At 60.3% G+C, this 43,944-nt stretch carries 41 protein-coding genes, 1 tRNA gene and 1 pseudogene; 27 read left to right on the top strand and 16 right to left on the bottom strand.

Annotated features, from left to right (window positions below; genetic code table 11):
* Nucleotides 1–26 precede the first annotated feature (26 nt).
* Together ACPYOI_RS15470 and ACPYOI_RS15465 are read left to right on the top strand one after the other, a co-directional pair.
* Nucleotides 27–713 (top strand): DNA-3-methyladenine glycosylase family protein, encoded by a 687-nt coding sequence (locus ACPYOI_RS15470; protein ID WP_481416438.1) that lies wholly within the window; start codon nucleotides 27–29, stop codon nucleotides 711–713.
* Between the two features lie 111 nt (nucleotides 714–824).
* The gene (locus ACPYOI_RS15465; protein ID WP_168832603.1) at nucleotides 825–1,382 is read left to right on the top strand and encodes an HNH endonuclease; all 558 of its coding nucleotides are present in this window, start codon (nucleotides 825–827) and stop codon (nucleotides 1,380–1,382) included.
* Between the two features lie 15 nt (nucleotides 1,383–1,397).
* Here the strand turns inward: ACPYOI_RS15465 and ACPYOI_RS15460 are convergent, their stop codons facing one another.
* Nucleotides 1,398–1,913, bottom strand: a complete 516-nt coding sequence (locus tag ACPYOI_RS15460; protein WP_481416439.1) for a disulfide bond formation protein B — start codon at nucleotides 1,911–1,913, stop codon at nucleotides 1,398–1,400.
* Nucleotides 1,914–1,935: 22 nt separating this feature from the next.
* Nucleotides 1,936–2,526, bottom strand: a complete 591-nt coding sequence (locus tag ACPYOI_RS15455; protein WP_481416440.1) for a YqaA family protein — start codon at nucleotides 2,524–2,526, stop codon at nucleotides 1,936–1,938.
* A 199-nt stretch (nucleotides 2,527–2,725) separates the two neighbouring features.
* Between ACPYOI_RS15455 and ACPYOI_RS15450 the strand changes: the two genes are divergently transcribed.
* On the top strand, nucleotides 2,726–3,022 hold the full coding sequence (locus ACPYOI_RS15450) for a hypothetical protein (protein WP_481416441.1): 297 nt from the start codon (nucleotides 2,726–2,728) through the stop codon (nucleotides 3,020–3,022).
* On the opposite strand, the gene ACPYOI_RS15445 is transcribed toward ACPYOI_RS15450, so the two are convergent.
* Complete coding sequence (locus tag ACPYOI_RS15445) at nucleotides 2,992–4,758, bottom strand: cation:proton antiporter domain-containing protein (protein ID WP_481416442.1); 1,767 nt, start codon at nucleotides 4,756–4,758, stop codon at nucleotides 2,992–2,994. The genes ACPYOI_RS15450 and ACPYOI_RS15445 overlap by 31 nt on opposite strands.
* Before the next feature lie 178 nt (nucleotides 4,759–4,936).
* On the opposite strand from ACPYOI_RS15445, the gene ACPYOI_RS15440 reads away from it, so the two are divergent.
* On the top strand, nucleotides 4,937–5,143 hold the full coding sequence (locus tag ACPYOI_RS15440) for a hypothetical protein (RefSeq protein ID WP_168832598.1): 207 nt from the start codon (nucleotides 4,937–4,939) through the stop codon (nucleotides 5,141–5,143).
* A gap of 28 nt (nucleotides 5,144–5,171) precedes the next feature.
* Here ACPYOI_RS15440 and ACPYOI_RS15435 read toward each other — a convergent pair.
* A tRNA-Leu gene (locus ACPYOI_RS15435) sits at nucleotides 5,172–5,256 on the bottom strand.
* A 120-nt stretch (nucleotides 5,257–5,376) separates the two neighbouring features.
* Nucleotides 5,377–6,672, bottom strand: a complete 1,296-nt coding sequence (locus ACPYOI_RS15430; protein WP_481416443.1) for an MFS transporter — start codon at nucleotides 6,670–6,672, stop codon at nucleotides 5,377–5,379.
* Nucleotides 6,673–6,795: 123 nt separating this feature from the next.
* Between ACPYOI_RS15430 and ACPYOI_RS15425 the strand changes: the two genes are divergently transcribed.
* Nucleotides 6,796–7,380: a TetR/AcrR family transcriptional regulator gene (locus ACPYOI_RS15425; RefSeq protein ID WP_168832596.1), complete on the top strand. Its 585-nt coding sequence runs from the start codon at nucleotides 6,796–6,798 to the stop codon at nucleotides 7,378–7,380.
* 50 nt (nucleotides 7,381–7,430) lie between these two features.
* Here ACPYOI_RS15425 and ACPYOI_RS15420 read toward each other — a convergent pair whose 3' ends face one another.
* On the bottom strand, nucleotides 7,431–8,411 hold the full coding sequence (locus ACPYOI_RS15420; RefSeq protein ID WP_481416444.1) for an aldo/keto reductase: 981 nt from the start codon (nucleotides 8,409–8,411) through the stop codon (nucleotides 7,431–7,433).
* A gap of 218 nt (nucleotides 8,412–8,629) precedes the next feature.
* Here ACPYOI_RS15420 and ACPYOI_RS15415 point away from each other — a divergent pair, with 218 nt between their 5' ends.
* The gene (locus ACPYOI_RS15415) at nucleotides 8,630–10,258 is read left to right on the top strand and encodes an AMP-binding protein (RefSeq protein WP_481423008.1); all 1,629 of its coding nucleotides are present in this window, start codon (nucleotides 8,630–8,632) and stop codon (nucleotides 10,256–10,258) included.
* On the opposite strand, the gene ACPYOI_RS15410 is transcribed toward ACPYOI_RS15415, so the two are convergent.
* The 3 genes from ACPYOI_RS15410 to secA all read right to left on the bottom strand — a co-directional run bounded on the left by ACPYOI_RS15410 (nucleotide 10,255) and on the right by secA (nucleotide 15,822).
* Entirely contained in the window at nucleotides 10,255–11,532 is a 1,278-nt protein-coding gene (locus tag ACPYOI_RS15410; RefSeq protein WP_481416446.1) for a GNAT family N-acetyltransferase, read from the bottom strand. The two genes, ACPYOI_RS15415 and ACPYOI_RS15410, sit on opposite strands and share 4 nt — an antisense overlap.
* Nucleotides 11,532–12,944, bottom strand: a complete 1,413-nt coding sequence (locus ACPYOI_RS15405) for a lipopolysaccharide biosynthesis protein (RefSeq protein ID WP_481416447.1) — start codon at nucleotides 12,942–12,944, stop codon at nucleotides 11,532–11,534. Before ACPYOI_RS15405 ends, ACPYOI_RS15410 begins: the two co-directional genes overlap by 1 nt.
* A gap of 163 nt (nucleotides 12,945–13,107) precedes the next feature.
* Entirely contained in the window at nucleotides 13,108–15,822 is a 2,715-nt protein-coding gene (gene secA / locus ACPYOI_RS15400; protein WP_481416448.1) for a preprotein translocase subunit SecA, read from the bottom strand.
* 245 nt (nucleotides 15,823–16,067) lie between these two features.
* Between secA and ACPYOI_RS15395 the strand changes: the two genes are divergently transcribed.
* From ACPYOI_RS15395 to ACPYOI_RS15370, 6 genes and pseudogenes are all read left to right on the top strand, one after another.
* A complete protein-coding gene (locus ACPYOI_RS15395) occupies nucleotides 16,068–16,955 on the top strand; it encodes a peptidylprolyl isomerase (RefSeq protein WP_481423007.1) in 888 nt (295 codons plus the stop codon).
* A 115-nt stretch (nucleotides 16,956–17,070) separates the two neighbouring features.
* Complete coding sequence (gene argJ / locus ACPYOI_RS15390; RefSeq protein WP_481416450.1) at nucleotides 17,071–18,312, top strand: bifunctional glutamate N-acetyltransferase/amino-acid acetyltransferase ArgJ; 1,242 nt, start codon at nucleotides 17,071–17,073, stop codon at nucleotides 18,310–18,312.
* Nucleotides 18,281–19,101: pseudogene (locus tag ACPYOI_RS15385) on the top strand (GNAT family N-acetyltransferase). Before argJ ends, ACPYOI_RS15385 begins: the two are co-directional and overlap by 32 nt.
* Nucleotides 19,098–19,511: an 8-oxo-dGTP diphosphatase MutT gene (mutT, locus tag ACPYOI_RS15380; RefSeq protein ID WP_168832587.1), complete on the top strand. Its 414-nt coding sequence runs from the start codon at nucleotides 19,098–19,100 to the stop codon at nucleotides 19,509–19,511. The pseudogene ACPYOI_RS15385 and the gene mutT overlap by 4 nt, the downstream one beginning before the upstream one ends.
* A 124-nt stretch (nucleotides 19,512–19,635) precedes the next feature.
* Entirely contained in the window at nucleotides 19,636–19,953 is a 318-nt protein-coding gene (locus ACPYOI_RS15375) for a hypothetical protein (protein WP_481416451.1), read from the top strand.
* A gap of 38 nt (nucleotides 19,954–19,991) precedes the next feature.
* Complete coding sequence (locus ACPYOI_RS15370; RefSeq protein WP_168832585.1) at nucleotides 19,992–20,171, top strand: Flp family type IVb pilin; 180 nt, start codon at nucleotides 19,992–19,994, stop codon at nucleotides 20,169–20,171.
* Nucleotides 20,172–20,179: 8 nt separating this feature from the next.
* On the opposite strand, the gene ACPYOI_RS15365 is transcribed toward ACPYOI_RS15370, so the two are convergent.
* Nucleotides 20,180–21,064, bottom strand: a complete 885-nt coding sequence (locus ACPYOI_RS15365; protein WP_481416452.1) for a methyltransferase domain-containing protein — start codon at nucleotides 21,062–21,064, stop codon at nucleotides 20,180–20,182.
* Nucleotides 21,065–21,140: 76 nt separating this feature from the next.
* On the opposite strand from ACPYOI_RS15365, the gene ACPYOI_RS15360 reads away from it, so the two are divergent.
* From ACPYOI_RS15360 to ACPYOI_RS15345, 4 genes are read left to right on the top strand one after another with little or no spacing between them, the layout of a single operon-like run.
* On the top strand, nucleotides 21,141–21,917 hold the full coding sequence (locus ACPYOI_RS15360) for a ComF family protein (protein ID WP_481416460.1): 777 nt from the start codon (nucleotides 21,141–21,143) through the stop codon (nucleotides 21,915–21,917).
* A gap of 35 nt (nucleotides 21,918–21,952) precedes the next feature.
* A complete protein-coding gene (grxC, locus tag ACPYOI_RS15355; RefSeq protein ID WP_168832583.1) occupies nucleotides 21,953–22,210 on the top strand; it encodes a glutaredoxin 3 in 258 nt (85 codons plus the stop codon).
* A 9-nt stretch (nucleotides 22,211–22,219) separates the two neighbouring features.
* On the top strand, nucleotides 22,220–23,077 hold the full coding sequence (locus ACPYOI_RS15350; protein WP_481416453.1) for a carbon-nitrogen hydrolase family protein: 858 nt from the start codon (nucleotides 22,220–22,222) through the stop codon (nucleotides 23,075–23,077).
* The gene (locus ACPYOI_RS15345) at nucleotides 23,074–23,502 is read left to right on the top strand and encodes a DUF1178 family protein (RefSeq protein ID WP_168832581.1); all 429 of its coding nucleotides are present in this window, start codon (nucleotides 23,074–23,076) and stop codon (nucleotides 23,500–23,502) included. The genes ACPYOI_RS15350 and ACPYOI_RS15345 overlap by 4 nt, the downstream gene beginning before the upstream one ends.
* A gap of 4 nt (nucleotides 23,503–23,506) precedes the next feature.
* Here the strand turns inward: ACPYOI_RS15345 and ubiG are convergent, their stop codons facing one another.
* Both ubiG and ACPYOI_RS15335 read right to left on the bottom strand, forming a co-directional pair.
* Nucleotides 23,507–24,253, bottom strand: a complete 747-nt coding sequence (gene ubiG / locus ACPYOI_RS15340) for a bifunctional 2-polyprenyl-6-hydroxyphenol methylase/3-demethylubiquinol 3-O-methyltransferase UbiG (protein WP_481416454.1) — start codon at nucleotides 24,251–24,253, stop codon at nucleotides 23,507–23,509.
* A gap of 54 nt (nucleotides 24,254–24,307) precedes the next feature.
* On the bottom strand, nucleotides 24,308–25,735 hold the full coding sequence (locus ACPYOI_RS15335; protein ID WP_481416455.1) for an amidase: 1,428 nt from the start codon (nucleotides 25,733–25,735) through the stop codon (nucleotides 24,308–24,310).
* 100 nt (nucleotides 25,736–25,835) lie between these two features.
* On the opposite strand from ACPYOI_RS15335, the gene ACPYOI_RS15330 reads away from it, so the two are divergent.
* Nucleotides 25,836–26,618 carry a helix-turn-helix transcriptional regulator gene (locus ACPYOI_RS15330; RefSeq protein ID WP_481416456.1) on the top strand — a complete coding sequence of 261 codons (783 nt, stop codon included), beginning with the start codon at nucleotides 25,836–25,838 and terminating at the stop codon, nucleotides 26,616–26,618.
* A gap of 33 nt (nucleotides 26,619–26,651) precedes the next feature.
* On the opposite strand, the gene ACPYOI_RS15325 is transcribed toward ACPYOI_RS15330, so the two are convergent.
* The 3 genes from ACPYOI_RS15325 to ACPYOI_RS15315 form a co-directional block, all read right to left on the bottom strand.
* Entirely contained in the window at nucleotides 26,652–27,983 is a 1,332-nt protein-coding gene (locus ACPYOI_RS15325; RefSeq protein WP_481416457.1) for an APC family permease, read from the bottom strand.
* A gap of 172 nt (nucleotides 27,984–28,155) precedes the next feature.
* Entirely contained in the window at nucleotides 28,156–28,704 is a 549-nt protein-coding gene (locus ACPYOI_RS15320) for a cysteine hydrolase family protein (RefSeq protein WP_481423009.1), read from the bottom strand.
* A 145-nt stretch (nucleotides 28,705–28,849) separates the two neighbouring features.
* Nucleotides 28,850–30,259 carry a DUF5939 domain-containing protein gene (locus ACPYOI_RS15315; protein WP_481423006.1) on the bottom strand — a complete coding sequence of 470 codons (1,410 nt, stop codon included), beginning with the start codon at nucleotides 30,257–30,259 and terminating at the stop codon, nucleotides 28,850–28,852.
* A 344-nt stretch (nucleotides 30,260–30,603) separates the two neighbouring features.
* Between ACPYOI_RS15315 and ACPYOI_RS15310 the strand changes: the two genes are divergently transcribed.
* From ACPYOI_RS15310 to clpB, 10 genes are all read left to right on the top strand, one after another.
* Complete coding sequence (locus tag ACPYOI_RS15310) at nucleotides 30,604–31,878, top strand: aspartate kinase (protein ID WP_168832575.1); 1,275 nt, start codon at nucleotides 30,604–30,606, stop codon at nucleotides 31,876–31,878.
* An 88-nt stretch (nucleotides 31,879–31,966) separates the two neighbouring features.
* Nucleotides 31,967–34,234: a phosphoenolpyruvate--protein phosphotransferase gene (ptsP, locus tag ACPYOI_RS15305; protein WP_168832574.1), complete on the top strand. Its 2,268-nt coding sequence runs from the start codon at nucleotides 31,967–31,969 to the stop codon at nucleotides 34,232–34,234.
* A gap of 28 nt (nucleotides 34,235–34,262) precedes the next feature.
* Nucleotides 34,263–35,342 (top strand): peptide chain release factor 1, encoded by a 1,080-nt coding sequence (gene prfA / locus ACPYOI_RS15300; protein ID WP_481419784.1) that lies wholly within the window; start codon nucleotides 34,263–34,265, stop codon nucleotides 35,340–35,342.
* Nucleotides 35,339–36,211, top strand: coding sequence for a peptide chain release factor N(5)-glutamine methyltransferase (prmC, locus tag ACPYOI_RS15295; protein WP_481423005.1), 873 nt, complete (start codon nucleotides 35,339–35,341; stop codon nucleotides 36,209–36,211). The genes prfA and prmC overlap by 4 nt, the downstream gene beginning before the upstream one ends.
* Nucleotides 36,212–36,552: 341 nt before the next feature.
* A complete protein-coding gene (locus ACPYOI_RS15290; protein ID WP_481419786.1) occupies nucleotides 36,553–37,251 on the top strand; it encodes a DUF4167 domain-containing protein in 699 nt (232 codons plus the stop codon).
* A gap of 146 nt (nucleotides 37,252–37,397) precedes the next feature.
* Nucleotides 37,398–37,721 (top strand): ArsR/SmtB family transcription factor, encoded by a 324-nt coding sequence (locus tag ACPYOI_RS15285; RefSeq protein ID WP_481419787.1) that lies wholly within the window; start codon nucleotides 37,398–37,400, stop codon nucleotides 37,719–37,721.
* Nucleotides 37,718–38,128 carry an SRPBCC family protein gene (locus ACPYOI_RS15280; protein WP_481419788.1) on the top strand — a complete coding sequence of 137 codons (411 nt, stop codon included), beginning with the start codon at nucleotides 37,718–37,720 and terminating at the stop codon, nucleotides 38,126–38,128. Before ACPYOI_RS15285 ends, ACPYOI_RS15280 begins: the two co-directional genes overlap by 4 nt.
* Nucleotides 38,129–38,164: 36 nt before the next feature.
* Nucleotides 38,165–38,353: a hypothetical protein gene (locus ACPYOI_RS15275; protein ID WP_481419789.1), complete on the top strand. Its 189-nt coding sequence runs from the start codon at nucleotides 38,165–38,167 to the stop codon at nucleotides 38,351–38,353.
* A 59-nt stretch (nucleotides 38,354–38,412) separates the two neighbouring features.
* Nucleotides 38,413–38,619: a hypothetical protein gene (locus ACPYOI_RS15270; RefSeq protein WP_481423004.1), complete on the top strand. Its 207-nt coding sequence runs from the start codon at nucleotides 38,413–38,415 to the stop codon at nucleotides 38,617–38,619.
* A 224-nt stretch (nucleotides 38,620–38,843) separates the two neighbouring features.
* On the top strand, nucleotides 38,844–41,447 hold the full coding sequence (clpB, locus tag ACPYOI_RS15265; protein ID WP_481419791.1) for an ATP-dependent chaperone ClpB: 2,604 nt from the start codon (nucleotides 38,844–38,846) through the stop codon (nucleotides 41,445–41,447).
* A gap of 54 nt (nucleotides 41,448–41,501) precedes the next feature.
* Here clpB and ACPYOI_RS15260 read toward each other — a convergent pair whose 3' ends face one another.
* Nucleotides 41,502–43,439, bottom strand: a complete 1,938-nt coding sequence (locus tag ACPYOI_RS15260) for a M23 family metallopeptidase (protein WP_481423003.1) — start codon at nucleotides 43,437–43,439, stop codon at nucleotides 41,502–41,504.
* Between the last annotated feature and the right edge of the window lie 505 nt (nucleotides 43,440–43,944).

Below are 43,944 nucleotides of genomic sequence, written 5' to 3'. Positions count from 1 at the left end.
CGGGCTTTTGACGCTGAGTCGTGGTCATGCTTTCTTCTGCCACGGATTCGAAACCATCGCGAGGCACCGTGCAGATCATTCGAGGCGAAGAGGATATCCGCGAGGGAATGGAGCATCTGCTGCGCCTCGACCCGCGGCTCGCAGTGATTGCCGAGGAGGCAGGCCCGATTCCGCTCCGCCTTCGCGAACCCGGGTTTGCGGGGCTTGCGCATATCATCGTCTCGCAGATGGTTTCGCGCGCAAGCGCCGAAGCCATCTGGCGGCGCATGCTTCCACCAGATGGACTGCCGACGGCCGAAGGCTATGTCGCGCTTCATCCGGAAGCCTGGCGGCAGTTCGGCTTGTCGCGCGCGAAAGCGGTGACGCTGTCGGGTATCGCCGACGCGGTGGCATCGGGCGATCTGGATCTCGCGGCACTTTCCGCGAAGCCGCCCGCCGAAGCGCTTGCCGCGTTGACATCCTTGAAGGGCGTCGGTCCCTGGACGGCAGAAGTCTATCTGATGTTTTGCGGTGGGCATGCCGACGTCTTCCCATCCGGAGACGTCGCGCTGCAGAATGCAGTTGCTGCGGCTCTTGGTCTCGAAAAACGCCCACAGGCAAAAGCGCTCGCCTCGCTTGCCGCGATCTGGTCTCCCTGGCGATCTGTCGCAGCAAGGCTGTTCTGGGCCTACTACGCGCAGAAACTGGGTCGTGGACTGCTGCCGGTCGGCTGATCGCCAACGCTCATGAATTAGCCTTTATTCGCTGAATTTATTGGACTTCACAAGGCTGTCACAACCGGCCTAATATAAGGATGCAGATGCCGAATCGCTCAGGAGAGTCCTTTGACGATTGCAGTCTCCCCACAGGCCCTGCCGGCGCTCGTCCTGAACGCTGACTACAGGCCTTTGAGTTATTATCCCTTGTCGCTTTGGTCCTGGCAGGACGCGATCAAGGCGGTTTTCCTTGACCGTGTGAATATCATCGCAGAATACGAACATTCGGTTTCGTCGCCGAGCTTCTCGATGCGGCTTCCGAGTGTCGTTTGCCTCAAGACATACGTGCAGCCTTCACGGAACCCGGCCTTCACGCGATTCAACGTGTTTCTCCGGGACAAGTTCGAATGCCAGTATTGCGGCGAGCATGATGATCTGACCTTTGATCACGTCATCCCGCGCGCCCATGGCGGCGAGACAACCTGGCAAAATGTCGTGGCGGCCTGTTCTCCCTGCAATCTCAGGAAGGGCAGCAAGCTGCCGAAGCAGGCAGGGATGTTCCCCACGCAGAAGCCGTATCAGCCGACCGTGCAGGATCTGCACAACAATGGCCGCCTCTTCCCGCCGAACTATCTGCACGACAGCTGGCTCGATTATCTCTACTGGGATACCGAACTGCAGCCGTAACGGCAGCAGTCTCTTTCAGGCCGACTTGCGGACGCCGATGAAGGCGAAGGCCGCAAGAACGAGGCTTGCAATCACATTCCAGCCCGCAAAGGACAGGCCGAGCACGCGGAGCGCCGCGTCGGTGCAGGAAGGACCGGTGATCGTATTGAGTTCCGTCAGGAGGTCGCCGGCGTTCTGCGTCATGCTGCTTGCGCTCGTCGAGCAGGTCGCAGGTCCCGCCCAGAAGTGCCATTCGACACCTGCGTGATAGACCCCCATTCCGGCTCCGACCACCATCAGCATCCCAGCCGCCAAAAGCAGCGCGCGGCCGATCCAGTTCGGTAGACCGAAAAAGGATGCAAGCGCTCCCAGGATCGCGATCGGGATGGCGTAGTAATAAGGCTGGCGCTGCAGCAGGCAGAGCGCACAGGGAATATAGCCGCCGATATATTGGAACCCCAGTGCCGTTCCGACCACTACTGCCATGCCGAGAGCCAGGAGCAGCGAATAGATGACGACTGGACGAGAAGACGGCGAGGCGATGGCAGTCATGGAGGAACTCCGGGAGGTTGGCTCAGTGTGCAAGGTAGCGGTATGCAATATAGAGCACGATCGCGACCACGGCACCGATGCTGACGATATGTCCAAGGCGCTTCTCGATGAAATGGCGGATCGATTCGCCATACCGCCGAAGCAGCCAAGCCAGGAACAGGAAGCGTGCGCCACGCGCAACGATCGCAGAGACGATGAACAGCCAGATATTGACGTGAATGACGCCGGAAAGGATCGTTACGATCTTGATCGGTGGCAGGTGCGCCAGCCCCGAGGTTACCAGCAGAAGCAGGATTGTCTCGTAGGTGACGTACGACTTCATCTGCTCGAAGGCATCGAGCTTCCCATAAAATTCCAGTACCGGCTTCGCCACCGTCTCGTAGGCGTAGAAACCAAGCGCCCAGCCGGCAATGCCGCCGAGAACCGAGGCGATCGTCGCGACGATTGCATATCGGTAAGAGCGCTCGGGTTTGGCCAGCGCCATCGGGAGGAAGAGGACATCGGCCGGAACGAGAAAGACGGAGCTTTCCACGAAGGCGATAACGGCGAGCCAGATTTCGGCCGATTTGCGGGCGGCGAGAGACATGGTCCAGTCGTAAAGTCTGCGGAGCATTCCATTCCTTTCGTGCTGCGGTGCAAAAGCTTTAGGGAACCGATCCGGGCCTGTAAATCCTTTAGCGTGGCGATAACGTCAGCCCGCCGGCGAAAATTTTCGTGATCCGAATGTCAGCACCGCTCGCGGCATTTTGGCAGATTGCAAATCGGTCAGTCGGCTGCAAGCTGCTTTCGGGTCTATTTTACAGGTGCGACGAATGAAATTTAGGGTGATTGAAGGCGGCCTGGGCAAAGCGGCTGATGAGGTGGGAGCCGCAGCCCAAAGGCGGCCAAGCAGCGAAGATGTGCAGCGGGAAGCGGTCCGGCGTCTTCGTGAAAGCGGTTATCACACGTCGTACGTGCGACAGCTTGCGACAGGGGCTCCACAGCCCGAAGCGCTGAGATATCTGAAGATGCAGCTCGATTTTGCGGCCCAAACGCTCTCTCGGCTCAATCCGATTCCCGAGGATTACCACGCCGATGCCTATTGGCCTTCGGTGGAGCGTTCGCGCTGATCCGGCTGCGCTTGGCGCTTCGCCCGCATGACATTCATTTCCGCTCGTTCGCGCGCCATCTCGCTGACGGCAGTCCTTAATGCCGGGTGGTGCGCGGTGAACATGTTGAAGTCACGGCGGTCCAGCACCAGGAACTGGCAGAAATCGACAGCGATGACATCGGCCGTTCGCCGCCCACCCGTCAATAGCGCTATTTCGCCGAAAAAGGCGCCGGCTTCAAGGCGAACTGGATCACCATCGACGCGCACCTCCACCGCGCCCGAGGAAATGAAATACATCCCATCGCCCCGGTCGCCCTTGCGCACCACCCTTTCGCCGGGAAGCGCCGATTTCGGCCGGAAAAGCAGCAGCAGCTCCTCCTGAGAATACTCGTCGACCTCGGAAAACAGCGGAAAGGTCTCGATGAGCTTTTCTATCTCCAGTTTATGCTCGCGCGCGCGTTTTTCACCGAGCAGGCGGTTTTTCTCGAGTTCGCGGCCCAGGACATCGAGCCGCCGGCGGCCGTAATTGTCGTAAAGATGCGGCCATTTCGCATGGGCGCGCCTGTGAAGCACCTCGGCACCGTAGCAGACGGCCGGATTGAACGTGATCGACAGGATCGCGGTGGCGAGGATCAGGTCCTGTCCTTCCTGCGGCAACAGGCCGAGCGAGATCCCGAGGCCGGCCAGGATGAAGGAAAATTCGCCGATCTGCGCCAGCCCGCCCGACACGGTCAGGGCCATTCCGATCGGATAACGAAGCATGATCACGATCAGGAAGGAAATGATCGCCTTGCCGACGATGATCAATGCCAGCGCACCGACCACGGCCATCGGCTGGCGCACCAGGATCGACGGATCGAACAGCATGCCGACCGAGACGAAGAACAGCACCGAAAAGGCGTTCTGAAGCGGCAGGGAGTCGGCGGCGGCCCTGTGACTGAGGTTGGACTCACTCATCACCACGCCGGCGAAGAAAGCGCCGAGCGCGAACGAGACGCCGAAGATTGCAGCGGAGCCGAAAGCAATGCCGAGCGCGACGGCGAGCACCGTAAGCGTGAACAGCTCGCGTGAACCTGTCCGGGCGACTCGCATGAGGAGCCAGGGGACGATCTTCGGTCCGAGCAAGATCGCCAGGATCGCAAAGCCGCCGACTTTCAGCAGCGTCAACGCAATCGTCAGCCAAAGCGGCAATCCTGCATCATGCGCAGCACCGTTGGCGGCGTGGCCGCCGAGGAATTCGGCGAGAGCGGGCAGCAGCACCAGCGCCAGAACCATGGTCAGGTCTTCGACGATCAACCAGCCGACGGCGACGCGTCCGCTGGCCGAATTGAGAAGGTTTCGCTCTTCAAGGGCCTTCAACAGCACGACCGTGCTTGCGACCGACAAGGCGAGACCGAAGACAACCCCCGCGCCGAGACCCCACCCCCACCATTTCACGAGCCCGATGCCGAGAAGGGTAACGATCACGATCCGCGCGATCGCGCCCGGCACCGCGACGCCGCGCACGGCCAGCAAATCGGCGGTGGAAAAATGCAGGCCGACGCCGAACATCAGCAGGACGACGCCCATTTCCGCCAGTTGGCCGGCAAGCGCGGTATCCGCCACGAAACCGGGGGTATACGGTCCCATAAGAATGCCGGCCACGAGATAGCCGACAAGCGGCGGCAGCCGGAGTCTGTCGGCTAGGTATCCGAGCCCCGCCGCAAAGACGAAACCTATGGCAATCGTCGCGAAAAGGGTTGCTTCCTGATGCACATCCGCCCCTGACGTTGGTTCGAGGCGGCCACTTTTAACGAAGTATCAGGGAAATTAAACACTTGATTTGAAATCGCGCGATTCAGGCCGTCGCTTAGAAGACACCAGCTTGGCGCTAGGTTCAAAGCGAAGTATAATATTGCACTAAACATAATATTGAGTCTCACTGGAGAGTTCCATGCGAGAACTAAAAGCCGTTGATCTCACATCCAACCGATATTTCGAAGCCGTAGAATTTGGATATGTTCGGAAAGTCTTTCTCGAGGACGAAGCTTGCTGGGGTCTTTTTGACTCCGAGGGCGACGTCATCTTTGTCGGCGACGATCCGGAGGAATGCCAATCGTTCGCTGCAAAGGAGGAGATCAGGATCCAGACGATCCACTAGAGGCCGCGCGGTTGTTTTTTGAAGTCGGTGGTGCCCCATGCCGGGGTCGAACCAGCACTTCTTTCGAAACTCGATTTTGAGTCGAGCGCGTCTACCAATTCCGCCAATGGGGCAACGGATACCGACGAGCGGGGTGTCTAACACGCTCCCGCCTGCGCGCGCAAGACGGCAGGCGGGCTTATCGGGTTGATTTGATGCAACATCCGGGCGTTGCATACTGGAAGCCTATTGCATCAGTGAGCGGCGGCGGGCGCCGGGGCCGTCAGGCCGGATTTCTTCAGCGTGATCGCGAGGATCGAGGCGAGCAGGCAGAAGGCGCCGGCGGTGAAGAAAGCCGGCAGGTAGCTCGAGAGCTCGGTGCGCGAGAGGCCCGCGCCATAGGCAGCGGTCGCGGCGCCGAGCTGATGACCGGCAAAAACCCAACCGAAGACCAGGCCCGCCTTTTCCCGCCCGAAGCGGTCGGCGGCGATCTTGACGGTCGGCGGAACGGTGGCGATCCAGTCGAGACCGTAGAAGACCGCGAAGATCGAAAGACCGTAGAAGCTGAAATCGCTGAAGGGCAGAAAAAGCAGCGAGAGGCCCCGCAGACCGTAGTACCAGAAGAGCAGCCAGCGATTGTCGAAGCGATCCGACAGCCAGCCGGAGCCGATCGTGCCGAAGAAATCGAAGATGCCCATCACGGCAAGGACGCTGGCGGCGGCGACCGGCATGATACCGAAATCACCGCAGAGCGTGACGAAATGCGTCTGGATCAAGCCGTTCGTGCTGAGGCCGCAGATGAAGAAGGTGGCGAACAGGATCCAGAAGGTCGAGGTTCTCGAGATTTCAAGCAGAATCGTGATCGGCGTCTTCAAGGCGCCGCCCAATGTGCCGCGCGCAGGCGGTGGCGTAATATGGGCCTCGCCAACCGAGGGCAGATTAACGTCCGAGGGACGGTCGCGCATGAAGGCAAGGACGGCAAGAGCTGCAACCATGATCATGGCGCAGACAAAGAAGACCGTGGAGCGCCAGCCGTAGCGTTCGGTCAGCTCAGCCATCAGCGGCAGGAAGACGAGCTGGCCGGTGGCCGAGCTTGCGGAAAGCATCCCGACAACGAGGCCCCGATGCTTGGTGAACCAGCGTGTCGATATGGTCGCAGCAAGCACCATGGCCGTCAGGCCCGTGCCGAAACCGACGACGATGCCCCAGAGCAGCAGAAGTTGCCAAAGCGACGTCATGAACAGCGAGCCGATGAAACCGGCACCGATCAGCGCGAGCGCGAAAACGATGACCTTGCGCACGCCGAAATAGTTCATGAAGGCCGCTGCGAAGGGACCCATCAGGCCGAAGAGAAGCAGGCGAATCGCGAGCGCGGAGGAAATCTGGGAGGTTTCCCAACCGAACTCGTCCTGAAGCGGCTTAATGAGGACGCCCGGTGCGCCCATGGCACCGGCGGTGACCAGCATGGTCAGGAAGGTGGCAGCGACAACGACCCATCCATAATGGATGTTGCGGCGGGCAAGGGTGGATGCAAGCGCAGCGGAGACCATGGGCAAATTCCATTCGTGGGAATGATGGATGGATCACAGATTTAGATGATGGTCATCATATTTCTTGCGTATTGATGATGGACGTCATATAAATTGTCAAGCGACTATTTCCGGAGCCGGTACATGCGCGTCAGCCGTGAGAAATTTGCAGAAAATCGCCAGAAGATCCTGGAAACGGCGGGTGTCATGTTCCGCGAAAACGGGTTCAACGGCGTCGGCGTCGCCGACATCATGAAAGCCTGCGGGCTGACGCATGGCGGTTTTTACGGGCACTTTCAATCGAAGGAAGAGCTGCAGCTGGAGGTAAGCCGTGCCCTGATCGCGAGGGTGGAGATCCGGTGGAAGGAATTGATCGCCAAGTCTCCGGAACGGCCGCTCGAGGCGCTCCTGGAGCACTACGTCTCATGGTGCGCGGTGGATGATCCCGGTAACAGCTGCGTTTTCGTTTCGCTGATGGACGAGGTCAGCCGCAGCACCGGTGCCGTGCGGGAAATCTTCAACGATGGGCTTTCGGCGCTCGTCTCGATCCTCGCCGAGATCGTGCCCGGCGATACGCCCGAGGAGCGCCGCAAGAACGGCTTCACGACGCTCTCGTCAATGATGGGGGCCGTCAGCCTGGCGCGCGCAGTCGAAAATCGCGAGCTTGCTGGCCAGTTCCTGTCGACGATGAGGGAGAAGCTGGCACCGGCAAAATCTGCCGATGCCTGAAGGCGCCTCCTTTGAAGCGTCAGGGGCGGCGGTTGCCACCCGCATCCAGGTTACTTGAAGCCTTCCACGTGATGCGGAACATACGGCTCTTCAAGGGCGGCGACGTCCTCGGCGCTGAGTTTGACCGTCAATGCGCCGACCGCATCCGACAGGTGGTGCGGCTTTGATGCACCAATGATCGGCGCGGTCACTGCGCTTTTCTGCAACACCCAGGCAGTACCGATCTGGGCGCGGGAGACACCATGCGCTTTCGCCAGCCGGCCGACCGTGTCGATGATCTTGCGGTCGGCATCCTCGGCCTGCTTGTAGAGCGTCTTGCCGAACTCATCCGTTTCGCTGCGCGCGGTCTTTTCGTCCCAGTCACGCGTGAGCCGGCCGCGGGCGAGCGGGCTCCATGGGATCACGGCGATCTTCTGATCCTCGCAGAAAGGCAGCATCTCGCGCTCTTCCTCGCGATAGAGCAGGTTGAGGTGGTCCTGCATGCTCACGAATTGCGTCCAGCCGTTCAGCCGCGATGTGTAAAGCATCTTCGCGAATTGCCACGCATACATCGATGAGGCGCCGATATAGCGCGCCTTGCCCGCCCTGACGACATCATGCAGGGCCTCGAGTGTCTCTTCGATCGGTGTCGCATAGTCGAAGCGGTGGATCTGGTAGAGGTCGACGTAATCGGTGCCGAGACGGCGAAGACTGTTGTCGATCTCGTCGAAGATAGCCTTGCGCGAAAGGCCTGCGCCGTTCGGTCCCGGCCGCATGCGGTTGAAGACCTTGGTCGCGAGCACGATGTCTTCGCGCTTTGCGTAGTCCTTAAGGGCGCGGCCGACGATCTCCTCGGAGGAGCCGTCCGAATAGGTGTTGGCGGTGTCGAGGAAGTTGACGCCAAGGTCGAGCGCCTGCTTGATGATCGTCCGGCTCTCTTCCTCGCCGAGCGTCCAGGCGTGACTGCCTCGGCCCGGGTCGCCAAAGGTCATGCAGCCGAGACAAATCTTCGAAACTTCGAGGCCGGTACCTCCGAATTTGACATACTCCATGAGATGACTCCGTCACTAGATTTGAATACCCGAGGCGCCCCGGAGTTATCTAACGCCCAATCATCGTAAATGTCAGCGACCTGGCCGAGAATGTTTTGCGGGATGAGCACGATAGTGTGAAACGAGCCTTGAACCGGCAGCGACCCACCTCGATCCGCTGAACTTGCACTCGATCGCCGCAAGGTGTTAGCTACTGCAGCATTCAACGGAATTCGAATATGAAATTGCCCACCCGCGATCGCTATGACGATCTTTATCGCGATTTTTCGTGGGAGATTCCTGAAGATTTCAACATCGGGCGCGCCGTCAGCGACGAATGGGCGGAGCGTGCGCCGGACCGCATTTGCCTCGAGCATTTCAGCCCGGACGGCCGCCATCTGTCGATGACGTACCGCACGCTTTCGGAGCGGTCTTCGTCATTCGCCAATGCATTGACGTCCCTTGGTATTCGCCGCGGCGATCGCGTGGCGCTGCTCCTGCCACAATGTTTCGAAACGGTGATCGCCCATGTGGCGATCTACAAGCTGGGCGCCATTGCTGTGCCGCTCGCACTGCTCTTCGGCGTCGAGGCGCTGGAGTACCGGCTGAAGACGTCGGGCGCAGCCGCGATCGTCACCAACTCGTTCGGCCTGGAGCGCGTGAACCAGATTCGCGAGAGCCTGCCAGAGCTCAAGACAGTCATCAGCATCGATGGCGGTGAGGCGCTTGCCTTCGGGGCGCTCGTCGAGGCGCATCCGCCGCTTTTCGAAGTCGCAGAGACTGGCCCGGACGATCCGGCACTTATGATTTTCACCTCCGGTACGACAGGGCCGCCCAAGGGTGCCTTGCATGGACATCGCGTTCTGGCCGGTCACATTCCGGGCATGCAATTTGCCCATGAAGGCTTTCCGCAGCCCGGCGACAAGGTCTGGACGCCATCCGACTGGGCCTGGGCGGGCGGCCTGTTGAACGCGCTGCTGCCCAGCCTTCTGCTGGGTGTGCCCGTCGTTTCCTCGCCGGCGCAGAAATTCGACGCCAATATGGCCTACCGCATCATGGCCGAGATGAAGGTGCAAAACGCCTTCATTCCGCCGACGGCGCTCCGCCTGCTGAAATCGGTCAGCGACCCATGCAGGAAATACGATCTTAAGCTGCGGACGATCGGCTCCGCCGGTGAATCGCTCGGCCGCGAAACCTATGAATGGGCGCGCCAGACACTCGGCGTCACCGTCAACGAGTTTTACGGCCAGACGGAGTGCAATTTCGTCATCTCTTCAAGCGCTGCCTATGGCGTAACGAAGGCCGGAGCGATAGGGCGGGCCGCGCCCGGCCATCGTGTCGCGATCGTCAACGCAAGCGGAGAAGAACTGCCTCCCGGAGAGACGGGCCAGATCGGCATCAAGGCACCCGATCCGGTTATGTTTCTCGGCTACTGGAACGACGAGGAGGCAACCCGCAAGAAGTACGCCGCAGGCTGGCTGATGACCGGCGATATCGGCCACCAGGATGAAGAAGGCTATATCACGTTTCATGGCCGGGACGATGACGTCATCACGTCGTCCGGTTATCGGATCGGACCGGCCGAAATCGAGGACTGCCTCGTGGGCCACCCCGCCGTGCAGCTTGCCGCCGCCATCGGCAAACCGGATCCGCTGCGTACCGAGATCGTCAAGGCCTATGTGGTGCTGTCGCCCGGCTACGCGGCGAGCGAGGCGCTGGGTGCTGAAATTCGCGAATGGGTCAAGATGCGGCTTTCGATGCACGAATATCCGCGGGAGGTGGAGTTCGTGGATGCGCTGCCGCTGACGACAACCGGCAAGGTCATCCGGCGGCTCTTGCGGGAAAGGGCTGCGGCGGAGGCCGCCTAGCCGCGTCCTGCCAGGGACATGATCTTCTCGCGAAGCATCTTCGCCATGTTGCGGGTGCTGCGATACATATGCAGTTGGGCAGCAGCCTGACGGACGTCGCGGTCGCCGTTCTGCGTCAGGCCGATCACGAGAGTTCCCATATCCTCGCGCTCCTGCCAGAAACGGCTCATGATCGGGTGATCCGGAACGGCGCAAGAATCGGAACGCACGATATTGGCGTCGTCGAGATGCCACTCCGTCAGTTCGGCCATCAGCAGCTTACCGGGCGAATAGCGGGCATAGGCCTCGTCATAGGCTGTCTTCCACGTATAGGCTTCACCACCCATCATCAGCACGACGGTTGCGGCGATCGATTTGCCGTTCAGGTCGATGGTGTGAATGCGCACTGCGTCGATCGCCGCGAGGTTCGAGACGGCCTCACGGGCAAAGGCTGTATGATAGCGGTCCGTCACCAGTGCGCTTCGCCTCTTGCCCTTCCAGCCGCCGGCTTCCATTGCCAGGAATTCCTCGAAGCGTGCATGGATCTCGCCGGGTTGGCGTGCCACGGCGTAAACAGCCGTCCCCAGCTCTTCCAGTTGCCGCCATTGCCGCCGCATCTCGCGCATATGCGAGGAAGAAACGGTACGGCCAAGATAGGCGGCGGCGTCTTCCTCGCTCTGCAGCATCGGCCGCTGGAGCGGATTGGCGACTGCGACAGGTAGATTGCGGCCCAGCGCGACCGCCTTTGCCATTCGGGCGAAGATGCCGTTCAACCGGATATCCGGCAGCACCAGCGTCGCGGGAAGGTTCAGGTCGGGGGCCGTCAGGCCTTCAAAAAGGTTGTCCAGCGTCTCGGCCGCATCCTCGGCATCCACGAGCGGGGTGCCAAGCGGAGCGAAGCTGTTCGACCATGCGCGGATGATCGATGGCCCCACGCCAAAACCGGGCCGCTCGACGGAAAACGGCATCAGGAAGCGCAGCCGGCTGCGCTGGCCGTTCTCATCACGCATAAGCGCGAAATTCACCCGCCGGTCCTCAAGCCGCGGCATCGCCGGCGCCAGGAAGCGGCCGGTGAAGAAGACATTGGGTTCGATTGCCCGGTTCGAAAGGAAATCCAGTTCGTCCTGCAGTTCATAGCCGAGCCTGCCGGGATAGACGCAGAGTTCGCGTCCGGGGCGCCCGATCTCGACGCGTGCTTCGGCCTGAGGCAAGTCGAAGCGTATTGCGGCGAGTTCGTGGACCATGCGGTTTGCATTGGTATCCGTGCTCTCGGTTATCGGGGGAACACGCACCATTATGAGACTCTCGTTTCTTCTGTTGCCGGCGGGCGGCTAAATGCAAAAAGGACAATGCCGAGAGCCCGCCGAACGGCGACGTGCAGCAGGACGGCTTCGACACCCATGGCGCAAGCGGTGGCGATCGCGGTTCCGACAGTGCCGAAATGCGGGATCAAAGCGATATTCAAAGAGATGTTTGCCGTGAGCGCGATGGCATAGAGCCCGACGCAAAGGTTTTGCTTTCCTGCCATCATCAGCAGCGTTTCGGCCGGCCCGACCAGGGCCTTGGCAAGGATTCCGGCAAGCAGGATCCCCATCAGCGCATAGCCAGCCGTGAAAGCCGCGCCGAAAAGCGACAGCAAAAAATGGCCGGCTGCAACGACGGCAAGCCCGAGCGCGAGAGCTGGCCAGAACGTCCAGCGCGCAGCGTCGATCGCGGCTGCAGCAAGCTGTTCGCGCGTGCCCTCGGCGATGAGGCTGGAGAAGCGTGGGCCTGATGCCGCCTTTACCGAGAACATGATGAAATGCACCAATGCCATCGTCTTTGCGGCGGCAAAATAGATCGCGACATCATGCGGCTCGAGGAAAATGCCGACGACAACGACATCCGAATTGGTCAGCAGGAAGCTCACACCTTCGATCAGAAAGATCGGGAACGCCACATTCAGCCAGGCGAGGAAATCAACCTTGCGCGGCCCTCCGCTATAGTGGCGGCGCAGGCGGAGGAGCGTTGCGATGTACTGACCGACGGCGGTGACATAGGTCGCGGCGAGTGCTGCCTTCATTGCCGTGACCGCGGAATGCTCCGCACCGGCTTGGATCGCCGCCAGCATGAAGGCAATGATGAGGACCGGCCGGATGACATAGACCGGGCTTAGCGCCATGACCGGCCAGTGATTGGCGCGCGAGGTGCCTTCCAGGATGTCGCCGAGGGCGATCATCGGCATGGCGAGAAGTCCGAGGAAGACGGGAAGGAGATAGTAGGGCTCAACCCTGTCGCCAAAAAAGTGCAGCCCCGCCATGCCAACCGCCATCACCAGCGTTCCCGAAAGCATGGCAAAGATGCGGGCCGTTCCGGTCAGGCCGCGAATTTCTTCGAAGGCGCCTGCCGCCTTGTACTGCGGCAGGAAGCGAACGATGGCGGTATGGAAGCCGAGGCAAGAGAGATCGCCGAACACGACGATCAGAACCCAGACAAACACGAAGATGCCGTACTCATACTCGCCCATGAGACGCGCGAGAACGATCTGGGAAATGAAGGCGAGCGCGGCGCTCAAAATGCGGATCGAGAAAGCCGTCAGCGCCATCCGCTGCGCGGTAGCCCTGTCGCCGCGCCCGGTCAGGAGGCCGGCAAGCATGCGTAACAGGCCGCTTCCCGCAGGGCGCAGGCTAGCAGGCAGCATTCTCTCCGCCGTTTCAATGACCGCCATTACGAACACGCAACACTCTGAACTCAGGCAAATCGTCCCGGAAGTCTTGCCAGTTCAGCGTTAAGAAACGGTTGTGGCGAACACGAAATCCTTAACCACCGGTGATAAATCACGCAAAAGAAAATACCGCCCGGAGGCGGCATTTTATGCTTCATACCATCGCTTAAGCTTCGGCAAACGCGCCGTGGCAATGCTTGAATTTCTTGCCCGATCCGCAGGGGCAGGGCTCGTTCCGGCCGACCTTGCCCCAAGTGGAGGGGTTGTTCGGATCGCGGTTTTCCGGCGAAACGATGACTTCGGACGCCTGGTAGATCGGCGCGAAATCGTTCTCGCCCGTGTCCGGGTCCAGATGCTGGGCTTGCATCACCGGCAGCTCCGGTTCGGCAGGCGCCTGCTGCACCAGTTCGACGCGCATCAACTGCGCGGTCACGGCCTGGCGCAGGCTGGTGAGCAGCGTCTGGAAAAGCTCGAAGGCTTCGGACTTGTATTCCTGCAGTGGATCGCGCTGAGCGTAGCCGCGGAAGCCGATGACGGAGCGCAGGTGGTCGAGGTTGACGATGTGCTCACGCCAGAGGTGGTCCAAGGTCTGCATCACGATCGAGCGCTCGACGTAGTGCATGATATCCGGGCCGAACCGCTCTGCCTTTTCGGTAACGCCAGCGTTGGCAGCCTCGGTGATCCGGTCGCGGATATCGTCCTCGCCAATGCCCTCTTCCTTGACCCAGTCCGCGATCGGGAGATCGAGATTGAGAACGGCAGCCGTCTGCTCCTTGAGACCCGCGGCGTCCCACTGCTCTGCATAGGCACGTTCCGGAATATGCTTGGCGACGAGATCCTCGATGACCTCCCGGCGCATGTCGGAAACGGTCTCGGAGATGTTGGCAGCTTCCATCAGCTCGACGCGCTGTTCGAAGATCACCTTGCGCTGATCGTTCAGAACGTCATCGTATTTGAGCAGGTTCTTGCGGATATCGAAGTTGCGGGCCTCAACCTTCTTCTGCGCGCGTTCCAGAGCCTTGTTGATCCAGGGGTGGACGATTGCCTCGCCTTCCTTGAGGCCAAGCTTCTGGAGCATGCCATCCATGCGGTCTGAGCCGAAGATGCGCATCAGGTCATCCTGAAGCGAAAGATAGAACTTGGAGCGGCCCGGGTCGCCCTGACGGCCGGAACGACCGCGGAGCTGATTGTCGATACGGCGGCTTTCGTGGCGTTCCGTCGCGATGACGTAGAGACCACCGGCAGCAAGCGCCTGCTCCTTGAGCTTTTTGATCTCTTCGGCAATCGCCGCAGCCTTGGCGTCACGTTCCGGACCGGGCTCGACTTCGCCGAGCTCACGTTCGATGCGCATGTCGAGGTTGCCGCCAAGCTGAATATCGGTACCACGGCCCGCCATGTTGGTGGCGATCGTCACCGCGCCGGGGACACCCGCCTGCGCGACGATGTAGGCTTCCTGCTCATGATAGCGGGCGTTCAGGACCTGGAAGTCCTTGAAGCCCTGCTTGCGCATCATCTCGGCGAGCAGTTCCGACTTTTCAATCGAAGTCGTGCCGACGAGAACCGGCTGGCCGCGCTTCTGCGCGTCGGCGATCTCGGCGATGATCGCCTTGTATTTCTCCTCGAATGTCCGATAGACCTCGTCGTCCTCATCGATACGCTGGATCGGCAGGTTGGTCGGTACCTCGATGACATCGAGTCCGTAGATATTGCCGAATTCCTCCGCTTCCGTTTGCGCCGTACCGGTCATGCCGGCAAGCTTCTCGTACATGCGGAAGTAGTTCTGGAAGGTGATCGAGGCCAGCGTCTGGTTTTCCGGCTGGATCTGCACCTTCTCCTTGGCTTCCAGCGCCTGGTGCTGGCCTTCCGAATAGCGGCGACCGGGCATCATGCGCCCAGTGAATTCGTCGATGATGACGATTTCATCATTGCGGACGATGTAGTCCTTGTCGCGCTGGAAGAGCTTGTGGGCCTTCAACGCGTTGTTGATGTGGTGGACGATCGCGACATTCTCGATATCGTAAAGCGAGTGGCCCTTGAGCAGACCGGCTTGCTTGAGCAGACCTTCGAGCTTTTCCGTGCCTTCTTCGGAGAAGTTTGCGGAGCGCTGCTTTTCGTCGATTTCGTAATCTTCGGGCGAAAGCAGCGGAATGAAGGCATCGATCGTATTGTAGAGATCGGAGCGGTCGTCGAGCGGGCCGGAGATGATGAGCGGTGTGCGGGCCTCATCGACCAGGATCGAGTCCACTTCGTCAACGATCGCGAAGTTATGGCCGCGCTGGACCATCTGGCTCTTCTCATACTTCATGTTATCGCGCAGATAATCGAAGCCGAGTTCGTTGTTGGTCGCGTAGGTGATATCGCAATTGTAGGCGGCAGCACGTTCCTCATCCGAGAGGCCGTGGACGATGACGCCCGTGGTCAAGCCGAGGAAGCCGTAGATCTTGCCCATCGTCGCGGCATCGCGGCGGGCGAGATAGTCGTTCACCGTGACGACGTGGACGCCCTTGCCGGCGAGTGCGTTCAGATAGACCGGCAGCGTCGCGACAAGCGTCTTACCTTCACCGGTCTTCATCTCTGCGATGGCGCCGTCATTGAGGATCATGCCGCCGACCAGCTGAACGTCGAATGGCCGCAGGCCGAGCACGCGGCGCGAGGCTTCGCGCACGACGGCAAATGCGGGAACGAGAATGTCGTCGAGCGTCTTGCCGTCTGCCAGCATCTTTCGGAACTCGACCGTCTGTGCGGCGAGCTGTTCGTCGCTCAATGCCCTCGTCTTTTCTTCGATCGAGTTGATGGCGGCGACGTTCGGCTGGAAGGACCGCACGCGGCGATCATTGGCAGAGCCAAATATTTTGCGGGCGATACCGCCAAAGCTGACCATATTACTGGCCCTTTCTTAATTCTTCCCCGGCTCTTCTTATCCATACACCCAGCCGAAAATCAGGCATACGTCTCGAAACGCCAGGAAACTTTTCTGGACGCGAGGTTGCGTGAGAGATAAGAGGGGGGTCGAATGATGTCAACGGATTTGGCTGATATAGAAAGGCCACATTCCAGTGTTGATGGCTGTCTGGGGCTGGATTCACGAATGCTGAAGCCGGTGGTGTAACTCTGAAAGGTTATTTGATGTTGAGCTACAACAAACTTGCCGTGGTGGCGCTTGCAACTTTTGTTGCGCTACAGGCACCGGCTTACGCGGAAGACAAGCCGGATGCAGTCATCGCCAAGGTCGGCGATCTCGAGATTCATCAGTCGGAACTCGACCTGGCCGTCGCCAATCTCGATCCCCAGCTGGCGCAGCTTCCGGACGATCAGAAGAAGGTTGCCGCTCTTTCGGCCGCGATCGATGTCAAGCTGCTTGCCGCGGATGCCGCAGCCGAGAAGCTTGATCAAACCGATGAGTTCAAGAAGCGCATTCAGTATCTCTCCGATCGCGAGCTGCATAATGCGTATTTCAAGAAGCATGTCGTCGATACCGTTACCGACGATGAGGTGAAGGCGCGCTACGACAAGGAAGTCGCTGGCCTTCCGAAGCAGGAAGAGGTTCACGCCCGCCACATCCTCGTGAAGACCGAGGACGAGGCCAAGGATATCATCAAGCAGCTCGATTCCGGCAAGGACTTCGCCGAGCTTGCCAAGGAAAAATCCACCGATCCGAACAAAGCTGACGGCGGCGACCTCGGCTATTTCACCAAGGGCCGGATGGTCAAGGAATTCGAGGACGCGGCCTTCGCCCTCGATAAAGGCACCTATTCGAAGACACCGGTGAAGACCGATTTCGGCTACCATGTCATCAAGGTCGAAGATAAGCGCGATGCTCCGCCGCCGCCGTTCGACCAGGTGAAGGACCAGGTACGCCAGCTCGTCATGCGCGACAAGTATCTTGCGCTCCTTGCCAAGGCGAAGGAAACGACCAAGGTCGATATCATGGATGCGACCCTTCAAAAGGGTTACGACGATGCGAACAAGCAGCCGGCACCGGGCGAGCAGCCGCCGGCTCAGCCGCAGCAGTAATCTCCATTCAGGGCCCGGTTTTTCCGGGCCCTTCACTATTATTGTTTGTTGTCGCATTTCCGGGTGGTGAGGCGGTTTTACGCCACCGGCAAAATGCTCTTAAGCAGGTATGATGATGTCCGCTACCGTGTCTCCACTCGCTCCGAAAACCTTTGCCACGATGCCGGCTCTCCGGGGCGTGCGCATGGCGACGGCCTCCGCCGGGATCAAGTACAAGAATCGGACGGACGTCTTGATGATGGTCTTCGACAAGCCGGCGGCCGTTGCGGGTGTCTTCACGCGCTCGAAGTGCCCGTCCGCGCCGGTTGATTTCTGCCGAGCCAACCTGCCCCATGGCGTGGCGCGCGCCGTTGTCGTCAACTCCGGCAATGCCAATGCCTTCACGGGCATGAAGGGACGCCAGGCAACGGCGCTGACGGCGAAGTCGGCGGCTGCCGCCGTGGGCTGCGCGGAGAACCAAGTCTATCTGGCTTCGACCGGCGTGATCGGCGAGCCGCTGGACGCGACGAAATTCGCTGGCGTTCTCGACAAGATGCATGTGGAGGCGACCGGGGACTTCTGGTTCGAAGCCGCCAAAGCGATCATGACCACGGACACCTATCCGAAGGTCGCCACGGGAACCGCCGACATTGGCGGCGTGAGGGTGACGATCAACGGAATCGCCAAGGGCGCCGGGATGATTGCGCCCGACATGGCGACGATGCTTTCCTTTGTCGTCACCGATGCCGATATTGCTCCGATCGCCCTTCAGTCCCTGCTTTCCGACGGGGTCGGGCCGACCTTCAATTCGATGACGGTCGATAGCGATACGTCCACTTCCGACACTCTGATGTTGTTCGCCACAGCTGCCGCTGCGGAAGACGGTCAGGTTCGTGTCGAGCATGCCGACGACCCGCGGCTTGCCGGCTTCCGCAAGGCGCTCAACGAAGTGTTGAAGGACCTGTCGCTGCAGGTCTGCCGCGACGGCGAGGGCGCCACAAAGATGCTCGAAATCACCGTGACGGGCGCCGAGAGCGATGCGGCTGCCAAGCGCGTCGCGCTCTCGATTGCCAATTCGCCTCTCGTGAAGACGGCCGCTGCAGGCGAAGATGCCAATTGGGGCCGCGTCGTGATGGCCGTCGGGAAGGCTGGCGAGATGGCCGATCGCGACCGGCTCGCCATCTGGTTCGGTGATATCCGGGTTGCGGTCAACGGCGAACGCGACCCCGATTATTCGGAGGAAGCAGCCTCGAATGTCATGAAGAAGCAGGACATTCCGGTCAAGGTCGATCTCGGTCTCGGTAAGGGCGAGGCTACGGTCTGGACCTGCGACCTCACAAAAGAGTATGTGGCGATCAACGGCGACTACCGGAGCTGATCGTCATTGTCTGAACCATTGTCACAGAAAGCAAATCTGCCACTCGTACGCAGGCTGGAAGCTGTCGGTTTCCGGGCGTGGCCGGCCTCGACCGTGCAATATGATGGCAGCTGGCAGATAAGGCTGACGGCTGGCCATCCATCAAACCGCCTGAATTCGATCGTGCCGCTCGATCCGTCCGATTATCGCGATGCCGTGGTCCGGCTGCAGAAGGCAAGCCGCAAGTTTGAAGCCTATGGTCGCGCCGCCGTTCTGCGCCAAACGCCGCTTGCCTCGCCGGTGCTGATTGATTTCGTCAGAGAGCAGCAATGGACGCATTTCGACGAGACGGTCGTCATGACCTGCGAGCTGGCGCATGCCGAGCTGCCGGACACGCTCGATCATCTCCCGACCCATGACGTCGGCCGCTTCGTCGATGCCAATCTGGCGACGGATCAGGCTCCCGTGAAGCTGAAGCCCGCACTTGCGGAGATCATCAACGCGATCAAGCCGCCGTGCGGTCTCTTCATGATCGAAGACCCGGCAACCGGCCCGCTTGCGACCGTGCTATGCGTTCAGGACAATGATCTCGCCGGCATCATGTCGCTCTCGGTGGCCAAAGAGCGGCGCCGTGAAGGATTAGGCCTTGAAATACTGACTTCCGCGCTTCGCTGGGCGCGCATGCGAAGCGCCCGCTCCGCGTGGCTGCAGGTAAAGGCAACGAACGCGCCGGCGCTGGCGCTCTACGAACGCCTCGGTTTCCGCGAAGCCTATCGCTACAGCTACTGGCGGCAGGAACAGGCGCAATGAGCGATACCGGCAAGAAGATCGTCCTGGTTGCCGCCTGCGCGCTGATCGATTCCGACGGCCGTATTCTTCTTGCGCAGCGGCCCGAAGGAAAGTCGCTTGCCGGTCTGTGGGAGTTTCCTGGTGGAAAGGTCGAGCCGGGCGAAACGCCGGAGGAGACCTTGGTACGCGAACTCGAGGAAGAGCTGGGCATCAAGACCAAGGTTGCCTGTCTCGCGCCGCTGACATTCGCCAGCCACAGCTATGACACATTCCATCTGCTGATGCCGCTCTATGTCTGCCGGCGTTATGAGGGCATTCCGCAGGGCAGGGAAGGCCAGGCTCTGAAATGGGTAAAACCCATGGCTCTCAGGGACTATCCGATGCCGCCCGCCGATGAGCCGTTGATCCCGATGCTGCAGGATCTCCTTTAGCGAATTGTTACTTTCTTAGGGCAAAATGTTGATTTCGGCAGTGACCGTTAATCGATCATTTATCACCTTCTGCCAAGTATCGGCCTCAATCAAGCAACTCGCGTATCTGTAAAGGGCTTGACGCATGGACGACGATTTCTGGAAAGCTGTCCGGGAGAAAGAACAGAGCTCGAATGCCTCGCGCAGGACGGGCGCGCTCAACCTTGCCTTGCTCTTCGGGACCGCAGTCGTCGCCTTGACGCTTATCCTCACGCCGATGCTCGCCGACAAGTCCAGGTCAAGCGTTTTTGCCAGTGCGCCGGCTGAGTTCGATACGATCACGACCGGATCGATTCCGAAAGAGGAAAACGGCAAACGATATACGATCCGCCGCAGCGTTCTGCAGGAGACGCCGGGCTCCGTCTGTGTGGTCCAGGGGTACGGCTCAGGCACGGGCTGCTGACGAAATTGGATATCCGCCGATGGCGGGAAAGGTTGGGCATGCGTAGGCTGAGGGCTTTTGTTGCAGACGCGCGTGGCGCGACGGCCGTCGAGTACGGTCTCTTGGCAGCCCTGATTTCAGCGGCCCTTATCGGTGGACTGACAACCTTCGGCAACAGCCTGCAAGACACCTTCGACACGGTGTCCAACAACCTCGCCAATCACGCGACGCTGAACTGAGACTCTGACTACGGCTTCAGCTTGTGCTCGTCCACGCGCAGAGCGTCGGCAAGCCGCGCCTTCGCCGAGCCAGGCTGCAACGGCTTCTGCTGACTGTCATGCGGCGCCCACCCCGATGCATAGATGATCGAAAATGTCGCCCTTATCCTGCCGTCCGGATCGGAATAACGCTCCGCGTAGATTTCGGCTGCGCGGAGAAAGAATGCGCGGGTGAGCGGCTTCCGGCTGCGGGCGGCGAGCGGATTGGCCATGCCCATGGCGCGCAAATCCTTCATCAACGGAAAGATGGAATCATAGCGCACGGTATAGGTTTCGGCATCGATCACCGGCAACGCGAAACCGGCGCGTTGGAGGAGACCGCCGACGTCACGCACGTCCGGGAAGGGGATTATACGCGGGCTCGCGCCTCCGGTCATTTCCGCTTCCGTTGCAAGCAGGACGTCCCGGAGCTCCTGAAGCGTCCCCGCGCCGGGGATCGCCGCCAGAAACAGGCCATCCGGCTTCAGCGCGCGACGAATCTGGATGAACACGCCCGGCGTATCGTTGGTGAGATGCAGGTTGAGCGGCGCGAGAACCAGATTGGCCGATTGTGGTTCGAGCGGCAGATCCTCGAGCGGCGCCGTGACCAACGCTTCGCCCGGCGCGGCAAATTCCTGCTCCGTCTCTATCCGCTTCATCGCGCCAATCTTGCCGGTGGCAATCGCCGCCCGCGCCACTGCGCCGGTCATGCCATGCAGTTCCACCGCGGTTTCGAAATGGCGCTCGACGACAGCCAGCCGGTCGGCAAGCTCCTCGGCGGCGATATCCAGGAGGAAGGCGGCTTTCGGATCGGCGTTTTTCCGCGCACGACGGCGGTTTGCTGCGATCACGGCCCGGTCGAAGATCATGTCCATGCGATGTCCATAGTCCCGCAGGCGAAAGGCGGCAAGCCGGATTTTCCTTTTGCCGGGAAACCGCTACTCTCCGCCGATGGGGCTCATCAATTTTGAACGGCCGAGGGCGGTACAATGGACGCATTTCCTGCGGCCGTTTTCCATGCTTGCCGACCTGCTCTATCCGCCGGCTTGCGCCGCGTGTGGTGTCATGACTGCGGATCACCGCGGGCTTTGTCCGAAATGCTGGTCCGGCGTGCGCTTCATCGAGCGGCCTTATTGCGAGGTGCTCGGGCTGCCGTTCTCGCATGATCTCGGCTCGGGCATCCTGAGCGCCGAGGCAATCGCCAATCCGCCGGTGTTTGATCGCCTTCGCTCGGTCGCAACGCATGATCACGCCGTCCGCGATCTCGTCCATGGCCTCAAATATCGCGACAGGACCGATCTGGCGCCGATGATGGCGGGCTGGATGTTTCGTGCAAGCGACGGCATGGTGGAGGTCTGCGATGCACTGGTCCCGGTTCCGCTTCACCGGGGAAGAATGCTGTCCCGCAAGTTCAACCAAGCGGCAGAGCTTGCCCGGCATATCGCTCATCTGTCCGGAAAGCCCTTGTTGCCCGCCACGTTGCTGCGCGTCAAGCGCACCACCCAGCAGGTCGGGCTCGGCGCAAAGGCGCGCGAGGACAATGTGCGGGGCGCTTTTGGGATCGCCAAGGGCCGCGAAAACGATGTCTTCGGCAAGCGGATCGTTCTTGTCGACGACGTTTACACGACCGGCGCGACCGTCGGTGCGGCAAGCCGCGTGCTTCGCAAAGCGGGTGCCGCGGACATAACGGTTTTGACCTTTGCAAGGGCTCTTTCAGAACCTATATGACAAAAACAAAAACGGCATCCATCCGGAGACCAAGCATGGCACCCGTCACCATCTATACGCGGCAGTTCTGCGGCTATTGCGCCCGCGCCAAGTCCCTCCTTACGGAGAAGGGCGTCGACTATGTCGAACATGACGCGACCTTTTCGCCGGACCTTCGCCAGGAGATGATTGGCAAGGCGAACGGCCGGACGACCTTTCCGCAGATATTCATTGGCGCGCAGCATGTCGGCGGCTGCGACGATCTCTACGCACTCGATCGGGCCGGCAAGCTCGACCCCATGCTGGTAGGCTGAGGAAGACCGATGACGTTCAAGGCCGCTGCCATTCAGATGTGTTCAGGCGTCGATCCGGCGAAAAACGCCGCCTCGATGATGCACTTGGTGCGTGAAGCAGCGGCCCAGGGCGCAATCTATGTGCAGACGCCGGAGATGACCGGCATGCTGCAGCGGGACCGGGCCGCGGCCAAGGCCGTGCTTCGCGACGAAACCAACGAGATCATCGTTAAAACGGCATCCGCACTTGCCGCTGAGCTTGGCATCTACGTGCATGTCGGTTCGACTGCGATCGCGCTCGAGGACGGAAAGCTCGCCAATCGCGGCTTTCTCTTCGGCCCGGATGGCAGAATCCTCAATCGCTATGACAAGATTCACATGTTCGATGTCGATCTCGACAACGGCGAGAGCTGGCGGGAGAGTGCCGCTTATCGTCCCGGCTCGGAGGCGCGCGTCCTGTCGCTGCCTTTCGCCGACATGGGCTTTACCATTTGCTACGACGTTCGGTTCCCCGCGCTTTTCCGCGCCCAGGCGATTGCCGGTGCGGAAATCATGACAGTGCCCGCCGCATTCACCAGGCAGACGGGCGAGGCACATTGGGAAATCCTGCTTCGCGCCCGCGCCATCGAAAACGGCGTTTTCGTCATTGCCGCAGCCCAGGCTGGCCTCCATGAGGACGGCCGTGAGACCTACGGCCATTCGATGATCATCGACCCATGGGGGAAGGTGCTGGCTTCCGCCGGCGGTGCGGGCGAGGCGATTATTGTGGCGGACATCGATCGAGCTGCGGTCAAGGCTGCGCATGACAAGATTCCGAATCTGAAGAATGGGCGGGAATTCTCGATCGAAAAGATCCCGGGGGCAGTCGTGGGAGGCGTCGCCGCTTGATCCGTTATTCCCTCAATTGCGAGAATGCCCACGAATTCGAAGCCTGGTTTTCCGAAGGTGCCGATTTCGAACGCCAGCTTGCGTCAGGCTTCCTCACCTGCCCGGTTTGCAACTCCACATCCATATCGAAGCAGCTGATGGCCCCTTCCGTTTCGACCGCCCGCAAGAAGGAGGAGAAGAAGACGCTGGCGATGGACACGGTGCGCCGGGAAGCCTTCGAAGAGCTCAAGAAAGCTATCGCGCACGTCAAGGCCAATGCCGAGGATGTAGGCACACAATTTCCCGAAGAAGCCCGCAAAATCCATTACGGCGAGGCGGATGCTCGCGGCATCATCGGACAGGCGACGATCGACGAGGCTCGGGCACTGGTCGAGGAAGGCATTGAAATTGCGGCTCTTCCGGTGCTGCCGGACGACGTGAATTGATCGTTTATTCGGGCCGCTTCGCCAGCAGCATGTAATTCACGTCCATATCCTTCGACAGGTTCCACTGGTTTGCCAGCGGATTGAAGAAGACGCCGGTGCGCTCGATTATCGTCATGCCGCTTGTCGCAAGCGGCTTTTCCAGCTCTTCCGGGCGGACCAGCTTTTGATACTGATGCGTGCCGCGTGGCAGCCAGCGGAGGATGTTCTCGGCGGCGAAAATCGCAAGAGCGGCGGCCTTCATCGTGCGATTGATCGTGGCGACGTACATCAGCCCGCCGGGACGAACCATTTTCGCGCAGGTCGTCATGAAGAAATCGACGTCGGCGACATGTTCGACCACTTCCATGTTCAGCACGATGTCGAAGATCTCGCCGGCTTCGGCGAGCTGTTCGGCCGTGACCGCACGATAATCGACCGCGACGCCCGATGCCTTGGCATGCGTCGAAGCGATGCCGATGTTTTTTTCGGAAGGATCGGCGCCAACCACGGTTGCACCCATGCGGGCAACGGGTTCTGAAAGCAGACCCCCGCCGCAGCCGATGTCGAGCACGCGCAGGCCTTCCAGCGGCCGCGGGTTCTTGGGGTCACGGCCGAAATTCTCGGCGGCCTTGTCGCGGATATAGGTCAGGCGCACCGGGTTGAACTTGTGCAGTGGCTTGAACTTCCCGGTGGGACTCCACCATTCCGCCGCCATCGCGGAAAAGCGGTCCACCTCGCTCTGGTCGATCGTACTTTTTGCCGCATCGCTCATGCGCCTGCTCCTTGCCTTGCTCGTCCAGTGAAGTCGGACGATCGGCAGCATAAGTCAAGGGGCGGGCAGACGGGGAACGGCAAGACGCGCCTCGAGCGCCGCGCCCATCGCAAGAACATGCTCGTCGGCAAAGCGTCGCCCGACGATCTGCAGTCCGACAGGCAGGCCATTCGTGGCCAGCCCGACCGGCAAGGAAAGTGCCGGCAGTTGCGGCAGCATGTTGAAGGGGCAGGTCATGTCGAGCCCGACGAAACGGCCATCCGGATCGGTGCCGACATAATCATCGTCGCATTCGCTGGCGAGCGGCGCGGTGATCGCACAGGTGGGGCAAAGCAGCGCGTCGTAGGATTCGAAAAGCTTTGCCATATCGCGCCACATCGACGTGCGCAGCAGTTCCACGCGCTTGTAGGCGGTGGCATTCATCGAAAGTCCGCGTTCGATCGCAGCAACGATGGCGGGATCCATTTTTTCCCGGTACTCCGCGATTGTTTCGCCAAAGAAACCGGACATGAAAACGCACCAGAGATCGAACCATTCGTCGTTCACTGAGCGCGTCCAGTGCATCGGGACCTCATCGACGATGGCGCCCGCGCCGCGCAGTTCCTCGGCGGCGGCCAGTATGACCTGCGCGACTTCCGGCTGGATCCGGTAGTAGCCGAGGTCCATCGACAACGCGAAGCGTTTGCCTTCCAGGTTGCCGTTTCGCGCCACTTGCGACACAAAGCCGATCGGCAGCGAGGAAATATCCTCGTCGCTCGGGCCGCATGTCGTTTCCATGAAGGCGATGGCGTCACCCACCGTGCGCGCCAGCGGGCCGAAATGCGAGATGTTGTCGAAGAGGCTCGGCAGGATCGTCATCGGAATCCGCCCGAGACTCGGCTTCAAGCCGACCGTGCCGCAGAATGCCGCGGGAATCCGCACCGAGCCGCCCATGTCCGTGCCTTCCGCGAAAGGGACGACGCCCGTAGCGACCGCAACCGCCGAGCCCCCGGAGGACCCGCCGGAAGTCCGCGCTGGTTTCCACGGATTGCGGGTTACACCCCAGCGAGGGCTGCTGGTGAAACTCGCAAAGGCGAATTCCGGCGTGGTGGTCTTTCCCATCAGAATTGCGCCGGCGGCTTGCAAGCGCCGGATACAGAGCGCCGTTTCGCCGGGCACCCAATCGCCCTTGGTCCAGGAGCCCAGCGTCGTCAGATCGCCCGCGGTCGGGGTCAGATCCTTGGCAGCGAATGGCACTCCGTGCAGCGGGCCGACCGCTTCGCCGCGGGCGACGGCGCGGTCTGCGGCGCGGGCAGCTTCGAGCGCCTGGTCCTCACGGATGACGGTGAACGGGTTCAGGGTTTCGCATACAGCCTTCGCGCGCCGAAGCGATTCGGCCACCACGCTTTCGGAGGTGAACAAGCTCCTTCGGATTCCGCTTGCGATTTCCATTGCGGGAAGGTCCAGCGGATGTGGCGTTGCGGTTTCCAGTGGCGTGTTCATCGTGTCCTCTGCCAGTTCCATCGGGTCATTGCATTTTGGTGCCAAAGCGTGCTTGCTGCGCAAACCGTGTTATGCGGCTTTTTGATCGCCAGGGCCATTCATGAGTTCCGTTCCGAGAACAAGCACCCAGATGCCGTCCTTCGACGTCTGGAATGCGAGCCTTGCCAATGCCGCGAACGCTATCGGTTCGCGTAGCTTTCCAGACGCGTTGACTTCGGCGCTCCGCCTGCTTGCATCCTTCCAGATGATGAATGGTTTCATCTATTCGCCGGATGGCCATGCCTTCGATCTCTACAACGAGAAGATCATTGCCGAGCGCGCGATCATCGTCGATCGCTATCTCGCCGGTGCCTTCGTGCTCGATCCGTTTTACGACGCAATCCGCAACCACCGCAGTGAGCGGATGATCGTAATGCGTGAAATCGCACCGGACGATTTCCAGCAGTCTGAATATTACCGGCTGCATTACGCAGCGACCGAGATCGTCGACGAGATCGGTTTCGTCATGATGCTGGAGAACGGCTTCACCGCCGTGCTTTCGCTCTCGCGCACCGGATCGGCGCCCCTCTTTTCGACGGAGGATCTGGAGCGGCTGAAATCCGCCGCTCCAGTTGTTTGTGCTTTCGGTGAGCGGCACTGGTTTCACGTTTCCGGCCTTTCGCTGGAGATCAAGAATGCAGCACCTGCGGCGAGGATCGAGCATCCCCTTCTGACGAAGCGCGAGCTGGAAATCGTCACGCTGGTCCTCAAGGGGCATTCCAACCTCTCCATTGCCGCGGTCCTCGAGCTGTCTCTGAACACGGTCAAAGTTCACCGTCGGCAGATTTACGCGAAACTCAATATTTCCAGCCAGGCTGAGCTCTTCCGGCTCTTTCTGGCGTGAGACCGGCCCAATCGGCCGGGCCTCGTTTTGATGTTATTCGGCGAAATCCATCTCGGGAGGAGCCGCCTGGAACAAGCGCGTCAGGTATGCGAGATAGACGATGCCTATAAGGAGCCAGAAGAGGCCGAGCATCTTGGCGTGAACGTCAAGCTTCCAGAGCAAGAAGAGATCGCAGACTGCAGCCAGAGCTGGAATGACCAGGCCGATCAGCGCGCCGAGCGGCTTCACCTGGGCATCACCCTTCATGTAGAGCGCAATCACCGAGACGTTGACGGCGGTGAATGCGAGAAAGGCGCCGAAGTTGATGAAAGAGGTCGAGGTCGTGACGTCCATCGTGAGTGCCAATAGACCGACGATGCCAACGAGGACAAGGTTCAAGATCGGCGTATGCCACTTCGGATGGAGGTTGCCGAAAAAGGAAGACGGCAGCACCCTGTCGCGGCCCATCGCGTAGAGCAGGCGGCCGACGCTCGCCTGCGCAGCGAGACCCGAGGTGAATTGCGCAACAACAAGAGTTGCAAGGAAGATCGTGACAAAGAGATCGCCGCCGATCGATTTGGCGATTTCAGTTGCTGCTGCGTCGACAGAGACGAAGTCCATGCCCGGATGAGCGAGTTGCGTGAAGTAGGCCGCGACGACGAATATCAGCCCGCCGGCAAGCGCCGTAATCAGGATCGCTTTCGGCATGGTGCGCTTCGCATCCTTGGTTTCTTCAGTCAGCGTCGAAACGGCGTCGAAGCCGAGGAAGGAATAGGCGGCGATCGCCGCACCGGCGACGGAGGCCGAGAACGGGACGTCAGCCTTGAAGAACGGTGTCGCGGAAACCAGGCCGCCCGGGCCGCTTGCTGCGATCACATAGCGTGCGGCGAGGAAGACGAAGGCGATAAGCACGCCGAGCTGCACCAGCATCAGAATAAAATTGACGCGGTTGGCGAAAGCGATGCCGACGACGTTGACAAGCGTGGTGAGCACGATGAAGCCCAGGATCCAGACATAAGCCGGAATGGCCGGAAAAGCGGAAGTCAGGTAGGCGGCACCGATCAGCCAGATGACCATGGGCAGGAAGAAATAGTCGAGCAGTACCGCCCAGCCGACGAGAAAGCCGACGCTGGGGCTGATCGACTTGCGGGCATAGGTATATGCCGATCCGGCCACCGGATAGACACGGGCCATGACGCCGTAGCTGATGGCGGTAAGCAGGATCGCTGCTGCCGCAACAAGATAGGCCATTGCCGTCGTGCCCTGGCTTACAGTCGCGAGCGCGCCGAAGGTGCCGAAGACGATCATCGGCGTCATGTAAGCCAAGCCGAAGAGCACGACGGACCAAAGTCCGAGCGCCCGGTCGAGTTTCACTCTATCAGTCATATGTTCCGCCTCCGCGAAGAGTTGTCGTTTGTTTTTTTGAAACTGCGCAGGTGCAGGTCATCCCTAGCTGTTCCGCGCAGGTCTCGCCTGCATTTTCTTATTATGAAGAAAAGATGAACGAGCGCGGGGCAGTCGAATATAACCCCAAGGTGTTATGTGGAGATGGTGATACTCAGCCGTGTGCTTGCCGCAGGAAGTCATCCGCGGCCATCAACTCGAGTTGGACCGAAAAGCGGTTTCGCAGCAGTTCCAGCGAGGCTTCGTGCGTTTGGTCGTCGCCGCTGCAGAGGGCATCCTCGATGAGTATGATGCGGTACCTAAGGTCGACGGCCCCGAGCAACATCGCCATGACGCAGACATCAGTTTCGCCGCCCGTAATCACCAGCGTTTCGACTGCTTGCCTTCGCAAAGCAATATTGAGCCTGCCGTCGAGCCATGGGGAATAGATTTTCTTGTCGAATAAGGAAGCCGGCGGCACCAGCCTTTGCAGTGCAGGTACAAGCTCCAGCATCTCCGCCGGCAGATGTTCGCCGGTCATCATCCACCATTTTTTATAGTAATCGCGCCAAGAGCCTTTTGCCGCGTCCTTCGTTTCCGGCGTCAGGAAGCGCGTAAAAATGGTGCGTTCGGGGTAGCTCGAGGCGATCTCAAGCACCTGCGGCAGCACGCGATCCATCCACGCGACATGCCAAGGCGTGTCTTCCGCAAACAGACGTTGCATGTCGACACAGATATGGCGCCAGTTTTCGAGCGTGCCGCTATTCAATGGAATCTCCTTCGGACCCTCTAATTCGGCGTAGGGTCAAAGGGTTCCTCAATCTTGGTGAGGATGGAGTGGCGCACGTCCGGATCGATGAGGTGATGGCTCAGGGGATCGCAAAGATGCTGATTTCGTTGGCGATGCCGCGAAGCGCGACTTTTTGCGATATGGGATTGAGACCGCGATCCGTCAGAAGGTTGAAGGCGCTCGGGTCGCCAAGCACGGAGCCGGTGGCGAAGATTTCACGAGAGGTGGCAAGGTGCTGAACGCGCGAGGCGATATTCACCGTTTGCCCGAAGTAATCCTGCCGCTCGTTGAGGTTAACGGCGATGCATGGGCCCTCATGGATGCCGATCTTTAAAAGCAGGTCCTCGCTGCCGCGCTCGTCGTTGAGTTTGCGCATCGCCTCGCGCATCCGCATGGCTGCGACGACAGCGCGATCCGGAGTCGGGAACGTGGCCATCACCGCGTCGCCGATCGTCTTGACGACGGCGCCCGCCTCCGCTCCCACGATTTCGTTGAGGATACCGAAATGCGTTTTCACCAGATCGAATGCCGCCAGATCACCAACCCTTTCATAAAGCTCGGTGGAGCCGCGCAGGTCGGTGAAGAGGAAGGTCAGGCTGGTGATCTTCAGACGCTGGTCCACTTCTATGGTGTCCGTGCGGAAGATATCGCGGAATGTCTGGTTCGAGAGCAAGCGCTTGGCAGTCAGGAAGGGACGGCGGCGGCCAAGCAATTCGTGCAGCGCGTCGTTTGCAACGGCGACCGATGGCAACGTGCGAACATCGGTGTGGTTTTCCAACGAAATGCGCATCGGGCCGGGCCGCAGCTCGAGAGGCTCGCTGTGCCGGTGAGCTCGGTCGAATACGAGCGAAAGACTCTGTCGCTCTTTGGTCGGCTCGCCTTTGACATCGAGAAATTGCGCCGAGTGGGTGACCGGCTCGAAGACGATGACGAACTCTGCCGGCAACTGCAAGGAGATGACCGCCTTCTCGCCGGGCGGGAGTTCCAAGCATTCAACGATGAATTCGTCGATCTTTTCCTCAAACCCGTCCTCGGGCAGATCGACCCCTGAACTCCAGTAGATTTGCCGGTAATACTCCAACGGCGGCAACTCGTGAGGATTGTGGGCTTCAATGTGGCGTACACGGGGACTGACGGTGAAGGTCACCTCAACCATTTCGTCCAGCGTCGGCTCATAACCGGCCGCGCAAAGCGCGCAGCTATACTCGTCGCTCTGCACGGTCCTCAGGGAGGTATTGGCATCCAGCACGCCGCCGCAGCCTGGGCAGAGTACGTTCCATGACAGGTCGAACACGCCCAGCTGGGACGCGTGCAGAAAGGCGTTAATCACCCGTTCTTCGTTGAGCCCTTCGCTGGCGGCGAAGGCAAGTGGATTGACACGACAAAGCTTGCGGTCGGGCGCTTCACGGACCAGACGTTCGATAGCATCAACGACTTTCGGCTGTGCCGACTGGCGCAGAGCTGAGAATAAAGTCTGAGCTTCACTCATGGATGCATCTTACACTGAATTGGACGCGCGATCAGCGAATTTCTCCAAAGAGGGTGCAGTTTGCACCAGCCGCAAATCGGGCTCGGCCTGACCGCCGACTTTGGACTGATTTTCTTGCGGCACGAGGTTTCGCCCCAACCTGCTATTCCAATCTCCATGCGTCCACCTTGCCACCCCACTTCAAACTCGCTAAGAGACGCCGCAACTTGGGCCCTTGGGCGCAAGGCCTAAGAAGGGTTCCAGAACTCCCAATTCCCGGGCTCTTTGGCCATGCCGCTTTCCAAGGCTTTGTGGTGCCGGGTCGGGCTTTCGCCTCTCCCGGCGGTTTGCTGTGGTAGAGGCTTATGGCACGCATCGTAATGAAATTCGGCGGCACGTCCGTCGCTGATCTGGACCGCATCAAGAACGTTGCTCGCCACGTCAAACGCGAAGTCGATGCCGGCCATGAGGTGGCCGTCGTCGTGTCCGCGATGTCCGGCAAGACCAACGAACTGGTCGGCTGGGTGCAGGGCACACCGAAGGTCGTCGGTGCCAATTCGCCTTTCTACGATGCGCGCGAATATGATGCCGTCGTCGCCTCCGGCGAGCAGGTGACCTCGGGATTGCTGGCGATTGCGCTGCAGGCGATGGACATCAACGCACGCTCCTGGCAGGGCTGGCAGATCCCGATCCGCACGGACAATGCACACGGCGCAGCGCGCATTCTCGAAATCGACGGTGCCGATATCGTCAAGCGCATGGGCGAGGGGCAGGTTGCCGTCATCGCCGGCTTCCAGGGCCTTGGACCGGACAACCGCATCGCGACGCTCGGCCGCGGCGGCTCGGATACGTCGGCGGTTGCGATTGCGGCGGCGGTCAAGGCCGATCGCTGCGATATCTACACGGATGTCGACGGCGTCTACACGACCGATCCGCGTATCGTGCCGCAGGCGCGCCGTTTGAAAAAGATCGCCTTCGAGGAAATGCTCGAAATGGCGTCGCTCGGCGCCAAGGTTCTGCAGGTTCGCTCGGTGGAACTCGCTATGGTGCACAAGGTTCGTACTTTCGTGCGCTCTTCTTTCGAAGATCCCGATGCTCCGGGCATGGGTGATTTCTTGAACCCGCCCGGAACGCTGATTTGTGACGAGGATGAAATCGTGGAACAGGAAGTAGTCACCGGCATCGCCTACGCCAAGGATGAGGCTCAGATCTCGCTTCGCCGTCTCGCAGACCGGCCGGGCGTGTCCGCAGCGATCTTCGGGCCTTTGGCCGAGAGCCATATCAATGTCGACATGATCGTCCAGAACATCTCCGAGGACGGCTCCAAGACGGATATGACCTTCACCGTGCCTTCGGGCGACGTCGAGAAGGCAATCAAGGTGCTCGGCGAGAACAAGGAGAAAATCGGCTACGACGTCGTCCAGAACGAATCGGGGCTGGTCAAGGTTTCGGTTATCGGCATCGGCATGCGTTCGCACGCAGGCGTTGCTGCCACCGCTTTTAAAGCTCTTGCCGAAAAGGGCATCAATATCAAGGCGATCACAACCTCGGAAATCAAGATTTCTATCCTGATCGACGGTCCTTATGCGGAACTCGCTGTCAGGACTTTGCATTCCTGCTACGGTCTGGATAAGAATTGATTCCCAGCAGGTGTGCCACGCGTTCGAGTTAAGTAGAAAGTGGCGGCCTGCCGGGTTATCCTGCTTTTGATTTGGAGCTTGAGACGCAATGAGAGACCTTTCCGGCGGTCCGCGCGTGTTGCTCAAGCGGCTGCGCGAGTTGATGGCGGAGCCGCTGGAGCCACAAGAGCGTCTCGATCGGATCGTTCGCCAGATCGCCAGCAACATGGTGGCGGAGGTCTGCTCCGTCTATGTGCTTCGCGCTGACGGCGTTCTCGAGCTCTATGCAACAGAAGGCCTGAAGAAAGAGGCTGTCCACCTGTCTCAGCTGAAAATGGGGCAGGGGCTTGTCGGCACGATCGCGGCTTCGGCGCAGCCGCTGAACCTTTCCGACGCGCAATCGCATCCAGCCTTCCGCTATCTCCCAGAGACCGGCGAAGAAATCTACCATTCGTTCCTTGGCGTGCCGATCCTGCGCACCGGGCGCTCGCTTGGCGTTCTCGTCGTGCAGAACAAGGCGAGCCGCACCTACCGCGAAGAAGAGCTGGAAGCGCTCGAAACCACCGCGATGGTGCTCGCCGAAATGATCGCCACCGGCGAGCTGAAGAAGATCACCAAGCCGGGTCTCGAACTCGATCTGACGCGTTCGGTGACGATCGACGGCGATACCTACAATGAAGGCATCGGGCTTGGCTATGTCGTACTGCACGAGCCGCGCGTCGTCGTCACGAACCTGCTGAACGAGGACTCGGAGAAGGAGATACGCCGACTTTCGGAGGCGTTGGGCTCGCTCAGAATTTCGATCGACGATCTGCTGTCGCAGCGAGACGTCTCGATGGAGGGCGAGCATCGCGAAGTTCTCGAAACCTATCGCATGTTCGCTCACGACCAGGGCTGGGTGAGGAAGCTCGAAGAAGCGATCCGAAACGGGCTCACGGCGGAGGCCGCGGTCGAAAAGGTGCAGAGCGATACCAAGGCGCGTATGATGCGCTTGACAGATCCGTATCTGCGCGAACGCATGCATGACTTCGAGGATCTCGCGAACCGGCTGCTGCGGCAGCTCACCGGATACTCGGGCCGGACAGCGGGCGATGGATTCCCGAACGACGCGATCATTCTGGCGCGCGCCATGGGCGCGGCCGAGCTTCTCGATTATCCCCGCGCCAATGTGCGTGGCCTGGTGCTGGAAGAAGGCGCGGTCACCAGCCATGTGGTGATCGTCGCGCGCGCCATGGGCATTCCGGTGATCGGGCAGGCGGCCGGCGTTGTAGCGCTTGCCGAAAACGGCGACGCTATCATCATCGATGGCGACGAGGGCCATGTGCATTTGCGGCCCCTGCCGGAGCATCAGCGGTCCTACGAGGAGAAGGTGCGCTTCCGGGCCCGCCGGCAGGAACAGTTCCGGGCGCTGCGCTCCGTCGAACCGCTCACCAAGGACGGACAGCGCATCTCTCTGCTGATGAATGCCGGCCTTCTGGTCGATCTGCCGCAGCTCGCGGAATCGGGGGCTGAAGGAATCGGGCTTTTCCGCACAGAATTGCAGTTCATGATCGCGTCGACCATGCCGAAGGCGGAGGAGCAGGAGCTTTTCTACCGCAATGTCGTGAAGCAGGCGGCCGGCCGCGTCGTCACCTTCCGCACGCTCGATATTGGTGGCGACAAGGTAGTGCCCTATTTCCGCGGCCACGAGGAAGAGAATCCGGCGCTCGGCTGGCGTGCGATCCGCCTCGCGCTCGATCGGCCGGGACTACTGCGGACGCAGCTTCGTGCCATGCTGAGGGCTGCGGCGGGCATCGAGCTGAAGCTCATGGTGCCGATGGTGACCGAGGTCTCCGAAATCGCCGCGGTGCGCGAATTGCTGCAGAAGGAAGTGCAGCATCTTTCCCGCTTTGGCCACGGCTTGCCTCGCAAGCTGCAATTCGGCGCTATGGTGGAGGTGCCGGCGCTGCTGTGGCAGCTTGACGAGCTGATGGCGGCGGTCGATTTCGTCTCCGTGGGGTCCAACGACCTCTTTCAGTTCTCGATGGCGGTCGATCGCGGAAATGCACGGGTCTCGGACCGCTTTGATCCGCTTGGCAAGCCGTTCCTCCGGATCCTTCGCGAGATCGTGCGCGCCGGCGAGCGCAATAACACTCCCGTCACGCTTTGCGGTGAGCTGGCAGGCAAGCCGATTTCGGCGATGGCGCTGCTCGGTATCGGGTTCCGTTCGGTCTCAATGTCGCCGGCCTCAATCGGGCCGGTGAAAGCGATGCTGCTTGCGCTCGAAGTTGAAGCCCTCTCCAAAGTCGTGAACCAGGCGTTGGACGATGTCGTGTCTACGACGCCGGTACGCGAGGTGCTTGTCGGCTTCGCCGCGAGTAACAATATTCCCCTTTAGCAAACCATAAAAAGAATCGGAGTGAAGGGTGGCGAAGCTTCCCGTTGAAAAGATGCGCGAGCTGGAACGCCGCTTCAGTGAAATTGAAGCGCGCATGTCGGCTGGCCCGTCCGCTGATGTCTATGTGAAGCTCGCATCCGAATATTCCGAGTTGCAGTCGGTCGTCGCCAAGATCCGCGCGTATGAAAAGGCCGTTGCGGAACTCGCCGATCTCGAAGCATTGCTCGGGGACAAGTCCGTCGATCGCGAGATGCGCGATCTCGCCGAATTGGAGCTGCCGGAAGTCAAGGAGCGCATCGACACGCTGGAGCAGGAAATCCAGATTCTGCTGCTGCCGAAGGACGCGGCCGACGAAAAGAGCGCTATCCTCGAGATCCGCGCCGGCACAGGCGGTTCGGAAGCAGCACTTTTCGCTGGCGATCTTTTTCGGATGTACGAACGCTTCGCCGCGGCGAATGGCTGGAAGGTCGAAATCCTTTCTGCAAGTGAGGGTGAAGCGGGCGGTTATAAGGAAATTATCGCCACGATTACCGGCAAGGGCGTTTTCGCCAAGTTGAAGTTCGAGTCCGGCGTGCACCGGGTGCAGCGCGTGCCCGAAACGGAAGCCGGCGGACGCATCCACACGTCGGCGGCGACAGTCGCCGTGCTGCCGGAAGCTGAGGAAATCGATATCGAGATCCGGCCGGAAGACATTCGCATCGATACAATGCGTTCGTCGGGCGCCGGCGGCCAGCACGTCAACACCACCGATTCGGCCGTCCGCATCACGCATCTGCCGACCGGCATCGTCGTCACCAGCTCGGAAAAGTCGCAACACCAGAATCGCGCCAAGGCCATGCAAGTTCTGCGTTCGAGGCTCTTCGATGCAGAACGGCAAAGGGCCGAGAGTGAACGATCTGCCGATCGCAAGAGCCAGGTGGGGTCCGGTGATCGCTCGGAGCGGATAAGGACTTACAATTTCCCGCAGGGACGCATCACCGATCACCGAATCAACCTGACGCTCTACAAGCTCGACCGGATGATGGAAGGCGAGATTGATGAAGTGGTGGATGCACTGCTTGCCGACTATCAGGCAAGCCAGCTGGCGCTGCTTGGCGAGCAGCAATGACGGGGGAAGGGCCGACGGTTTCCGAAACTTTGGCCGAAGCCCGCCGCCGCTTCATCGAGGCCGGTATCGCCGATCCCGTGACAGACGCGAGACTGCTCCTCGCCGGACTGCTGAAATTCTCATCGACGGAAATGTTGTCGCGGGGCGATGAGCGCCTCGCCGAGGAAAAGGTAGCGCTGATCAAGGCTGCAGTAGAAAGACGCCTGGCGCATGAACCGGTCCATCGCATCCTCGGCGAGCGGGAATTCTACGGATTGCCGCTCTCGCTTTCCGAAGGAACACTGGAGCCCCGGCCCGACACCGAAATCCTCGTCGATACGATGCTTCCTTTTCTGAGAGGTCTTGCAAAAACGGAAGGCCATCTCCATATCCTTGACGTAGGAACCGGAACCGGGGCGATATGCCTCGCGCTGTTGAGCGAATGTCCGGAAGCATCGGGTATCGGTAGCGATGTATCGGCAGATGCCCTGAGCACGGCAAAATCAAACGCTGAAAGAAATGGACTAGGGGAGCGTTTCGAAGTCGTGCAATCGAGCTGGTTTCAGAACATCAGTGGCACGTTTCACGCGATCGTCTCAAATCCGCCCTATATTGCTTCCAATGTCATTGCCAACCTAGCTCCTGAAGTGACGAAATTTGATCCGGCGGCAGCACTGGACGGTGGCCCTGATGGGCTTGACGCGTACAAAGCGATAGCCAAGGATGCGGCCAGGTTTATGCAGCCAGATGGCGTCATAGGATTAGAAATCGGCTACGATCAGCGGAATGATGTGACGGCGGTCTTCGAGGCTGCGGGCTTCCAGTGTGTCGGATCGGCAAAAGACTATGGCCAAAATGACCGGGTGCTCGTGTTCGCACTCAATGCTTGAGCGACAAATTGCAGCATAGGAACAGAACAATATTGCTATTGCGAAGAAAGGGCTTGGATTTCCGAGGGAAGCAATATAGGTTGCCCCTACGTGTTGGGCAGTCAGGAATGAACACAGATTCGTTCGGTACTTGGTCAGCCTCGGGGGTCCACTCTTTTAAACGAGAGTTTCGAAGGTTGAACACGACCCAATGCGTGAATCAGTCAATATGACTTGAGAACAAGCGGCGGGTCGGCGCGAAGGCGCATTATGCTTGCGGCACGAAGGCTCTGAGTCGGTTTTCCGGCCACGGCGGTTGGTGCCATCAATCCACACAAACAGAGAATTCAGGTGAGCGATCTATGAGGCCAGGACAGCAGAACAAGCGCGGTCGAGGGCGTGGTAACAACAACGGCGGCGGAAATAACAATAATAACAATTTCAACCGCAAGGGCGGCAATCCGCTGACTCGGAGCTACGACAGCTCCGGCCCCGACGTGAAGATTCGCGGTACGGCTCAGCATATTGCTGAAAAATACGCGCAGCTTGCCCGTGATGCACAAAGCTCCGGCGACCGCGTCATCGCTGAAAATTACCTGCAGCATGCAGAGCACTACAACCGGATCATTGCGGCCGCCCAGGCGCAGATGCAGGAACGCTTCCAGCGCGATGATCGGAACGAATACACGGACCGCGACGGTCTCGAGCGCGAAGGTGACGAGCTGGATACGGTAGACAGCGACGAAGTTGTTGTCGTTCAGCCGCCGCGCGAGCAGCATCGCCGCGAGCAGCGCGCGGAAGCGGCAGCCCCGGCTCCGGCTCCAGTTGCGGAGCAGGAAGCCATTGACGGGACCGGTCCGCAGCCGGAAATCGAAGGAATTCCAGCCGAAGTCGCCATGGAGGAAGAAACCTCCGCCGCCCCGCGGGAGCGCCAGCCTCGCCGCCGCAATGCCGGCAGTCGCCCGCGCCGCCCGCGCCGTGGCGCAGAGGGTGAAGGCGCCGATGAGGGCGCTTCAAACGAGACGCCTGCGCCGGCGCTGGCGGAAGCGGCTTCCGAGTAATTTCGTTTCAAGACGATGGTTTGATCAAAAGGCCGCTCCCACGAGCGGCCTTTTCTTTTGCGCGACGGGTTGTCGGCATTGCCGCTTGACTCATTCATACCTCTCTGGCTATACGTAAATCCATAGCCAATGAGGTATGGATTTCGGTGCCGAACACCCATGATGCGCTTTTCAGAACGCTTGCCGACCCGACCCGGCGGGCCATCTTCGAACGGCTGTGCCGTGAGGGGGAGAAGACAGTTGGCGTCCTGACGGCGCAGGCCGGCGTTTCGCAGCCGGTCGTTTCGAAACATCTCAAGGTTCTGAAGGACGCCGGCCTGGTTCGTGACCGCCACGAAGGCCGCCAGACGCATTATAGCGCGCAGCGTAAGGCGCTCGCCCCACTGGTCGACTGGACGAGCCAGATGGCCGGCTTCTGGGAAAGCCGGTTCGACGACCTCGAAGATTTGCTCAAAAAGATGGACCAATGACCCAGACCTCGATCGAAACACTCTCCGTCGTCGTCGAACGGCACGTTGCTTTTCCGCCGGAAAAGATCTGGCGGGCGCTGACGCAGCCGCATCTGATCGAGGAGTGGCTCATGAAGAACGACTTCAGGCCCGTCGTGCACCACAGCTTCAAACTCAGCGCCGACTGGGGTGCCGTGGATTGCAGAGTCCTGGAAGTCGAGCCGAACAGGACGCTTTCCTACACCTGGGCAGCTCATGGACTCGAGAGCGTTGTCATCTGGACACTGACGCCGACCAGCACGGGAACGCAGCTGCGCATGGAACAATCGGGCTTCCGGCCAGATCAGCAGCAGGCCTACAACGGCGCGCGGTTCGGCTGGCAGAAGTTCTTTGCGAACCTGGAGCAGGTTCTGGCGCGGGCGGACTGAGGGCAGTCTCGACGGATAAAGGAGCCGACTGCCACAGTGAGACTCTCGCCCGGATCAGGGCACTTATCCGGCAAGCATCCCTCGGGTCCCTTCAATTCCAGCCTTGAGGGCAATATCAGGCGTGCCATCGACATCCATGCGGGAGGCGAAATCGACAGGGAAGCCTTGAAGGCACTCATGTCGCTCGCCGCCAAGCCGCGAACGAAGAAGACAGCATCGAGTTGAGTGAAAAACGGATCTATGACCGACGGCCGGCGTCCGGCTTCGTTGAGGAGGAGCGATCATTGAATTGGAACAAATATATCTGGCAGGTCCATCGTTGGCTTTCCATGGTCTTTACGGTGACAGTCATTGCCAACTTCGTCGCCATGGCATTGGGGACGCCACCCGCCTGGGTGGTTTACTCACCCTTGCCGCCGCTCTTCCTGCTGTTGTTCACAGGCCTCTACCTGTTCGCGCTACCCTATGTCGGCAAGCAGCGCAGCGCATGACGCACCAATTTGAGAATGAAGAGCCACCGCCCGGTGCGCTCAAACCGGACGGATTTTCCCGCCGCATGCCCCTTTAAACTCTACAGATTCTCCACCATATCCTGACCAGGTTTGTTCGCGGCAAATCCCAGATGCGGCGGACAGGGCTCGCCTTTTGAGGGAGCTCAATCTCAGTCATCGGCCTGCGCCTTATATTAGGGCAGGGCGATTTATGGAGGTACAGCATGAATATTGAAAAATACTCCGAGCGGGTGCGGGGTTTCATCCAGTCCGCCCAGACTTATGCTCTGGCGCAGGGGCACCAGCAATTTACACCGGAGCATGTCCTCAAGGTCCTGCTCGACGACGACCAGGGCATGTCCGCTTCGCTGATCGAACGCGCCGGCGGAGATCCCAAGGCCGCCCGGCTTGCAAACGATGCGGTGCTCGCCAAGCTGCCAAAGGTTTCCGGCGGCGGCGGCAACATTTATTTGTCCCAGCCGCTTGCTAAGGTCCTGTCGACGGCGGAGGAGGCAGCGAAGAAAGCCGGCGACAGTTTCGTCACGGTCGAGCGGCTGCTGCAAGCTCTGGCAATCGAAGCCTCGGCTTCGACGTCTGCCACCCTTAGAAACGCCGGCGTGACCGCGCAGGCGCTCAATCAGGTCATCAACGAAATTCGAAAAGGGCGTACGGCCGATTCCGCGAACGCGGAGGAGGGTTTCGATTCCCTGAAGAAATACGCACGTGATCTGACCAGTGAGGCCCGGGAGGGCAAGCTCGATCCGGTTATCGGCCGTGACGACGAAATCCGCCGTACGATCCAGGTTCTTTCCCGGCGCACCAAGAATAACCCCGTGCTGATCGGCGAGCCCGGCGTCGGCAAGACGGCGATCGTCGAGGGCCTCGCCTTGCGCATCGTCAATGGCGACGTGCCGGAATCGCTCAAGGACAAGAAGCTGATGGCGCTCGACATGGGCGCGCTGATTGCCGGCGCGAAATATCGCGGCGAATTCGAAGAGCGGCTGAAGGCCGTGCTCAATGAGGTGCAGTCGGCAAATGGCGAGATCATTCTCTTCATTGACGAAATGCACACGCTGGTCGGAGCCGGCAAGGCCGATGGGGCGATGGATGCCTCCAACCTTCTGAAGCCGGCCCTTGCCCGCGGTGAGCTGCACTGCGTCGGCGCGACCACGCTTGACGAATACCGAAAGCACGTTGAAAAGGATCCGGCGCTTGCCCGCCGCTTCCAGCCTGTGATGGTCGAGGAGCCGACCGTCGAGGACACGATCTCGATCCTGCGCGGCCTCAAGGAAAAATACGAGCAGCATCACAAGGTCCGTATCTCGGATTCCGCGCTGGTGGCTGCGGCGACGCTGTCCAACCGCTACATCACCGACCGCTTCCTGCCGGACAAGGCCATCGACCTTGTCGACGAGGCGGCGGCCCGGCTGCGCATGCAGGTCGATTCCAAGCCCGAGGAGCTCGACGAACTCGACCGCCGCATTATCCAGCTAAAGATCGAACGCGAGGCCCTGAAGAAGGAAACGGATGCCGCGTCTGCCGATCGCCTGACGCGGCTTGAAACCGAGCTGACAGGTCTTGAGGAAGAGGCCGATGCCTTGACGGCCCGCTGGCAGGCGGAAAAGCAGAAGCTCGGTCTTGCCGCCGACCTGAAGAAGCAGCTCGACGAAGCCCGCAACGAACTGGCGATCGCCCAGCGCAAGGGCGAGTTTCAGCGTGCCGGCGAGTTGACCTATGGCGTCATTCCGGAACTGGAAAAGAAGCTGACGGAAGCCGAGCAGCAGGACAGTGATCGCAGCGCCATGGTGCAGGAGGTAGTGACCCCTGACAACATTGCGCATGTCGTCTCCCGCTGGACGGGCATTCCGGTCGACAGGATGCTGGAAGGTGAGCGCGAGAAGCTGCTTCGCATGGAAGACGAGCTCGCCAAATGGGTGATCGGCCAGGGGGATGCGGTCCAGGCCGTGTCACGCGCGGTCAGGCGTTCGCGCGCCGGTCTGCAGGATCCGAACCGGCCGATCGGCTCGTTCATCTTCCTCGGCCCGACCGGTGTCGGCAAAACGGAGCTTACCAAGGCGCTCGCCCGGTTCCTCTTCGACGACGAAACGGCAATGGTGCGCATGGATATGTCGGAATACATGGAGAAGCACTCCGTGGCCCGGCTGATCGGTGCCCCTCCCGGCTATGTCGGTTATGATGAAGGCGGTGCGCTGACCGAAGCTGTTCGCCGCCGGCCGTATCAGGTCGTGTTGTTCGACGAGATCGAGAAGGCGCATCCCGACGTCTTCAACATCCTGCTGCAGGTTCTGGATGATGGCCGCCTGACCGACGGCCAGGGCCGGACGGTCGATTTCCGCAACACGATGATCATCATGACCTCGAACCTCGGCGCCGAGTACCTGACCCAACTCAAGGAAGGGGACGACAGCGACACCGTTCGTGCGCAGGTGATGGAGGTCGTACGCGCTCACTTCCGGCCGGAGTTCCTGAACCGTGTCGACGAAATCATCCTGTTCCATCGCCTGAAGCGCGAGGAAATGGGCGCGATCGTCGATATCCAGTTGAAGCGGCTGATCGCACTCCTTGCCGAGCGCAAGATCACGATCGACCTCGACGAGGATGCCCGAAACTGGCTCGCCAACAAGGGTTATGATCCGGTCTATGGCGCGCGGCCGCTGAAGCGGGTGATCCAGAAGTACGTGCAGGATCCGCTCGCCGAGCAGATCCTCTCCGGCCAGGTGCCCGACGGGTCGACGGTGAAGATCACCAGCGGCACGGACCGCTTGCTGTTCCGTACGCGCAGCTCTGCTGTCAACGAAGCAGCCTGAGAACCGGCGACCAGAGAAGGAAAATGGCGGCTTCGGCCGCCGTTTTTGTCGGAACTATTTGCTGGCGACCTGATCGACCGGCTGATTGTTCAAAAGCGTGTCGATGCGTTTGCGCTCGTCCTCGAACTTCGCCAGCGCATCGCCGTCAAGTGACTTGCCGCCCGGCAGGCGGATGCGGAGCGGATCGACCTTGGTGCCGTTGACGATCAGCTCGTAATGAAGGTGCGGGCCGGTGGATTCGCCTGTCGTGCCGACCCAGCCGATCACCTGGCCCTGGCGCACCTTGGAGCCGGGAACGATGCCCTTGGCGATGGCGCTCTGGTGATTGTAGGAGGATTCGTAGCCGTTGGCGTGACGGACAATGGTCTGGTTGCCGTAGCCGCCGGAGTCCCAGCCCGCCTTTTCGACGGTGCCGTTGCCGGTCGCGATGATCGCCGTGCCGCGCGGGGCGGCCCAGTCGACGCCAGTATGCATGCGGGCAAAGCCCAGGATCGGGTGGCGGCGCATGCCGAAGCCGGATTTGAAGATGCCGTTCGGAACCGGATTGCGAAGCAGAAACTGGCGGATGCTCTTGCCGTCCTGATCGAAATAGTCGACGTTCCCGTCCGGATCCTGAAAGCGGTAGAAGCGCGTCACCGTGTCGCCGAAGCGGGCATTGACGTAGAGCAGCTCGGAATCCGCCGTCGCGCGGCCGCTGGAATCGGCGACCGAAAAAAAGGCCTCCAGGAAATCCGTCGGCCTCAGCTGCGCCTGGAAGTCGACGTTTGCCGCAAGTAGCTTGATGATCAGCGCCGTCATCTCCTTGGTCATGCCATAGGAGAGAGAAGCCCGGTAGATGCCGTCGTAGACGCTCGGCAGGTTCTGGCCAGCCGGTACCGATTGGGAATTGTCGTCGAAAGCGGTCGCGACCGCGTCAAGCGTGGGCGGCTCGCTTGCCTGGACGAAGCGGTTCTTGTCGTCGAGGGCGATCGTGACAAGATGACGGGTGCCGCGATAGACACTGGCGCGGATAAGCCTGGCCTGTTCGCCCTTTTGGATGATGCCGATGCGCAGGACATCGCCCTTGGAGAGTTCTTCGCTGCCGAACAGCGCGGACAGGTTGGCCGCCAGCATCTTTGCCTGCGGTTCAGGATAGCCTGAATCGATCAGCGCCTTGGCAATCGTAACGTCCTGACGGGCCGGAATGATGTCGTCTGCGAATTCCTCGGTCTCCGGCGTGATCGATTCCGGCGCGGAGACCGTCATGTTCTGCTCGAGAACACGCGCCGAAAGGCCGGAGGTCAGATCGATATCGTTGTCCTCGTTCGAGAAGCGTTGAGGATCGACATAGTAAAGCGCGGAGACCTGCGTGGTGCCATCGGTCAGCGCCGAACCGTTCGAGCGGACATTCTCCTCGATTTCGTCCAGGGTCATGCCGGGCAGCGTTTGAAACTCGCTTTTCCCGGTCGGGAAGGCAACGGTCTTGAGGCTGACTTCGGACTCGACATCGGAACCGTAGATCGCGCCGGTGCGCGCTGCCGGGGCAGGCTGTCCCTCGTCGGCGGAAAAGATCGCAAGGGCATCGAAATCCGGATAGTCCTCGGTCGTGACATGATTTGCGGCAAGCCGCATCTTCACATGCGAGAACGGCTGGCGGCGGACGACTTCCTTGTCGCCGTCGTGAACCACGGTCGAGACTTCCATGATTGCCCGGTCAGAGGGCTTGGCGGCGATTGCCGGCGCAATCAGCCTGTCCCCGCGCGTAACACCGGTATCTGCAAGCGCGTCCGTATTGGCGCTGGCATAGGCTTCAGCCGGGATTGCAAGCTGCTGGCGTCCGTCGAGGGCGGCAAAGAGGGCCACACCCATCAGAACGCTGGAGGTGATGCCGGTGAGGAACGTACCCGAAAGCCAGCGCAGCGAGACCTCGCGCCTGTCTGGCGCCCGTCTGCCATCGGCGAGAAGCGGCGGCTCGTTGCCCAACGAGCGTATCATCATCCTCTCCGTCATCATGGCAGTTTTGTCCGCGTCCTTTCATGGTTCATCGGCGCCGTCTCGGCTGGGCCGAAAGATGTGCATACTCCGGGCATGGAAGTCAAATCGCGCCACGCGCGCAATCTATGCGCCTATCCCTGCCTGAATCGTGCGCGCATAAACCGCGCGCCCTTGAGACCATCCGATTGTGATCTTGTGAGGGCGGAATAGTGGCGGAGACGATTTTAAGCCGTTTTGCAGCAGCACATTGCTTGCGGGTGCGGGGAATCGGACCGTATGATAGGACCTCCAGTTATCCAAGCAGGATTATCATTCAAAATCAATGCGTTGTAAGAAAGTTCACTTTTTTCCAAAAAGCACTGTTGACTATGTCTGAGGGAAGGACTTATAAGCCGCGTCACTGAACGAGGGCGGCGGCGCTGCTGGCGACGAAGTTTCTCGCTCTAGGTTTCCGGATTGGCTGGATTGCTGATTGATGGTTTGAGGCTTAGGTGCTTTGGACTTTGTGGAACTTTATTCGACC

This window comes from Rhizobium sp. SVR5-2C (assembly GCF_056755115.1).
The sequence above is the reverse complement of the archived record's forward strand: the minus strand, read 5'-3'. Positions and strand labels throughout refer to the sequence as shown.

Coding starts and splice junctions, on each gene's coding strand:
- ACPYOI_RS15415 (WP_481423008.1), top strand. CDS start 8,630: ATGAAATTGCCCACCCGCGATCGCTATGACGATCTTTATCGCGATTTT.
- ACPYOI_RS15425 (WP_168832596.1), top strand. CDS start 6,796: ATGCGCGTCAGCCGTGAGAAATTTGCAGAAAATCGCCAGAAGATCCTG.
- ACPYOI_RS15460 (WP_481416439.1), bottom strand. CDS start 1,913: ATGACTGCCATCGCCTCGCCGTCTTCTCGTCCAGTCGTCATCTATTCG.
- clpB (WP_481419791.1), top strand. CDS start 38,844: ATGAATATTGAAAAATACTCCGAGCGGGTGCGGGGTTTCATCCAGTCC.
- ACPYOI_RS15330 (WP_481416456.1), top strand. CDS start 25,836: ATGAGTTCCGTTCCGAGAACAAGCACCCAGATGCCGTCCTTCGACGTC.
- ACPYOI_RS15325 (WP_481416457.1), bottom strand. CDS start 27,983: ATGACTGATAGAGTGAAACTCGACCGGGCGCTCGGACTTTGGTCCGTC.
- grxC (WP_168832583.1), top strand. CDS start 21,953: ATGGCACCCGTCACCATCTATACGCGGCAGTTCTGCGGCTATTGCGCC.
- ACPYOI_RS15375 (WP_481416451.1), top strand. CDS start 19,636: ATGGACGACGATTTCTGGAAAGCTGTCCGGGAGAAAGAACAGAGCTCG.
- ACPYOI_RS15410 (WP_481416446.1), bottom strand. CDS start 11,532: ATGGTGCGTGTTCCCCCGATAACCGAGAGCACGGATACCAATGCAAAC.
- ACPYOI_RS15405 (WP_481416447.1), bottom strand. CDS start 12,944: ATGGCGGTCATTGAAACGGCGGAGAGAATGCTGCCTGCTAGCCTGCGC.
- ACPYOI_RS15290 (WP_481419786.1), top strand. CDS start 36,553: ATGAGGCCAGGACAGCAGAACAAGCGCGGTCGAGGGCGTGGTAACAAC.
- ACPYOI_RS15470 (WP_481416438.1), top strand. CDS start 27: ATGCTTTCTTCTGCCACGGATTCGAAACCATCGCGAGGCACCGTGCAG.
- ptsP (WP_168832574.1), top strand. CDS start 31,967: ATGAGAGACCTTTCCGGCGGTCCGCGCGTGTTGCTCAAGCGGCTGCGC.
- ACPYOI_RS15320 (WP_481423009.1), bottom strand. CDS start 28,704: ATGCAACGTCTGTTTGCGGAAGACACGCCTTGGCATGTCGCGTGGATG.
- ACPYOI_RS15280 (WP_481419788.1), top strand. CDS start 37,718: ATGACCCAGACCTCGATCGAAACACTCTCCGTCGTCGTCGAACGGCAC.
- ACPYOI_RS15350 (WP_481416453.1), top strand. CDS start 22,220: ATGACGTTCAAGGCCGCTGCCATTCAGATGTGTTCAGGCGTCGATCCG.
- argJ (WP_481416450.1), top strand. CDS start 17,071: ATGTCCGCTACCGTGTCTCCACTCGCTCCGAAAACCTTTGCCACGATG.
- ACPYOI_RS15455 (WP_481416440.1), bottom strand. CDS start 2,526: ATGCTCCGCAGACTTTACGACTGGACCATGTCTCTCGCCGCCCGCAAA.
- ACPYOI_RS15365 (WP_481416452.1), bottom strand. CDS start 21,064: ATGGACATGATCTTCGACCGGGCCGTGATCGCAGCAAACCGCCGTCGT.
- ACPYOI_RS15450 (WP_481416441.1), top strand. CDS start 2,726: ATGAAATTTAGGGTGATTGAAGGCGGCCTGGGCAAAGCGGCTGATGAG.
- secA (WP_481416448.1), bottom strand. CDS start 15,822: ATGGTCAGCTTTGGCGGTATCGCCCGCAAAATATTTGGCTCTGCCAAT.
- ACPYOI_RS15370 (WP_168832585.1), top strand. CDS start 19,992: ATGCGTAGGCTGAGGGCTTTTGTTGCAGACGCGCGTGGCGCGACGGCC.
- ACPYOI_RS15440 (WP_168832598.1), top strand. CDS start 4,937: ATGCGAGAACTAAAAGCCGTTGATCTCACATCCAACCGATATTTCGAA.
- prmC (WP_481423005.1), top strand. CDS start 35,339: ATGACGGGGGAAGGGCCGACGGTTTCCGAAACTTTGGCCGAAGCCCGC.
- ACPYOI_RS15430 (WP_481416443.1), bottom strand. CDS start 6,672: ATGGTCTCCGCTGCGCTTGCATCCACCCTTGCCCGCCGCAACATCCAT.
- ACPYOI_RS15395 (WP_481423007.1), top strand. CDS start 16,068: ATGTTGAGCTACAACAAACTTGCCGTGGTGGCGCTTGCAACTTTTGTT.
- ACPYOI_RS15260 (WP_481423003.1), bottom strand. CDS start 43,439: ATGATGACGGAGAGGATGATGATACGCTCGTTGGGCAACGAGCCGCCG.
- ubiG (WP_481416454.1), bottom strand. CDS start 24,253: ATGAGCGATGCGGCAAAAAGTACGATCGACCAGAGCGAGGTGGACCGC.
- ACPYOI_RS15335 (WP_481416455.1), bottom strand. CDS start 25,735: ATGAACACGCCACTGGAAACCGCAACGCCACATCCGCTGGACCTTCCC.
- ACPYOI_RS15315 (WP_481423006.1), bottom strand. CDS start 30,259: ATGAGTGAAGCTCAGACTTTATTCTCAGCTCTGCGCCAGTCGGCACAG.
- ACPYOI_RS15360 (WP_481416460.1), top strand. CDS start 21,141: ATGGGGCTCATCAATTTTGAACGGCCGAGGGCGGTACAATGGACGCAT.
- ACPYOI_RS15420 (WP_481416444.1), bottom strand. CDS start 8,411: ATGGAGTATGTCAAATTCGGAGGTACCGGCCTCGAAGTTTCGAAGATT.
- mutT (WP_168832587.1), top strand. CDS start 19,098: ATGAGCGATACCGGCAAGAAGATCGTCCTGGTTGCCGCCTGCGCGCTG.
- ACPYOI_RS15310 (WP_168832575.1), top strand. CDS start 30,604: ATGGCACGCATCGTAATGAAATTCGGCGGCACGTCCGTCGCTGATCTG.